Raw genomic sequence first — 44,269 nt, 5'->3', positions numbered from 1 at the left:
AATGAGTTTTTAAATGATATTACATACGGTTAGTCGTTCTCCTTTTAGTTCTTTTGCATTATCTGACTGTATTAAGCAGTTGGGGGATTCTGATATTGTGTTGTTACTGAACGATGCGGTGATTGCCAGTGCGGCAAACTCAGAGTTACATGATAAGTTATTGCAACTACATGAAAATAAACGCCTGTTTGTGTTAGCGGCTGATCTTGATGCGCGTGCCATTGATGCAAAATGTGGTGAGGTTATTGATTACAGTGAATTTGTTGCATTAACGGTACAGTGTAAAAGCCAATTAAACTGGGCTTAAACCTCTTTAAAACCTTATTTATCTTGTTGATTTATTAATGCTTTATTAGCCCGTCTTGAATGAGTTTTCTACTACCGACCTATTTTTTTATTGTGTGAGCAAAAACACAATTGCCTAATTATTGACTCGCCATTCTATTCAGCGTAAACTCTTGCGACCCTAATTTATAGGGTTTGATTTTTCACACACACTTAGGAGCTATTTAATAATGGCAACAATTTCACAACTGGTACGCAAACCGCGTAAGGACAAAGTTCAAAAAACTAACGTTCCTGCGCTAGAAGCGTGTCCACAAAAACGTGGTGTATGTACTCGTGTATATACTACTACACCAAAAAAACCTAACTCGGCAATGCGTAAAGTTGCTCGTGTACGTCTAACTAACGGTTTCGAAGTAACTTCGTACATCGGTGGTGAAGGCCATAACTTGCAAGAGCATAGTGTAATCTTGATCCGCGGCGGTCGTGTAAAAGATTTACCGGGTGTTCGTTACCACACAATCCGTGGTGCACTTGATACATCAGGTGTTGCAGCACGTCGTAACGGTCGTTCTAAATACGGTGCTAAAAAGCCTAAATCTTAATACTTTCCGTAAGTAAGGCCAAACAAACACTATTTAATTTTAATATGTTTTGGGTAAAATCCTGAAGCGCACGGAGATAATAAGATGCCAAGAAGACGCGTCGTAGCTACTCGTAAAGTACTACCAGATCCTAAGTTTGGATCAGAAATCCTAACAAAATTCGTTAACGTAGTAATGGTTGACGGAAAAAAATCTATTTCAGAAAAAATCGTTTACGGTGCATTGGAAACTGCAGCTGAAAAAAGCAGCAAAGATCCAATGGAACTTTTTGAAGTAGCTCTAGAAAACATCCGCCCAAGCGTAGAGGTTAAATCTCGTCGTGTTGGTGGTTCAACTTACCAAGTTCCTGTAGAAGTTCGTCCTTCTCGTCGTAATGCTCTTGCAATGCGTTGGTTAGTTGAAGCTTCTCGTAAGCGTGGTGAAAAATCAATGGCATTACGTCTAGCTGGTGAGCTAGTAGATGCAGCAGATAACAAAGGTTCTGCGGTTAAGAAACGTGAAGACGTTCACCGTATGGCTGATGCAAACAAAGCGTTTGCTCACTACCGTTGGTAGAAAGTATTTAGCACAGGCTTTAGCCTGTGCTTTTTCGTTTCTATTTGCACAAAGCTTTATTTAAAAAGGACATTGCATTGTCACGTACTACTCCAATTGAGCGTTACCGTAATATCGGTATTGTAGCTCATGTTGATGCAGGTAAAACTACTACTACAGAGCGTGTATTGTTCTACACTGGCGTATCTCACCGTATTGGTGAAGTTCACGACGGCGCAGCAACAATGGACTGGATGGAGCAAGAGCAGGAGCGTGGTATCACTATCACATCTGCTGCCACTACTACTTTTTGGCAGGGCATGCAAAACCAGTATGAACAGCACCGCATTAATATCATCGATACACCTGGGCATGTAGACTTCACTATTGAAGTTGAACGTTCTTTACGTGTGTTAGATGGCGCTGTAGTTGTATTCTGTGGCACATCAGGTGTAGAACCACAATCAGAGACTGTTTGGCGTCAAGCTAATAAATACCACGTTCCACGTGTTGTATTTGTTAACAAGATGGACAGAACAGGGGCTGACTTTGAGGCTGTGCTTGAGCAAATTCGTAATCGCCTTGGCGCTACTTGTGTACCTATTCATTTGAATATTGGTGCAGAAGAAGAGTTCGAAGGGGTTATTGACCTCATTAAAATGAAAGCAATTAATTGGAACGATGCAGATCAAGGGATGACATTTGAATATAATGATATCCCTGCTGATTTACTAGAGCACGCGCAAGCTTTGCACGAAGAGCTAGTAGATACAGCTGCAGAAGCAAATGATGAACTGATGGAAAAATACCTTGAAGAAGGTGAGCTTTCAGAAGAAGAAATCAAAGCAGGTTTACGTATTCGTACGTTAAATAACGAAATTGTATTAGCGACTTGTGGCAGCGCCTTTAAAAATAAAGGTGTTCAAGCAGTACTTGATGCGGTTGTTGATTATTTACCTTCTCCAGTGGAAGTTGATGCTATTAAAGCTATCAATGCCCACAATGATAAAGAGATTGAATGTCCTGCTTCTGATGATGCACCATTTGCCGCACTCGCATTTAAAATTGCAACAGACCCATTCGTGGGAACGTTAACGTTTATGCGTGTGTACTCAGGCGTAGTTAAGTCTGGTGACCAAGTTTATAATCCTATTAAAGGCAAGAAAGAGCGTTTAGGGCGTATCGTACAGATGCACGCTAACGAACGTAAGGAAGTCAAAGAGGTTCGCGCTGGTGATATCGCCGCTGCGGTTGGCCTTAAAGACGTCACTACGGGGGACACGCTTTGTGTTGCTGGACAGAATATTATACTTGAGCGTATGGATTTCCCTGAACCGGTTATTCAAATCGCGGTTGAGCCTAAAACTAAGGCTGACCAAGATAAATTAACGCTAGCACTAGATAAACTTTCTGCTGAGGATCCTTCATTCCGTGTTGAAACGAATGAAGAGTCTGGACAAATACTGATCTCTGGTATGGGTGAGCTTCACCTTGATATCATTGTTGACCGTATGCGTCGCGAGTTCTCCGTGAACTGTAACGTGGGTAACCCACAAGTAGCTTACCGTGAAACCATCCGTAAATCGGTTGAGATCGAAGGTAAATTTATTCGTCAAGGCGAAGGACCGAGCCACTATGGCCACGTCCAATTAAAATTAGAACCACTTGAAAATGGTGCTGGTTTTGAATTTGTGAACGAAATGGCTGACAATGTATTCCCTAAAGAATACATTCCAGCAGTAAGCAAAGGCTGTGAAGAACAAATGAATCAAGGTGTGCTTGCTGGCTTCCCAATGCTTGACGTTCGAGTAACTTTATTAAATGGTTCTTACCATGAGGTTGACTCTAGCGAAATGGCCTTTAAAATTGCTGCCATGATGGGTTTCAGAGATGGGGCATTAAAAGCTGATGCAACAATCCTTGAGCCTCTGATGAAAGTGGAAGTAACTACTCCAGAAGAATGGATGGGCACTGTAGTCGGGGATCTTAATAGTCGTCGAGGTATTATTGAAGGAATGGACGATGGCCCTGGTGGCGTTAAAATCGTTCATGCTAAAGTACCGCTGTCTGAAATGTTCGGTTATGCAACCGCAGTTCGCTCAGCAACGCAGGGTCGTGCATCATATTCGATGGAATTTTTAGAATATGCCGATGCGCCTAAAAAAATTGCTAACGCAATTATTGAAGCGAAATAAAAAATAAATTAAACTAACGCCTTTCCATGTGATGGCATGTGGAGAGGTATTTACTGATAAAGAAGGTACACACTGTGTCTAAAGAAAAATTTGAACGTAATAAACCACATGTAAACGTAGGTACAATCGGCCACGTTGACCATGGTAAAACTACTTTAACAGCTGCAATCTCTGCTGTATTAACTAAGAAATTTGGTGGCGACACTAAAGATTTCTCTTCTATCGATAATGCTCCAGAAGAGCGTGAACGTGGTATTACAATCAATACTTCTCACATCGAATACGATACAGAAACTCGTCACTACGCACACGTAGACTGTCCTGGACATGCCGATTATGTTAAAAACATGATCACTGGTGCTGCTCAAATGGATGGTGGTATCTTAGTTGTTGCTGCTACAGATGGTCCTATGCCACAAACTCGTGAGCACATCCTACTTTCTCGTCAAGTTGGTGTTCCACACTTAGTTGTTTTCTTAAACAAATGTGACATGGTTGATGATGAAGAGCTACTAGAATTAGTAGAAATGGAAGTTCGTGAACTTCTTTCTGAATACGACTTCCCAGGTGATGACCTACCAGTTATCCTTGGTTCTGCTCTTAAAGCACTTGAAGGTGAAGCTGAGTGGGAAGACAAGATCGTTGAACTTGCTGACGCACTAGATTCTTACATCCCTGAGCCAGAGCGTGACATCGATAAGCCATTCATCCTTCCTATTGAAGATGTATTCTCAATCGCTGGTCGTGGTACTGTTGTTACTGGTCGTGTTGAGCGCGGTATCATCAAAGTTGGTGAGTCTGTAGAAATCGTTGGTCTTAAAGAAACTGTTACTACTACATGTACTGGTGTTGAGATGTTCCGTAAACTTCTTGACGAAGGTCGTGCTGGTGAGAACGTTGGTGTTCTTCTACGTGGTACTAAGCGTGAAGACGTTGAACGTGGTCAAGTTCTAGCTAAGCCTGGTTCTATCAAGCCACACACTAAGTTCGAATCTGAAGTATACGTACTAAGCAAAGATGAAGGTGGTCGTCATACTCCATTCTTCAAAGGTTACCGTCCACAGTTCTACTTCCGTACAACTGACATCACTGGTGCTGTTGAGCTTCCAGAAGGTGTAGAAATGGTAATGCCTGGTGATAACCTTAAGTTCGTTGTTGAACTAATTGGTCCAATCGCTATGGATGAAGGTCTACGTTTCGCTATCCGTGAAGGTGGCCGTACTGTAGGTGCTGGTGTTGTTTCTACTATCATCGAGTAATAATTACTCTTTATAGTTTTTAAACTACATTCAAAAAAGAGAGCTTCGGCTCTCTTTTTTTATGGGTGAAGGAAAGTGTTATTTATTAAAATCTTTTACGTATCATGTTTCGCTATACGTGAAGGTGGTACTATACCTGTAAAAACGTAGGTGCTTGTTTTTACTATCATCGAGTACTACACCTCAAGTAAAGTTACTTCTTATAGTTTTTAAGCTACATTTAAAAAAGAGAGCATCGGCTCTCTTTTTTATGTGCGAAGGAAAATTTTCTACGATGCTAAAAGATAGAGAAAGCTACAGAATGTGTTTCGTACTTTATCGTTAGTAACGACACATTTTTTCATTTCATAATTATCGAAGCTCTATAAAAGTTGTGATACACCTTTTGGTGTTTTATCGATATTAATGAAAATTGTGATACATCTTTTAAGGGGCGCTGGCTTTAGCCTGCAGGGTTTTGTGTGTTGATTTTGGCTTTGAGAGATAAGATAATTAGACACCTAAGGATAAGAGTTAAGGCGTTCTGGTGTTATGCTTTGATTTACTGCTTTGCAAGAAAATAGATATAAAAACTTTAAAATTGACACAAAAAGATCTGCAGGCTAAAAAAAGGGTGCGCGGAGCTTACCCGCTCGTGAGACTAACCTGGCAGTTAATTCGCCCAGCGCCCCTAATATCAAGCTTTGCTTGATAGCTATCGCTACTTTTTGCGTTTGTTTGCAGGTATTACGAAGCATCACCTAGCTTTGTTATTTATATTATCAATGAAAGTTACGACACACCTTTTCATTTTATAACTATCGAAGCTCAATCAAAGTTGTGATACATCTTTTAAGGGGCGCTGGCTTTAGCCTGCAGGGTTTTGTGTGTTGACTTTGACTTCCTCGGACTGGACTAATTAGTCGGCTGAGGAGTAGAGCGAGTTAGACTGCTGAGTTGAAGAAATCAGATATTCTGTGATTATGTGTTGATTGGTTGTGTTGTAATAAAAAATTTAAATACTTTAAAATCTACACAAAAGATATGCAGGCTAAAAAAAGGGTGCGCGGAGCTTACCCGCTCATGAGACTAACCTGGCGGTTAATTCGCCCAGCGCCCCTAATATCAAGCTTTGCTTGATAGCTGTTGCGTTGTGTTATTTATTGGTTCGCTTTGATCATAGAAAGCTAATCGTAGTATGTGATGAATCCTATACTGGCAAGCTGAAGCAGTACCCCATATATTAGATTTCGTCTACTTACTGTTACTTTGTAATATTCGACGCTCGTTGAGCGCTTATTTAAAACTGATCGCTGCGTTGGGCGTTTTTGATTGCATATTCAGGCATTTTAGTTTCTAGTTTGGCTAGTTGTTGTTTGGCTTCTGCTTTGGTTCTTTTGCTTTCAAATACTGTGTTGTAAAGGGCGTGGTAGGCTTCTTCATAATCGTAAGGGCTGCCGTAACCTTGGTTTAGAAGTTTGATATAGCTTATCTTGGCTTTTAAGTGGCCTTGTAAGGCTGCTTCTCTGAAATATCGGATTGCTTTATCTTTATCTTGGATAACTAAGGTGCCGTTATTGTAGTAGCGACCTAATTGCTCTATTGCTGCTAATAATCCTTTGTTAGCCGCTTCGTGTATGTAGTACATGCCTAATGTTGCGTTACGGTCCACACATACGCCCCAGGCGAGCATATCGCCCCATAAGTATACAAATGATGGTTCTTGTATTTTTAAGGCGTGAGCTTCAATATCTTGCACTAATTGACAATCATCAGCTTTGACACGTTGTAGGTGTTTATTTTCTCTGACTAAGGCGTTCAGTTCATCCTGCGTGTAAACCTGGATTACCTCATAGTCTTCCGCTTGAGAAAGGCAACTAGTAAATAGGCTCACTATGAGTAACGACCTTGCGACTGCTTTTATCATAAATTTTTATACCAAGTGAATTATCAACGTGAATATTAACTTATCGGCAGGTTTCATTTTTTCTTAAGCATAAAAAAACCTCTAGCAAGGTAGAGGTTTTTTAGAGTCAAGATAGAAAGAGGGGAGTTAAATCCCACTACCTTGTTCTTCGATAGGATCTTCGTGCAATCCACATTCGCGTTTTAAACCAAAGAAGCGTGTTTCTTCTTCTGTCATACCTAGTTCTAATGGACGAGAGGTCTGTACATCACCTACTGATACATAACCTTGTTCCCATAACGGATGATAACTTAGGTTATTTTCTTGTAGGTAATAGTGAACTTCTTTATTTGCCCAATCGATAATAGGCAAAAACTTAAAGCAATTATTCTGAATGCTTAACACAGCTAAATCTTCACGGCTTGAAGATTGTGAGCGACGTAAACCAGAAAACCAAGTTTTAGCGTTTAGTTCTTTTAAAGCACGTTTCATTGGCTCTACTTTGTTGATCTGGTTGTATTTGGTTAACCCATCTACACCTTGCTCCCAAAGTTTTCCATGACGTGCTTCTTGCCATGCTGGACCATGCTCAGCTTTATAAATCTTTAAGTTTAGGCTTAACTGTTCTGTCAAATCATCAATAAATCGATAAGTTTCAGGAAATAAGTAACCTGTATCAGTCAAGATAATTGGTGTATCGGCTTTTATACTGGTGATCATGTGTAAACAGACGGCCGCTTGAATACCAAAGCTTGATGATAAAACAAATTCACTTTCTAAATTGTCGATCGCCCATTGAACACGCTGTTGAGCGGTCTGTTTTTCTAATAACTGATTAACTTCAGCCAGAGCAGCAGTCTGCTCGGCTTTAGATAATGTTAATAGATGGGCAAGATCTAACGTATTAGGCATGGAAATCCCTAGCTGAAATGACGACTTCAGCGACAATACCTGCGCGGATAACAAAATCACCGAAAGCTTCACCTTCGTTACGTTCTGCAGACCAACGAGCACTTAATGCGTCTATTTCAGCTAATATTGTTGCTTCATCAACATTTTCTTTATAGATTTTAGGCACTCGAGTACCAGCTAAATCTGCACCTAGATACATGTTATATTTACCTGGACCTTTACCGACTAAACCGATTTCAGCCAACATTGCACGACCACAACCGTTCGGACAACCCGTCACACGTAGGATGATGCTTTCGCCTGCTAAGTTGTTCTTTTCTAGAATCGCTTCAACATCATCAACAAGACCTGGTAAGTAACGCTCTGCTTCTGCCATTGCCAATGGGCAAGTAGGGAAAGCAACACAAGCCATTGAGCTCATACGTTGGTTCGATACTTTATCGCTGATTAAACCGTGTTCACGTGCGATTTTTTCGATTGTCGCTTTATTCTTAGGAGCAACGCCAGCAATAATTAAGTTTTGGTTTGCTGTTAAACGGAAATCACCTTGGTGAATTTTAGCGATTTCTCGCATACCTGTTTTTAACTGCTTACCTTCAAATTGATCTGTCGGGAAGTCAAGAATACGACCGTTTTCGATAAATAACGTTAAGTGTTCTTTACCATCAATTCCTTTTACCCAACCAAAGCTATCGCCACGGTGTGTAAATTTATAAGGACGAGAATCTTCAAATTTAATACCTGCACGCGCTTCAACTTCTTCGCGGAATGCATGTGCACCTACACGGTCTAATGTGTATTTCGTTTTAGCATTTTTACGGTTAACACGGTTACCCCAGTCTCGTTGCGTGGTTACAACAGCGGCTGCTATGTCTAATGCTTTCTCTTTAGGAATAAAACCAAAGTCATCAGCACAACGTGGATAAGTCGAATTGTCACCATGAGTCATGGCTAAACCACCACCTACAAGCACGTTAAAACCAATTAATTTACCGTCTTCACTAATTGCAACAAAGTTTAAATCATTGGCATGAAGATCGATGTCATTATTAGGTGGAATCACTACCGTTGTTTTAAATTTACGTGGTAAGTAGTTGCTACCTAAAATTGGTTCAATAACGTCATCTTCTGTTGTTTCAACGCGTTCTTCATCTAACCAAATTTCAGCGTAAGCACGAGTCTTTGGTAGTAAATGTTCACTTAACTTAGTCGCCCACTCGTAAGCTTCTTGATGTAGCTCTGACTCAACTGGGTTAGAAGTACAAAGTACGTTACGGTTAACATCGCCAGCCGTTGCAATTGAATCAAGACCTACACTATTAAGTGTTTGGTGCATTAATTTAATGTTTGGCTTTAGTACGCCGTGAAATTGAAACGTTTGACGCGTAGTTAAACGAATGCTGCCGTAAGATGTATGATCATCAGCAAATTTATCAATCGCTAACCATTGCTCAGTATTAATAATACCGCCAGGTAAACGTGCTCTAAGCATTACGTTGTGTAATGGCTCAAGTTTTTGTTTTTGACGTTCAGCACGAATATCGCGATCATCTTGTTGATACATACCGTGGGTACGTATCAATTGGAAATTATCTGGCGTAAAACCACCCGTCATGCGATCTTGAAGATCTTCTAAAATAGTACCGCGAAGAAAATCACTCTCAGCTTTTAAACGTTCATTGTCGGCATGTTTACCTTCAACAATCAGTACAGGGTTTTCAACTTTTGGTAAATCGTTGCTCATTAGTAGACATCCTTCTGGTAACGCTTGTTAGATCTAAGTGATTTTAAATAATCTTCTGCTTGTTCAGTGCTTAATTTGCCGTGCTCTGCAATGATGTCTAACAAGGTTTGGTGAACATCTTTTGCCATGCGGTTAGCATCGCCACATATATATAAGTGTGCGCCACGTTCTAACCATGCGAATACTTCGCTAGCGTTTTCTTTTAAACGGTCTTGTACGTAAATTTTTTCAGCTTGGTCGCGTGAGAAAGCAACGTCCATTTTCGTTAACAAACCCGATTTTAAGTAATTCTGCCATTCAACTTGGTATAAGAAGTCTTGTGTGAAGGTTTGGTCACCAAAGAACATCCAGTTATCACCTGTTGCATCACGTGCTTCACGCTCTTGCATGAATGCTCTAAATGGCGCAACACCTGTACCTGGGCCGATCATAATAACAGGAGTGTCATCTGATGCAGGTAGACGGAAGTTATCGTTATGCTCAACAAAAACGCGTACTTTTTGGCCTTCTTCTAAACGGTTCGATAAGAAACCAGAAGCGCCACCTGTACGTGTTTTATCGTTAGCGTCATAGCTCACTACACCTACAGTTAAGTGAACTTCTTCTTCTACTTCAGCTTGTGCCGAAGCGATAGAATATAGACGAGGTGTGATTTTACGTAAGGCGTCAACGAAAGTTTGTGCATCAACATCTGCTTTAGCTTGGTTAACAACATCGATAATTTGATGGTTACCTGAGAACTCACGCGCAGCATTTTTATCATTTGCGATAGCTTTTAGTTTATCGTCACCAGATTTCTCAGCCCAAAACTCAATAAATGAAGGTGCTGTTTGGGTAATTTCTAGTTGCGTTAATAGCGCTTCTTTTACGCTAAACTCTGTATCTTCACCAGAAATGCTTAAACTTACTTTGTCATCAGCGCTGTAACCTAATTCAGCGATTAGCTCATCAACCAATGCTTCATCGTTTTCAAACCAGACACCTAAAGCATCACCAGTTTGATAAGTTAAACCTGACTCACCTAAATCAATTTCTATGTGGCGAACGTCTTTCGCTGAATCACGACCAGTAATTTTTTGGCTTAATGCAAACTCAGCAGCATACGGGTTCTGTTTAGAGTACTGACTTGCTGTGCTTGGTGCTGCAATACCTGCAACTGGTACAGATGTTGTTACTTGTGCCATTTCACCTTTTAAGGTTGTTACGACACTTGAGATCCAAGCTTCGCTTTCAGTCTCATAATCAACATCACAGTCAACGCGAGGTGCTAATTGACTTGCGCCTAACGCTTTTAAGCGCTCATCAAAGTCTTTACCTGTTTGACAGAAAAATTCGTAACTGCTGTCACCTAATGCTAATACGCTGTATTTTAGTTCAGGTAATTTAGGTGCTTTTTTACCTAATAAGAATTCGTGGAACTCAATCGCATCATCTGGCGCTTCACCTTCACCATTAGTACTAGCAACAATTAATAAATGAGTTTCATTTTTTAATGCTTTTGCTTTGTAGTCAGCGGTGTTTTTAAGAACCACATTAAGACCTGCTGCTTTTGCGCTTTCAGCAAGTTGACTCGCTACACCTTTCGCATTACCCGTTTGTGACGCGTAAAGGATAGTTAACGTTTGACCTGCACTTTGTGTAGGAGCTGCAGCTGTTACTGGACCTTGGCTTACGCCTGCTAGGTAACCACTAACCCATGCAGTTTGTACTGCATCTAAGCCTGCTGTTGCTTGTTGCAACTGAGCCAATTGTGACTCAGATAAAGGCGATGTTAAAGCCGATAAATTGTTAAGTGCCATGAAGTAATTTCCACTATTACATTAAGATAAGCGGAGTTTACGCGAGGTTATGTAGACAACGAAAGAATAAAAGTTACTCTTTTATAACTAAATGGCATTTAAAGTGTAGGGTTAATAATCATTATCATTTAAAAGCTTTTTAAAGCCGAAATAATACAATTTAGAGAGTAAGTTGAGAAGAAGACTATATATATTGTTTGTGTAGAGGATTAAAAAAGCCACTAAGAGATAACTGTTAGTGGCTTTAACAAAACCTAAATAGGTTATTATAAATGAGTTATTAGAAGTGTACTTCTACACCCGCAAATAAACCTTTTACTTCTTGTACACTATTAGTGTGGTTAAGATCTAACTCTTGTAGTTTGTAACCAACACGAGCAGAAACGTTAATAAATGGTGAATCTGGGTTGAATGTATAAGCTAAGCCAATTTCAGTATCCAGGTAATCGTCGCTAGTGACTGACCCTGCAATCACTTCTGCAAAGGCATGCATGCTTACACCTGGTACGTGTAATTTAGCCGCACCGTACGCTTGTGCAATAGAAGCACTTTCATTAAATCCATCTGCATCTGTGTAAGCTACACCTAAATCAATTTCTACTAGGTCATTATCTAAAATTTCGTAGTATAAGATAGCGTTTCTCGCTTGACTATCATCAGTAGTAAAGTCATCGTTTTGTAGATCTGAAAACTTAATCTTACCGTTTGGAAGAAGTGGGATGAAATGCTCAAATGCAATGTAACCTGAGATGTTATTTGAACGATCTGACTGGCCTTGGTATGTTGTTTCGTTAGTATTGTAATCAATACCAGCATAAACACCTAAGAAATCAGCCATTGCTGGCATGCTCATTGTAGCTGCTACCGCAGCGGCTAAAATTTGTTTTTTCATAATAGGAAATTCCTTTGTGATCTCAATTATTATTGGTGCTTAGTATCTGCTGTTTTGTGAGACATTGTAATTTTTTGTATTGGCGCAGTGATGTCTATTGCATCTCCATTATCAAAATAGAGTGTAATATCAACACTGTCACCGGCAACCAAATCATTTTTTAAACCTAAAAACATGACGTGGTAACCACCAGGTTGTAACTGTACGCTATTATGCCCCTTTATGAGTATAGACTCAACTTGGCGCATTTTCATTAATCCTGCTTCACTAATGTGTGTATGAAGTTCTACACGATCTGCTATGTCACTGCTGACTGAGACTAGTTTAACACTCTCTTCACTCTGGTTTTCTATCGTTAGAAAAGCAGCACTGTTTTTAACATGTGGTGGGGTTGCTCTAACATATTGATCAGTTACAGTTAATTCTGCAGCTAAACTATTTAGCGAAAATAAGAGAGAGCAAATAACTAAACCTAAACGACTCATGATTTTTCCTTGTCATGTTTAAAGAAGTAATAATAAATAAGATAGCCGAGTAGTATCCAAACACCAAATTTAAATAAAAAAGAAAGTGCGCCAACTAAGATAAAACAGGCAATCATGATAACCGCAATAACCACTAAGCTTAGTACGGATATACCAAACATAAACAGCACAAATGCGGACATTAGTAGTGCAAAAAGTTCAAACATTTGAATCTCCTATAATAGCAAGTAGATGACTTCATATATTGCTGTTGATTGATATTAGATCGTCATATACAAAAAATGCAAAGCACAGTGACTGTACTTTGCATTAATTATACTGATATTAACTTAAATTACTCAGAGACTTTGTCTTTTAAGCTAATTAGCTAAGTTAAGCTCGTAATGACTTATCGCCACGAGCAATACCACACACACCAGAACGAACGACCTCTATAATCTCGCTACATTCATCCATAGTTGCTACAAAAGCATCTAGTTTTGAACCTGCGCCAGTTAACTGGATCGTGTATAAGTTTTGTGTAATATCAACGATTTGACCACGATAAATGTCGCTTGTACGCTTAACTTCTTCACGTGCTTCAGCGCTAACGGTACGCACTTTGACAAGTAATAATTCACGTTCAACATGCGGTGTTTGAGTTAGTTCAGAAACACGTAATACATCAACTAATTTATGTAATTGTTTCATCATTTGTTCAAGCGTTGCATTATCAACTACATCGGTAGTGATCGTCATACGTGACAAAGTGTTATCGTTGGTTGGCGATACTGTCAGTGATTCAATGTTATAAGCACGTTGTGCGAATAAACCTACAACACGTGCAAGTGAGCCTGATTCATTTTCGATTAATACAGAAATAATTCTACGCATCAGTTTGCTCCGTTTTGCTTAGGTACATGTCTTCCATACTGCCGAATTTAACTTGCATTGGATAAACGTGCTCTTCAGGGTCAATTGCAACATCTACAAACACTACACGTTCTTTTAATTCAAATGCACGTGTTAGTGCTGGCTCAAGCTCATCAATCGTATCTACTTTAATACCAATATGGTTATAAGCTTCTGATAACTTAACGAAATCAGGCACACTATCCATGTAAGAATGAGATTGACGACCACCGTAGAACATCTTTTGCCACTGTTTTACCATGCCTAATGAACGATTATTTAGTAGTAAGATAACAACAGGAATGTTGTATTGCATACACGTTGATAACTCTTGAATATTCATCTGAATAGAGCCGTCACCAGTAACACAAACAACAGGGCGGTCAGGGTGTGCAATTTTACAACCCATTGCCGCCGGTAAGCCAAAGCCCATTGTGCCGGCACCACCAGAGTTAATCCATTGGCGAGGTTCTTTAAATGGGTAATATTGTGCAGCAACCATTTGGTGCTGACCAACATCAGATGTCACGATCGCATCACCATTGGTTACCTTGTATAAGCATTCAATTACTTGTTGTGGTTTGATATGAGTATCACATGTTTTATAGGCTAGGCAGTCTTTCGCGCGCCATTCATTAATTTGCTCCCACCAAGCATTGATATCTTTACTGTCGTTAGTCGCTTTAGTTTCATCAATTAGATCTAACATCTGTTGTAATACCACTTCAACACTACCAACGATTGGTAAGTCTGCATGAATATTCTTTGAAATAGAGGTCGGGTCGATATCAATGTGCATAATTTTTGCGTCTGGACAGAATTTATCAACATTGTTAGTTACTCGGTCATCAAAACGAGCACCACATGCAAAGATTAAATCTGCATTATGCATTGAACGGTTTGCTTCATAAGTGCCGTGCATACCTAACATACCAATAAATTGCTCGTGCTCACCAGGGAATGCACCAAGACCCATTAAGGTATTTGTTACTGGTAAGTTTAATTTTTCAGCAAGTTCTATTACTTGTTTAGAAGCGTTGGCAATGATTGCGCCACCACCTACATATAAAACAGGTTTTTTAGCACTAACTAATGCCGCAACAGCACGTTTGATTTGACCTTTATGACCACTAAGTGTTGGATTGTATGAACGTAAGCTAACACTTTCAGGGTATTCATATGGGAATTTATTTAGTGGGTTTTGTACATCTTTTGGTAGGTCAATAACAACCGGGCCAGGTCGGCCTGTAGATGCAATATAAAACGCTTTTTTGATCGCCTTTGGAATATCTTCCGCAGTACGACAAGAGAAACTGTGTTTTACAACTGGGCGAGAAACACCAATCATATCAGTTTCTTGGAAGGCATCATCGCCAATCCAAAAAGTAGGTACTTGACCAGATAGAACAACTAATGGAATAGAATCCATGTAAGCTGTTGCAATACCGGTAATACAGTTTGTAGCGCCTGGGCCAGCTGTAACTAATACACAGCCAACTTTACCCGTTGAACGTGAATAAGCATCTGCCATGTGTACAGCAGCTTGTTCATGACGTACTAAAAAGTGTTCAATTTTATCTGATTGAAAGATTGCGTCGTATATATCTAATACTGAACCGCCAGGGTAGCCAAAGATATGTTCGATACCTTCGTCCTGTAAAGAGCGCACTACCATTTCTGCGCCTGAGAGCATTTCCATGAGTTGTATCCTTATACAATCGGTTAATTGCGTCGTTTTCTACCTGTATCGGGTAGAAGCGAACCTTGTGTAAATGAACCACTAACACTTAGTTAATGGAACACTAACTTTACGTTAATCAGATTAAAATGCATCTTATAATTGTTATTTATTGGTCTTTTTTATCGACTTATTTGCGCTTTAACCACTTTTTATAAGTCTACCTTAGATTTTTATATTTTCACCTTACTAGCCATTTTGGACGTTTCAGTGGTTTTTGTAATCCAATCCTGCATTCCCTGCGTATTACGATAACAGATTAGGGGGATATATAACTTTATTAGTATTTAATAAATATTGTTACACCGAACTCCTTACAAATTCTCATTGTTCTCTATTTATTTACGTAATAATTGGTTAAAATTCGGCTCTTTTTATTAATAAAACAAATAGTGAGTATTGATGTTTGAAGTAAACCCAATTCTTAATCAACTTAAAGACCTAACTGAGCGTGCTGAAATGCTTAGGGGGTACCTTTGACTACGACGCTAAATTAGAGCGTTTAGAAGAGGTAAGTCGCGAACTAGAATCATCTGATGTATGGAATGATCCTGACTATGCTCAAGCGTTAGGTAAAGAGCGTAGTAGTCTTGAATTAGTGGTAAAAACCATTGACGCTTTAACCGCCGGTACTGACGACATTGAAATGTTGGTGGAAATGGCTGTTGAGGAAAATGACCAAGATACTTTTGATGAAGCAATTAAAGAAGCAAATGACTTAGAAAAGCAATTAGAAGTGCTGGAATTTCGTCGTATGTTTTCTGGTAAGCAGGATGCGTGCTCTTGTTATCTTGATATTCAATCAGGCTCTGGCGGTACAGAAGCACAAGATTGGGCGAATATGCTGCTGCGTATGTATTTACGCTGGGGTGAAGCGAACGGCTATAAAACAGAATTAATGGAAGCAACGCCTGGTGATGTCGCTGGGATAAAAGGTGCGACTATTCGTTTTAGCGGAGAATATGCTTATGGTTGGTTACGTACAGAAACCGGAGTACATCGTTTAGTACGAAAATCACCTTTCGATTCATCTGGTAAACGTCATACATCATTTGCTTCTGCTTTTATTTATCCTGAGATTGATGACAATATTGATATTCAGATTAATCCAGCAGACTTACGTATTGACGTATATCGTGCCTCTGGTGCAGGTGGTCAGCATGTTAATACAACTGAATCTGCGGTACGTATTACTCATACGCCAACCAATATTGTTGTACAATGTCAAAATGATCGCTCACAGCATAAAAATAAAGACCAAGCGATGAAGCAGCTTCGCGCTAAACTCTATGAGCATGAGTTGCAGTTGCAGAATGCAGAGAAACAAATTAACGAAGACGGTAAATCAGATATTGGATGGGGTAGTCAGATACGCTCTTACGTATTAGACGATTCTCGCATTAAAGATTTACGTACTGGTGTTGAAAACCGTAATACGCAAGTGGTGTTAGACGGTGATTTAAATAAATTTATTGAAGCCAGCTTAAAATCAGGTTTGTGATTTAACGTTAGGCTTGAAATAACAATCATTTTAAAAATTGAAGTAAAAGATAGGAACTATCATGTCAGAGCAAAACAAAGCAGAAGCACCACAAGTCGAGTTAAGCGAAATTCTCGCGCAACGTTTAACTAAATTAGATGCAATGCGTGAAAAGGGGCAAGCTTTTCCAAATGATTTCCGTCGTGAAAATATCTCTGACGATCTACATAAGCTATACGATGCAAAAAGCAAAGAAGAGCTAGAAGAGCTTGCTATTGAAGTAAGTGTTGCTGGTCGTATGATGACACGTCGTATTATGGGTAAAGCAAGTTTTGCGACTATCCAAGATATGGGCGGCCAAGTACAGGTTTATGTTGCACGCGATAACTTAGCAGAAGGTTTTTACAACACTGAATTCAAAAAATGGGATTTGGGCGATATCGTAGGTGCAAAAGGTGTTTTATTCAAAACACAAACTGATGAACTAAGTATCAAAGTGTCAGAAATTCGTATCCTGACTAAAGCATTACGTCCATTACCGGACAAGTTCCACGGCTTATCAGATACGGAAGCGTGTTACCGCCAACGTTACCTTGATTTAATTGCTAATGAAGAGTCTCGTAAAACATTTATTTTACGTAACAAAATCGTTAACGCGATTCGTACTTACTTAAACGACCGTCAGTTTATGGAAGTAGAAACGCCTATGTTACAAGCGATTCCAGGTGGTGCGACAGCTCGTCCATTTGAAACATTCCATAATGCGTTAGACTTACCTATGTACTTACGTATTGCGCCTGAGTTAAATCTTAAGCGTTTAGTGGTTGGTGGTTTTGAGCGTGTATTCGAAATCAACCGTAGCTTCCGTAACGAAGGTGTTTCAACACGCCATAACCCAGAATTCACTATGATTGAGTTCTATCAAGCATATGCTGATTACATTGATTTAATGAACTTAACAGAAGATATGTTACGCACTATTACTGAAAATGTATTAGGTTCAAGCATCGTTAAATACGGCGAAGAAGAATTTGATTTTGGTAAGCCATTTGTACGTCTAACAATGAAAGAGTCAATCCTTGAGTACAATGAAGGTATTGAAGCTGCTGAGTTAGACAGTATGGAAGGCTTAAAAGCATTAGCTAAGCGTTTGGATATTCATCTGAAAGATAGCTGGGGCGAAGGTAAAGTGTTAACAGAGATTTTTGAAGAGACTGCTGAGCATAAGTTAATGCAGCCTACATTCATTACTGCTTACCCAGCAGAAGTTTCACCGTTAGCACGTCGTAACGATGATAACCCTGATGTAACAGATCGTTTTGAGTTCTTCGTAGGTGGCCGTGAATTAGCAAATGGTTTCTCTGAGCTGAATGATGCACAGGATCAAGCACAACGTTTCATGGATCAAGTTGCTCAAAAAGAATCTGGTGATGATGAAGCGATGTTCTACGATGCAGATTACATTACTGCTTTAGAGCACGGTTTACCACCAACGGCTGGTGAAGGTATTGGTATCGACCGTTTAGTGATGTTATTTACAGATAGTCATACTATTCGTGATGTACTGCTATTCCCGCATATGCGTCCACAAGCAAAATAATATAAACATTAATATAATAGTCGTTTATAAACTAAGCCTCGTTGATACGGGGCTTTTTTGTGCCTAGTCACAGCAAATTCCCGTAAACCGCATAAAACTTAAAAATAATTTCCATTTATTTTCATTAATATTTAAGTGTGACTTTGATCACTTTATTTAAACCGTGATGACCCAATTAATTTTTTGTAGTGATTATTTATTGAGCTTGATGCTTTTTATATGACGCTATTGTATTGATTTAAAATAGCCTTAAAAAATAATTGGAGTTATTTTTTAATATTGTTTATAAATCAATTACATTTATTTTTTATATGTGAAATATAAAGCATTTGATAACAACTTGATAAGTTTGCTTTTGTTATCATTTTTTATGAAATTTTTAAATGTAGGGGTAGGTCTTTTTGAGTGACAGTAACGCATACCAATTAAGGTGAAGCAGTTATTGTGAATGATTTTAAATTTAACTCTAAGGACAAAAAAATGAAAAAGATTTTAAAAAATAAACCTGCTGTTATCGCTGCGGGTATTGTTGGTGCTGTTTTATCTATTAACCCTGCAGTTGCCTCTTGTGGTGCTTCTTGCGATGCGTTTTGCTCGCCATGTAAGGCGAAGTCTACAAAAGTCGTTAACCCGTGTGCCGCTGTTAATCCATGCGCTATTAAAAACCCTTGTGCTGCAAAGAATCCATGCGCCGCTAAAAATCCTTGTGCTGCAAAGAACCCGTGTGCCGCTAACCCATGTGCTGCAAAATAGACGTTACACGTTGTAACAGCTAATAGGCTGTATGGATTAATGGTGTAAAAATTTTACACCATTGTATTTTTCGAATATTTATAGTTTAACTTATAAGGTGAAGCTTATATGACAACAACAGCCTGTTGGTCTGCCTACGAAGATGCCATCCCACTAGAGGCACCTTTACTAGTGCATATTGATAATTTAAACGAAATGCTGGTAGCAGCTGAGACAGTTAAAGAGTGCCAGCGTTTATTAAGCAAGGCTGGCATTAATATTGTTAGTGAATTACTAAAGGGGCAGGGGACTTTTTATCAGTTAAACCATTATCCTGAAGAAGATGTTTACGATGATGAGTCACACTGTCAGTATTATTACCATAATCACCGTGGTGTTGAAGGTGAGCATGGCCACTTTCATACGTTTATACGCTCTCCAGCTATTCCAGAATCTATTAAACCTATGCCTGGATTTATGCAATCTCAGCCTTGGCCATCAGGTGAAAATGCATTGGCACACTTCATCTGTATTTCTATGGATGATGAAGGTTTGCCCATTGGATTATTTGCTACTAATCGTTGGGTGTGTGCGCAAACTTGGTATTCAGCAGAAGATACGATCGCATTATTAGATCGGTTTTATATTGATCATGCTTACCCTAATCTTGTGGTCAACCAGTGGATCACTGCAATGTTTGTATTATTTAGGCCTTATATTGTGGCCTTATTAACCCATAGAGATAAAGTCGTTGCTTTGAAGCAATCAGAAAACCCTGAAGTAGATGTGTTAGAGGATCGTGAGTTAGATGTAACGGGGTCATTTACTATTACTGTTGATCAATGGATCAATCAATTAACTATTTTGGCCGAAAGTGAATAGTATAAATAAAGGTAAGTAATAAAAGTTGATTAATAAAAGGGGAGTTATGTTTTGTTAAATAAGAGCATAAGGTAAATACTTCATGCTCATTGCGAACAGTAACTTAAAAGATAAGTTTATCTTGCACTTGCTCTACAAAATGAATCAACCCTGCTTCATCAATTTCATTAAAGCGTTCCGTAATCGGGCTATCAATATCTAATACGGCAATTGTTTTCCCTTGGCTATTAATCGGCACTACAATTTCAGATTGACTCGCAGCATCACAAGCAATATGACCCGGAAATTCATGCACATCCGCTATGCGTTGTGTGGTGTTAGTGCTAAATGCTTTACCACAAACTCCTTTATCTAATTCAATACGGACACAAGCGACATTTCCTTGAAAAGGGCCCAGTACGAGTTGTTGTTCTTTGTAGAGATAAAACCCTACCCAGTTAATATTATCTAAGCTGCTATTCAGGAGGGCGCTTAAATTAGATAGGTTGGCAATCAGATCTTTTTCATCTTCAATGAGTGCAACGGCTTGTTTTGTTAATGAGTGGTAGTCAGCTAATGTTTTCATTTATACCTGCAATTACTGTTGAGATTATTAGCTTAGTATCAGGCTTTATCACCTCAAATAAAATAGCTAGTTAATAGAATTTACAGTTTTTTCAAATTATTTATTATTTTGCACAGTATTTGCACATTCTGTTGTTATTCTCCTTTCGAAATTTAAACCTTATAGGATTTTTTGAAATGAAAAATAGTTCAAACATATTATTTGCTTTAGTGCTGTCTGTGGGTGTTATGGGTCAAAGCTATGCTGCTGGTTCTGATCAAGGTGGCCCTCAAGGCGGTCCTCCTCAATTCTCTTCTGTTGACACTAATGGTGATGGCGAACTTACTTTTGATGAGTTTTCTAATCAAGAAATTCCACACGGAGATCACCAAGCAGTATTTGATGACATGGATTCAGATGGTAATGGCGTAGTGAGTGAAAATGAGTTTTCTAATTTTAAACCACCTCGTTAATAAGTTTAAAATTAATGATATAGCGAGCATTCTTTTTATGACGCTAGTGCATGTTGACTCGTTATATCAGCAACAGTTTTTCTAAACATAGATTTCTCTAAGCTTAGAAATAAAGGTACTTTCCACTTCGACCTTAACGGAAAGAAATAATAATAATAACCCAACTATATGGCTAAAGGACGTAAGATTCTCGTCATATAAAAGCAAAGTAGTTGTTAATATTTATATTGACGCTAATTTGTACAAGTGGGATTCAAAGTGGGGCAATTGATTTTTACTATTTTGATACAGGTAGTATAAATCATTAAATAAATCCGTTAGCGTATCACTTATGCTAACGGATTTAATTTTTACTCTATCTATACTTAGATATATGTATCTATTCACACATTTCTCTTCTTCTGTTTTATTATTCGATACATTATTAAAATTCAACTCTATTTGTCGTTTATGTAACTCATATAAGAGGTACAATATCTGTCATATGAGCATGAGATATCTGCATGAAAATACATAATAAATTATTCCTCGTTTTTTTTGGCTTTAGCCTAGTGCTAGTGACTGCGTTAGTTTTATTAATACAATGGAGTATTAGTAAAGGTATTGTTGAATATGTGAATAGTAAAGAGGTTGAAGCATTAAAGCCCTTAGTAACAGTGCTTGAAGATGAATATAAGGAAAATAGTAGTTGGGACAACATACAAGATAGAAATAGGCATTTTGGGCATCTGTTATTTCTCTATTCACAAGATTTAGAACCGCAATATCAAACTTCTCATTATGAGCAACAACCAAGTACTAAGTTACCAAGTACTCGATTACCAAGAGAAGATAAGTTTATCCCCCCTAGAGAAAGAAGACGTCGTCCTCCTGTTGATTTCAATGAAGGTTTTGCTATTTTTGATACTAACAATACTATTGTCGTTGGTCATCATATTGAAGGCATTGATTATAATCGAATTGCGATCATGGTTGATAAAGAAAATGTCGGCTGGTTAATGGTGCCTAAGCATAAAAAAATAACTGATGGTTTTGAGTTGGATTTTTTAGAGCAACAACAAAGTTATTTATGGCTAATCGCTTTAATTACTATGGTATTAGTTATTTTGATTACCCTACCATTGGCAAGGCATTTAGCAGAACCTATCAAAAAAATTATTTTAGGTATGCACAAACTTACTCAAGGTAACTATCAACAGCATATCGATGTAAAAAGAAAAGATGAGCTAGGTGAATTAAGTCGAGACTTTAACGAATTAGCACTCACTCTTTATGAAAATGAAAGTGCCCGTAAACGTTGGTTAGCTAATATTTCCCATGAATTACGTACACCTGTTGCTATTTTAAGAGGCGAGTTAGAGGCCATCTTAGATGGCGTGAGAGCATTAGCAAAAGAAAATATAGAGTCAGCCAATGATGAGGTAAAGCATTTACAGAATTTGATTGATGATTTACATCTACTAACTAGTGCTGATATTGGCGGCATGCATTACCGCAAACAAAGTCTTGATGTTGGCCTTTGGTTAGAATCTGAAGTGCCTAAATATACAAGTTACCTTGCCGCTACTAATATTAAATTGGAGCTTGATAAAAAACAGGACCAATATTTAGCGTTTGTTGATCCAACGCGTCTATGTCAATTATTTGAAAATATCATGAATAATTGCATTAAATATTCGACGGCTAACTTAGTTAAGTTATCTTGGGAAACAATTTTTATTGAGCAGCAAAAATATATACGCATTACGGTTGCAGATAATGGAGTAGGCGTTGCAGAGCATCATTTACCACACTTATTTGAGTCTTTGTATCGTGTTGAAAACTCTAGAAACCGTCAAACAGGTGGATCTGGGTTAGGGTTGTCTATCTGTTCACATATTGTTACTGCGCATCAAGGTAATATTAAAGCAGCTAAGGCTGAGCTAGGTGGGCTAGCCGTAATTATTGAATTACCTTTAGACTAGTATAAACGCAACTATACCAATCACACTAATTAACTGATCTATTTTACTTGTTAAAATAACTTGTTTCTTCGTTGTAACTTTCGTAAATAGAACAACTATTAAAGAATTAACATCTTTTGATTAATTCTCCGATAGACTATTAACGAAGTTAATCGTCGAAAGGCTTAAGTTACGCCTTAAACTAAGTCATTTTTCCTGCGCAAAATTTAGATCACTTATTTAATGCAATTGGTATTACTTGTTCATTTCGAAGGTTAATATAATATTATCTGATACTTATTTCTGTTTAATTTACCCTGATTTTACTTAGCTAAAGTTAGGGTGATCCCATTCTGAGGTTATTTATAGGAGTTACCCGTGGCCAATTCAATTTTAATTGTCGAAGATGAAATAAAGTTAGCTAACTTATTAGCTGATTATTTCAAACTGACTGATTATATACCGCACCTCATTCACGATGGTAATCAAGTAATTGAATGGGTAAAAACACATCAACCTAGTGTCATTTTATTAGATCTTATGTTGCCCGGCACCGATGGGATCACATTATGTAAAACTATTAGAACTTTCTCTGATGTGCCAATTTTGATGGTAACGGCTAAAGTGGATGAGCTAGATCGATTACTTGGCTTAGAACTAGGTGCAGATGATTATATCTGTAAGCCTTTCAGCCCTAGAGAAGTCGTTGCTAGAGTTAAAACCGTTATGAGAAGAGTACAGAGTAATATTGCTATTGATTCCTCTGGTTTTTCTCTTGACGAAAGTCGCCTTGTCGCCGTATTTGACGGAACTGAGTCATCATTAACTTCTGTTGAGTTTCAGCTGCTTAAACGTTTAGCGAATAATCCAAGCCGTATTTTTACTCGTGAGCAATTAATGCAAAACATGTACTCAGATGATCGCATTGTCAATAACCGTACTATCGACAGTCATATTAAGAAATTAAGAAAGAAGCTAATCGATATTAGTGGTGGAGAAGATTTGATTCAATCGGTTTATGGGGCTGGGTACCGATTAGTCTTGCCTGAATAACCATTAACCATTAACCAGTAATTCAGTCGATAAAAAAATACCCGCTCGAAGGCGGGTATTTTTATAACATCAAAGTGTTTTACTGATTACTCAGCTTCAACAACTTCAAGGTTGATAACTGCAGTTACGTCAGAGTGTACTGAAACAGTAATCTCGTAAGAACCAGTTAAACGTAAAGCGCCTTCAGGAAGACGAACTTCACTTTTAGCAACTTCTACACCAGCAGCAGTGATTGCATCAGCAATATCACGTGTACCGATTGAACCGAATAGTTTACCAGCATCACCAGCTTTAGAAGTGATAACAACCGCTTCTAATGCAGTAAGAGCTTCACCACGAGCTTGAGCAGCAGCTAGGTTAGCAGCTTGCTTAGCTTCTAGATCAGCACGACGTGCTTCAAAAGCTTCTAAGTTAGCTTTGTTTGCTGGTACAGCTTTTTGCTGTGGGAAAAGGAAGTTACGTGCGTAACCTGCTTTAACATTTACTTTATCGCCAAGTTTACCAAGGTTAGCAACTGTATCTTGTAGGATAATTTCCATAATCTATAGCTCCTATTTACTTGTGTAAATCTGTGTATGGTAAAAGTGACAAGTAACGTGCACGTTTGATTGCGCGCGCTAATTGGCGTTGGTATTTTGCACTTGTGCCAGTAATACGGCTAGGTACGATTTTACCACTTTCAGTGATGTAGTTTTTTAATGTAACAACGTCTTTGTAATCAATTTCGCTAACACCTTCAGCAGTGAAGCGACAGAATTTACGACGGCGGAAGTAACGAGCCATGGTAGTTCCTTAAATTTGTTCTATGTACTGAGCATGTAACACCAATTTACCAAGATTACTCTTGCTTTGGTGGTAAGTGATAAAACCACTTACTTTAATTTTCATGCCTTTCGATAATTTATTTTTCAACTGACTTGCTAATGGTCCACTTGTGGCAATTGGCATATAGCACATTGCATTCCGTGGTAATCCAGCTTCTTCTTGCACTGAGCGATGTTCTATCGTCAGGTTACAGTGTTCAATGCCACTTGGGCTTGATTTATGTATCGGACTTTCGGTCACAATACCTGTAAGTTGCAAAAAGTTATCAGTCACTCAGTTTCTTATGCTTCAGCTTCTGCTGGTGCAGCTTCTGCTTCTGGGCGCGGAACACGAGGAGCACGTTCAACACGTTCTTCTTTTGCTTTTGCTACTACAGATGCTTCAGTTACAGCAGTTTTAGTACGCATGATCATGTTGCGGATCACAGCATCGTTGAAACGGAAAGCAGTTTCCAGATCGTCGATTACTTTTTGCTCAGCTTCAATGTTCATAAGAACGTAGTGTGCTTTGTGTAGTTTGTTGATTGGGTAAGCCAGTTGACGACGGCCCCAGTCTTCTAGACGATGAACAGTACCTGCTGCTTCAGTGATAGCAGTAGTGTAACGCTCAATCATACCATTAACTTGTTCACTCTGATCAGGGTGAACCATAAATACGATTTCATAATGACGCATATAAAAATCGCTCCTTACGGGTTAGTAGCTTCTTAAGTTGGCTCAGCCGTACCAAATAGAAGCAAGGAACAAAAAGGGTGGCTGATTTAAGGCGGCAAATTGTACAGTCTGTAGGCAAACTGCGCAAGCAATAAAGCGAATATATTTTAATCTTTATCATGGAACTTTTCGTATTAGTTTGTATCTATAGCTAAGCAAGCTAAAATACTTATTCCCTTTTTATTAAAGAGTCGATTTATTTGAATTCTGTCCCTATTTATATATTGATAGCTAGCTTAGTGGCTGTAAGCGCTAATGCCTGGTTTTCATTAGATTCAGAACAAGTTGAAGATGCTGAAGCCAATGCCGAAGAGGCAACTGAAAACCAGCCAGATTCTGCTGCTCCTGAGGTCGTTGTACTGCAACAAACGCCAATCCCCCAAGAACAACCAGAATCATTGTTATTGACCGCAGCTAAAACACAAGCGAATAAGCAGATCGATGCACTAAAAGCTCAGTTACAAGCAGAGAAATTAAAAAATCAGGAAATCTTAGCGGCTCAACAGCGCCAACAAGATAAATTAAGTTATCTAGAGTCTGAAAATGAGCGACTTTTCGATCAAGTATCTACTTTAGACAATCAAGTTAATATTCAAGAGTCATATCTCGCTGAAAGCTTAAAGCGAGAACAACGCTTAAACGATGCCTTACAAAAAGAGTTGTTACAGAAAGCCAGCATTACTAGTTCTCCTATTGATAATATTAAAACATCAATTGATCAACAGCCAGATTTACTAAAATCTAAACCAACGGTTAATGGCGATGGCGCGATATCTGATGCTGAATACATCGATGTAGCGGTTCAAACGAATCAAATTAAAACTGATGTTGTAGATGGTAATGAGCCAACCATTGAAAAAGAGAAGCGCTTTAGTGGTGCAGTGGAGTTTGGTTTTAACTATGAACAAGAAAATGAGCTAACCAAGAGTGCAGAAGGTCGCCTAATTTTAGATTATAACGTGGTTGATAACTACAATATTAATAACGATATAAAATTTGAATTTGAAGATGAAGAGGATGAAGATACTGAAAATGATTGGCGCTGGCAGCTACAGGGGAATTATAACTTAGATCCCGTTAATTCAATTTTTTTGCGAAGTGACATTCAACGTAGCCAGTCAGCTTCTTATGAAAAAGAAGATACCTTTACCACTGGTTTGGGGCATATTTTCTTTAATGAAAATAATCATAAATTTAATACTGAATTTGGCCCTGGTTATAAACAGGCTGAACCGAACGATGGGGAAGACGAGGTTTCATATAACGAATTTATTGTGCGTACCAAACTAAATTACGAAAGAATTGTTTCAGAAAACTTACAAGTTACGTTAGGAACCACTTTTGAATTAGGCCATAAAAACAGTGTTTATGAAACAGAATTCAAAGCTCAAAATAGAATATACCAAGAGTTATATTTAATTTTTGATATTAACTATAAGTATAATCAAAACGTACCTGAGGGTACTGAGAATGACGAATTATCCACTGGCTTTAACTTACAATATGCGTTTTAAATATTTGAACGCTAATAAAAAAGGCCTAGTAATAAACTAATTATTACTAGGCCTTTTTAGTCTATTAATGCGGACAGTTAACGGCGTTGACGTACCACTTCAAATAAACAGATACCTGTTGCGACTGAAACATTTAAACTCGAAACCGCACCGGCCATTGGTAATTTAATTAATTCATCACAATGCTCACGAGTTAAACGGCGCAACCCTTTACCTTCAGCGCCCATTGCCAAAGCCATGCCACTTTCTAATTTACAGTCGTAAAGGCTTTGCTCTGCTTCACCTGCTGTTCCATAGATCCAAATACCTTTATCTTGCAGGTTACGCATAGCACGAGCTAGGTTGGTTACATGAATCAATGGAATTGACTCTGCAGCACCACAAGCAACTTTACGCACAACAGGTGTTAAGCTTGCTGAATTATCTTTAGGAATAATTACAGCATGTACGCCCGCTGCCTCTGCACTTCGTAAACAAGCACCCAAGTTATGAGGGTCAGTTACCCCATCTAAAATCAATAAGAATGGCGGTACGTCTAAATTTTCTAGAATAGGCTCTAAATCGTTATCAGTTAAAACTTTCATTGCTTTTACTCTAGCCATAATACCTTGATGCTGTTCACCATCTGACTTTTCATCTAAGGCTTTACGTTGCATGAATTGAACAGATACACCCCATTCTTTGGCTTTATTAAGTACATCATTTAAACGCTCATCATCACGTCCTTTTAATGCATAAATCTCAATAACACGCTCAGGCTGTTTTTCTAATAGGGCATCAACGGCATGCATACCGTAAATAATTTCACTTTTACTCATTTGCTTTCTCTAATATTTAATATGTTTGATCACGAATCAGACTTTATAAAAATTTAATCCGATTTTTTAGCTTTATTACGTGCACGTTCTGCGCGACCTGGTCGACTTTTTTTAGTACTTGTTGTTTTTTTCTTCTTCGAGGAAGGTGTATTTTTTACACCTTGCTTTACTGGGCGTTTCTTTTTCGGCGTTGCTTTTTTAGCTGCCGGATTCTTAGTTTCTATGGTGCCTTCTTGCAGCTTTTCACGTTCGGACTTGGGTGCTGCTTTTTCGCCAGTTGAACGAGTCGCTTTGCTGCGAGCTCTTTTATCCATAGGGCGATCAGATGATTTTCTTGGCGATGGTTTACGCCCACGTGTACGTTGACCAGCTAAGGCTTCATCAGCGAGTTCAAAATCAATCTTTTTATCATCAAGGTTAACTGACAAAACTTTAACTTCTAATACATCACCGATACGATAAACACGACCAGTACGTTCTCCAGTCAAGGTTTGTTTACCTGCATCAAACTGGTAGTAATCAGAAATTAACCCTGTGACATGTACTAATCCGTCAATATGAATGTCATTCAAACGCACAAAGAAACCAAAGTTTGTTACAGCTGCAATGGTACCAACCATTGTGTCACCAATATGATCCTGCATGTATTCACACTTTAAGGCATCTGCTACATCACGTGTTGCATCGTCAGCACGACGCTCAGTCATGGAGCAGTGTTCACCGAGTTGACTAACTTCATCATATTGATAGTTGTAACCACCGGTTTCGGTCCATTTCGCTTTTAACTGGTTATTTTCTTGGTGTGCAACTAGGTATTTAATCGCACGGTGTAAGATAAGGTCAGGGTAACGACGAATAGGCGAAGTGAAATGTGCATACTCTTCTAACGCTAAGCCAAAGTGTCCCAGGTTATCACCTTGGTAAACGGCTTGCTTCATTGAGCGTAATAGCATGGTTTGCAGTAATTCTTTATCATCACGTTCAGCAAAACTTTCAGCTAAGTCAGCGTAATCACGTGGCGCAGGTTTTTCTCCACCGTTTAAGGTTAAGCCTAATTCACCTAAGAATGAACGGAAGTTCGCTAGCTTTTCTTCACTTGGCGTTTCATGAACACGGAATAAGGCAGCGGCATCGGCAGAACCAATAAAACGAGCAGAAGCAACATTCGCTTGGATCATACATTCTTCGATGATTTTATGAGCATCATTACGTACTAACGGTACAATAGAATCAATTTTACGTGCTTGGTTGAATAAGAAGCGAACTTCTAATGTTTCAAATTCCATCCCACCACGAATATGGCGTGCTTTTTTAAAGGCTTTATATAAATTCTCAAGCTCTTCTAAATGCGGTACTAGCGGATTGTATTGTTCTCGTAAATCTTGGTCGCCTGCTAAAATAGAAGCCACTTTAGTATAGGTAAAGCGAGCATGTGAATTCATCACCGCTTCATAGAATTTATAATCCGTTAAATGGCCATCTTTAGAGATAACCATTTCACTGACCATACATAAGCGATCTACTTTAGGGTTTAATGAACATAACCCGTTAGACAGTACTTCCGGTAACATTGGAATTACTTGGTCTGGGAAGTAAACAGAGTTACCACGATTAACTGCTTCTTTATCTAATATAGTGCCTTTACGAACGTAATAACTTACATCGGCAATGGCAACCCATAAACGCCAGCCGCCATTCGGCTCTTTTTGACAAAATACAGCATCATCGAAATCACGCGCATCTTCACCATCAATAGTGACTAATGGCAGGTCTCGTAAATCAACACGTCCTTTTTTAGCTTCTTCAGGAACAAACTCTCCATAGTGCTCAATTTCTTTATCTAGCCCTGCTGGCCATTCATGTGGAATGTCGTGAGTACGTAAAGCAATTTCCACTTCCATACCTGGTTCCATATCTTGACCCAGTACTTCAGTTATTTTTCCCGTTGCTAAAAAACGCGCTTTAGGACGTTGTACTATTTCAACAACGACTATTTGCCCATGTCTGGCTCCGCCATTGTTTTCTTTGCTGATTAGGATCTCTTGGTTAATACGAGAATCGTCAGGTACCACTGATCCCATACCATCTTCTACAAAATAACGACCAACAATCGTTTCTTTGCGAGCTTCTAATAAACGCACAAAACGCGCTTCAGTGCGTCCGCGAGAATCTACTTTAACTGGCTGCGCTAATATAGTGTCACCGTGGAATAAAAAACGCATTTGGTGATTAGGTAAAAATAGGTCTTTGCCATCATCTGCGGTTTTTAGAAAACCAAAACCATCTTTATGGCCAATAACAACACCTGTTGATAGGTCTAACTTGTCCGGTAACCCATAGGTCGCATTTCGGCACCAAACTAACTGGCCATCTCGTTCCATTGCTTTTAAGCGGCGACGTAATCCTTCCGCTTCTTCATCACTTGATAATGAGAATGCTTTGAATAAAGCATCACGTGTGATTGGTTTTCCATGTTTTTCGATAAATTGTAAAATGAATTCACGGCTTGGTACGGGATGTTCGTAAGTTTGTGATTCGCGATCTAAATTTGGGTCTAATGTCATATATGAAACTCTTTGTAAGGCAATTAGTGAAAGTATATCTGAAAATAGATAAAAGCTTTGGATTAATGCAGAAAAGGCTGATTTTTTTGTTTTTTAAGCGAATTGTACATCTATTAAGCAAGTAAACCTATTTTATTAAAAAAACTATAAAAAAGACTAGACAGCTTTTACAGGGTTCAGTATTATCCGCGCCACGCTAAAGACGTGAGCATCCGTAGCTCAGCTGGATAGAGCGTTGCCCTCCGGAGGCAAAGGCCACAGGTTCGACTCCTGTCGGGTGCGCCATTACTTCGAGAGCAATTGTTTTAAACGAAAAGCTCGGAAGTAGATTAAGTCTTTAGATTGTTAGTGGCGGATGTAGCTCAGTTGGTAGAGCCCCGGATTGTGATTCCGGTTGTCGCGGGTTCAAACCCCGTCATTCGCCCCATCTTTTCTCGATGTAAAATAGATATTTCGGTGATTAGCGCAGCTTGGTAGCGCATCTGGTTTGGGACCAGAGGGTCAGAGGTTCGAATCCTCTATCACCGACCACCTTTAAAAAACCGCTTAATTCTATGAATCAAGCGGTTTTTTTCGTTTATAGATACAAATAAAAAATTGTTCCTGCATTGGTTTGATCTTAAAGGACTGCTCATACACCAAGCTGTCGCCGAAAAGATTGCTCAGACACAAAGCTTTGCTTTTTCGCTGCTCCATCTATCACCGACCACATTAGAAAAGCCTGTAATACTTTATTGTATTACAGGCTTTTTGCATTTCAGGAGATATAAGGCTTCTATTAATGGTTTGACCTTAAAGGTTTGCTGAGACATCAAGTTGTCGCCGAAAAGATTGTTCAGACACAAAGCTTTGCTTTTTCGCTGCTCCATCTATTACCGACCACATTAGAAAAGACTGTTACTTAACTTGAGCTCAGATCATATAGCGGAAACCATGCTCTATGGCTTCACCATACAACGACATACTCTTTGTTCGACAATATTCGCTTAGTTAACTAGCTGTCAATTTGTCGATACGTTTAAAACCTCTCATTGTAAACAAAATTAAAGCTCACAAATCAACAGGCTTTAAAGTCTAAACAAGCCAATTTTAAGTCATCTAACTTATCTTTTATTTCACCACGAAGGTTTTAACGCTTATTTTCAATGAACTATTTTGATTTGAAAGCATCTATTTAAATCTGATAGATGTTACTGAAGGAAACGCTCAATCAGCATTTATCGATCTATTGAGATATTACTTTTAAAAATAATTGGTCAAAATAAGAAATATTTAAGGCAAAAAAATGAGTAAAACAACTAAAACGTTCGTCGGTTCCCTGTTAATTGCAACTTTATTTAACCCGGCACTAGCAGCCCCTGGAAGTATCAAAGCTGGTGTCGCTTTTGATCAAGGTTTTGGTGTGACGGCGCAATTTAATAACACTATTAATGCATTCATAGGTAATGATGGTCTGTCTGCAGATTATCTCTTGAAGCAAGGGGCGTTTAACTCTGATGTTCCTGTTAATTGGTATGTTGGTGTCGGTGCTGCCATTAACTGGGATGAACATCATCATGATGATGACAATTCTTATGCTGTTCGAGTTCCGCTAGGTTTATCGATACCTTTTGCAAAAAATTGGGATGTTTACGGTCAAGCTGCACCTGACCTCGCTTTTCAAAATAAACATAATGATGACGATTTTGAATTCGGCGTGGATGTTGCTCTGGGTGTACGTTACGGTTTTTAATATTTGCTAAACATTTATTATGTATATTTGGGATTAGATAGTAGATATTTCTTTTCCCTGTAACCCTCCCTTACGTAGCTTCGCTTTATAGTTCTATTTTCATCTTTTAAAAAAGTGCCTAGCTTTATTGCTCAAAAAATAAAATAGGGGTGGCTTATTAGAAGCCGAATTTAGCATTAATAGTGAGTCTTTTTCATTTACATAGAAGTTATCTAGCAAACTGTCAATTTTCATTTCATCCCGTATTAAAAGTCTAAATTGCATTTTTCTTTAAAGCTTCTAGCAAGTCGGGTCGGCATTTTAGTTTTAAATTCGTATATAGGGTTTATTCATGTAGCATTTGTTGAGGTATTTGGCCCGTAATGCTTGAAAGTTAGGCTTCGTGGTGTGATAGCAGTATAGATTCAGGAGAAGAGCTTGATTAATTTGATAGATTAATTACCTCAAAAATATCTAATTTCTTATTCGCTGTGGTTATTAGTCATACTAAAAAAGTTCAATATTTATTCTTTTTTAATGATGAAAAAAAGAAAAATGAAGGATTTAACACTTAATAAGCGTTTTAGTTTCATTTTAAAGTGAGATGTTGATCACATTAACTCTCTTTATTGCTAAATAATTTGTGACGCCTCGTCATATAAGTGTGTTTTCTATTTCAGCCTTGAGAATTGTGTGGTAATTTTATTTTGCGCTTAAAGAGCTGTAATACGTTGTTAACGTTACACGACTTAAGTATTCAAAGGACTCAATTAAATTAATAGCCACAAGGTGATGGAAAATGAAAAAAACAATCTTAGCAACAATGCTGACTTCTCTATTCGCAGCTACAGCAGCACACAGTGCTACAGTTTATGAAGCTGACGGCGTAACTTTAGATCTTTTTGGTGATGTTGAAATTCAAGCTAACAAAGGTACTGAAGACGACGCACCAAAAATGATTCATCTTGATGATGCAGACTTCGGCGTTCAAGCTGGTTATGTACTTAGCGATAGTTTATCTGCGATTGCTAAAATTTCTGTAACTGGTGAAGATGAAACAGGATCTACAAACAACATCGATCTTGATGAAGCGTTTGTTGGTTTAAGCTTTACACAATTTGGTACAGTAACTATCGGTCAACAATACACTATCGCTGATGATATCGGTATTGCTAACGATTATGCATTTGGTATTAACAGCGGTTATTCTGGTGTTGCAACAGATGGTAAGCAAGTAGTTAAATATGTAGTTGATAACGGTAACTACTACTTTGGTGTTTCTTACTTATTAAATGAAAATGCAGCTTCTGATGATGTAGAGTCTATTGATGCTCGTTTAGGTGTACGTATTGATGCATTAGATTTAACTGCTTACTTAGGTAAAGCTGATGATGCTGATGCGAGCGCTACTTCTGTTCTTTTAGAAGCTCGTTACTCTATGGACAATTTAGACCTAGCTGCATCTGTAAGTAGCCTTGACGGTTATACTTCTGCTGAAGATAGCACTGCATTTGGTTTAGCTGCTGCATACACTGTTGATAAAGTAACTTACTCTGGTGGTTACTCTCTTCTAGATGTTGATGGTGATGACGATAAACTTAATACATATTTTGTTAATGCAGCATACGCATTCAACAGCAATGTAACTGTTTACGCTGAACTTGGTGGTGATGACGCTGATGATTCTGAATTAGGTTACGGTGCTGGTATGGCTGTAACATTCTAATTTAGCTTTATTAAATACAGTTATCTTTTTGTTATAAACAAAATTAATACTGGTATTTTAATAAACAATAAAACTGCTTATTTGTGAAAACAGGTAAGCAGTTTTTTTATCCGTGATGATTATATGAATAGTACCGTTTTATCAATAGATACAGGTTTTAAAGTAATACCAATCTCTTTTTTCTAAACGAATAAACCTTAGCTAATGTTTGTTGAAAGTATTCCACGTCAATCAAAGCCCATTTTAAATTGCTATTATTCCCTTTATTTCAATAACTTTATTTTTATTGTTATTCCTGCTTCTTTAGTTTTTTATATGGACCCGTCACTTTTAAAATTTAACTCTATACTCAATTAGATATACTTTTAAGTTCGTGGTATAAATAGGTTCATGAAAAAATGATGATTTGATTCTTATTTTATAAAATTCAATTTCTCATTATAAATCAGTCGATTAATCGGATGATCCCTTGCTGGGGTTCGATCATGTTAGTAATGGAGTATTTTATGAGTTTCGTAGAAAAGGTAGTGATGGCACCGGAAGGACCTTCTTTTTCTAAGTTAATACAAGGGTATTGGCGTTTAGACAGTTGGGGAATGTCAAAACAAGCTCGTTTAACGTTTATGAAGCAACATGTTGAGCTTGGCATTACTACAATAGATACGGCAGCTATATATAGAAATAGTGAAAGCTTACTTGGTGAGGCTCTTAAGTTAGATCCAGGAATACGAGATAAAATTCAGATAATTTCTAAATTTGGCATCAATAGTATTCCTGACTCTGCATCTGAAAAGCGTGTTTCACATTATGACTCTAGTAAATCTGCAATACTGACTTCTGTTGATAATTCTTTACGTCAATTAGGTGTGGAGCAATTAGATGCCTTGTTAATACATAGGCCTGATTATTTAATGGTGGCTGATAAAGTGCAAAAAGCATTTACTGAGCTTGAACGCTCTGGGAAAGTTGCACATTTTGGAGTATCAAATTTTACGCCTATGCAATTTGATTTATTGCAGTCTCGTCTCACTCGACCGCTAATTACAAATCAAGTTGAAATGAACCCACTTAACCTCGATAACATTGAAAACGGTGTACTAGAGCAGTTACAAAAGGACAGAGTTAGGCCGATGGCTTGGTCGTGTTTGGGCGGCGGTGCAGTATTTAATAAAACTAATGTGCGCATTGCCCGATTACGCACGACTTTAGAAGAAGTTGCGAAGGAGATTGGTGCAACTTCTATTACTCAGGTTATTTTTGCTTGGATTTTAATGCATCCTTCTAGGCCTGTTGCTTTAATTGGTTCTGGTAAAATGAAGCGTGTACAAGACCCTGTTGCCGCATTGCGTTTAACCATGAACACTGAACAATGGTATCGTATTTTAGTGGCTTCTAAAGGCGAGCCTGTGCCTTAATACCATATTAATAACATACGGATGAAAAATACTGTCATCCGTATGTAATAGTGAGTATCGCCTTTATTAAGATGGCTTAATTGTCTTTTAGCGTTGCACTTTATTAGAGCAAGATTAAAGTAAGCTCAGGAATAATTTAGCTGCAAAGGCTAATAGTATTGCCCCCATTACTCTTTCAAACCAATAGCCCTGCTTAACAAAGCGTTGACGTATACCTTCTTTAGAAAATAAAAAAGAAACAAGGCTAAACCAAGCGGCTGTTGTTACTACAATCCACACCCCATAAATTGATTGGATCGCCAGCGGTGTATTGGGATTAATAATAGTGCTGAAAATAGCTAGAAAAAATAATGTTGCTTTTGGGTTGAACACATTGGTCATGAAACCAATCATGAATGCTTTCTTTTGGTCTTCTTTATTGTTATCTGTTTTGATTGAGCTAGGTTGATCCTTTGATGCCTTACTGCGAAGCAAGTTAATACCTAGATAAGTTAGATAAGTTGCGCCTAATACTTTCGCCGATAACATTAAATAGGCGGATTGTGATATTAATAATCCAATGCCCAATAAAGTATAAATAACATGAACAGCAATACCTGCTCCTATTCCTAAACTAGTAATAATAGCGGTTTTTCTACCAAAGCTAATACTTTGCCTAAGGACAATCGCGAAGTCTGGGCCTGGGCTGATTACAGCGAGAAAATGAATTAACGTTAACATTAAAAATTCATGTAAGTAGTTCATAGCTTCCTTTCTTATTGGGCGGATAAAGATAATAAAGTGAGAGGGTTAAAACACACTTACGGCTAATTAGGTTTAGACGTAAGTAGTTAAACTCATTAGATTAAATAAGCATGATTGTTATGTTAATTCATTTAATGCTAATGACAAGAGTGTCTGTTGGTTCTTTTCGGGAAGCGGTTGACGGTTTTTTCCTAATAAATAGTTTTCTTTAAATGCATTAAATAATAGGTGCATTATTTTAGCATTATTTGTTTCACCTAAACGCTCTAATACCAAACCTGCCACTTCAGCAGTCGCTAATTGATTATCTTTAGTTGCTTTACGCACTAAATATTCAGATAGCTTTTCAGGTGTAAAAGATAATATTGGAAAGTTATTCAAGTAAGGACTTTTACGGAACATTTTCTTTGCCTGTGCCCAAGTACCGTCTAGCAAAATAAATAAGGGGCGTTTTCCTTTTATCTGGCTTGGTAATGCATGCTGTTTTATTACTTCTCTATTTATGTCTGCATATTCAGATGGGAATACAACAATTGGAAACCATTTAGGATCTTGTAAGAGGGCTAACATCGATGTATTGGGCTCAGTACGAGACCAAATATAGGCATGTGTATCAATAATGAGATCGGCAATTAATCGTCCTGTGTTACTAGGCTTTAATATTTCATCATCGTACATTAATAATAAAAATCCACTGTCACTTACTACAGACTGTTTAATGCCACACAGACATAGATAAGGTAATAACATGCAATGTTTACAGCGATTAATATTTCCGCCTCTTGCAAGAAAAGGGCGTGTACTTTGGCTTAATCTAAAGTCGTATAGTTTGTGAATAGCATGGATACGCATAATTGGCTCTTTAATGATTGAACTATGATTATACGTAAATAAACTTAATATTGAGTAAGAAAATCGACTCACACCGCTATTTATAGGGATTTCTTCGTTAAATTATTTAACTATCTGATTATATAATGTTCCGCTTTTATTAACCTGAACTGAGGTTAACTAAGTGAAACGGTAGAATGAATAAAGGTAATGAGCTTTAGGTTTGAGTGAAGTGATAAAGTGATAAAGTGATAAGGAGGAAATCCCCCTTACCACTTTATATTATAATTAGTCGATTATTGTTGATGTGATGGTAAATCATTATTTTCAAATGAATCGGCAAACTCATGGTTACGATCGCGATGCTTTGCTTCATCTTCACGAATACATAGCACTACGTCACGTAATAATGCATCTTCTGGTAAGTTATAATAATCTTTAGCGATGCGTGGCGCTGGTACATTTTCAACAACACCTTCGTCTATTTTGTCTAAAAACTCTGTATAGCTTTTACATGCTTCTTCTTCAAAATAGCCTACGACTCTATGGGCTGTTTTAGAAGATAAAAGGTATAAGAAGGTGTATACAAATAAGAAAGCGCCTTGCCCTAATAATACTAATGTTCTTTCAATCCAAGTAGGTTTGGCAATATCTAAAAAAATCATTAAATGCATACGTTCATTTTCAGCTTCGTCTAACAACTCTCGGACCCAGCCTTGATCATCTCGCATACGACGAAGTGCTTTTAAATGATTAAACATGCCCGCAACCATACCTGGCACTGCGGCAATTGTTTCTAATATAACGGCTCTTTTTGCGTACTTAGTACCGTAAAAAAGATTAAGTGTGAATTTCAATATCTGAGTAATTTTGTAAGCGATAGATTCAGACAATTTATTTGGCTTTTGGTGTAGCAATTCAAAGTTTGACATAGTATCTCTCTCAGTAGGTTAAAAGTAATTCTACAAACAAATTAATACGAAATGTGATCTTGGTCAATGCTTCAAACTGCTTGAAAATGTTGAATTTTTATCATGTAAATAAGTGTTAACAAGCTTGGAAATATCCCATTAACAATTGTGAATAATTTTTACTTCGAACTCATTGAAAATCGCCTTATTGATCACTTTTTGTTAGTTTTTTGTGACTCAATACTTTTTAAAAACCTTAATAGATTTGACTAAACTTTGACCTGTTATTTCTTTTTCTCATAACAAATCGCCCTAAAATTGTTTAGCTGAATGCTCAATACATTTTAATATTAATTAGAATCGCCAATTAGTTGCATTATTTTTAGTTGAATTCATTACAAAGCCTGGGGTGTTCGACAAAATATGTGTATCTTGTAGCGCTTGAGTGAGATCACTTCTTTTTATTTTTGTTATGCCTATATTTATTTGTTTTGTTGAGCTTATAAGTAAATATCCGTTTTTCTATAATGAGATTAAAAGTAAATGAAGTACCACTCAGGAGTAAATTCATCCTCTGTATTAATTGTTAGCAGCTGCTATGGGATGGTTATTTTTTATGAAACAAAAACGAGAAGTTAATGGCTGAGAAAAAACGTATTTATATTGCTTATACTGGTGGCACTATCGGAATGAAACCATCAAAAAATGGTTATATTCCAGTGGCAGGTTATTTATCGGAAACGATTAAAAATATGCCTGAATTTTTTCATGAGGATATGCCTGATTTTGAAATTCACGAATACGAGCCATTAATTGATTCTGCCGATATATCGCCGCAAGCATGGCAAATACTGGCAAATGATATCCAGCAGAAATACCATGATTTTGACGGTTTTATTATCTTACATGGTACAGATACTATGTCGTATACGGCGTCTGCGTTATCGTTTATTTTTGAAAGCTTAAGTAAACCAGTGATCATTACTGGTTCGCAGATTCCCTTATCTCAGTTACGTTCAGATGCTCGCGCTAATTTACTTAACTCATTATATATTGCAGCCCATCACCCAATTAATGAAGTGTGTTTATTTTTTAATAATCAATTGTTTCGAGGTAATAGGACCACTAAACAGCACGCTGATGGTTTTAGTGCGTTTGTCTCGCCAAATTACCCTGTGCTATTGGAAGCGGGTATTGATATCAAGAATATTGCAGGTAAAAAACAGCGCACGGTTAATACTCGCTTAACGATTGGTCAAATTGAGAAACAATCGATTGCTATCTTGCATCTATTTCCTGGTTTAGATTGGCAAGTATTAGATAATTTATTAAAAAGCCCATTACAAGCATTAGTGCTATTAACTTATGGTGTTGGTAATGCTCAGCAAGATCCTGAGTTGTTGAAAACATTAAAAGAAGCAAGTGAGCGCGGAATTTTGATTGTTAACTGTAGCCAATGTTTAAAAGGGAGTGTGAATATGGACGGTTATGCGACAGGTCATGCGTTGAGTGAAGCTGGCGTGATTGGTGGTATTGATATGACCACTGAAGCGGTTATCGCTAAATTGCATTATTTATTAAGCCAAGACCTCAGCCATAAAGTGGTAAAAGAGTTATTAACGACTGATTTACGTGGTGAATTGAGTAGTTCTTTTTAAAATAGAACAACTATTAAATAATTAGCTTCGTTAATTTCCCGACAGGCGGTTAATGAAGTTAATCGTCGAAAGGCTTAAAATCCATCTTGGATTCAGTCATTTCCCCTGCGCAAAGTCTAGGTGACTTATTTAATGTAATTGGTATTAAAAATGCCTCGCTATTTATCTATCAACAAGGCATTTAAGCTGACTTTAGTCAGTCGTTAAAATTAATGCCGGTTCATTTACAAGACTACTGGCTACCGTTGAGCGCTCTGTTAATGTCTGATATTGATCCGAGAGAATTGTGTCGACATAGTGCCATTGACTTTCAACTTTATCTTGAGTGAAGGTGAGTGTTAAAAAACCTCTATCTTTAGCATTTGAATACTTAAGACCTTCAATTAAAGAAACAAAGCCATTCTCTGTGCTTTCAATAACGTCATCACTAATACCTAAATAATACTCAAGACCTGGAGATGAAATTGAGGAAACAGCGAACTCTACGCCTACGATTGAGCCATCTGCATTAGATAACTCATTCGCCCAAGCATTGTGTGTATCACCAGCAATGACGACTAGATTTTTTTCGTTAAAGATCGCTAATACTTTATCTCGCTCTGTTGCATACCCATCCCATGCGTCTAGGTTATAGGGTAACTCAGGAAAAGATAATAAGCTAAGTGCATCAGCAGTTAGCTTGTCAGAATTCTCTGCATAATAATCTTGCTCTGCTGCTGTTAAGGTAGGATCGCTAGCTTCGATGCGAGCTGCAAGCAGTGCTAATCCACCTAGCTCTTCATAGTCACTGCTACTCATTGCATTTAATGCGATTGCACCAGGTAGTTTCATTTCACCCATTAACACCTGTTGCCCTAAGAGCTGCCAACGTCCAGCATTCACAGACACGCTGTCTTCCAGCCATTGCAACTGTTCTGTTCCTAGCATGTTGCGTTCTGTTTCATATAAATCTTGATTAAAGGTTTGTTCATCAAAGAGAGTACTACCATCAAAATAGTCAGCATAACTTAGTTGTTGATCACGAGCTAATACACGGGTATCTAACATATAAAGATCAACTAGATCACCAAAAGCAAAGTGGCGATAAATCTCTTCATTATTACCTTCGCTCCATGGACGAATTGGAAGCCATTCAAAATACGCTTGTAAAGCTGCTAATTTTCGTTCTTCAAAGCTGCCTTCTCCGTCATTGTGGTTTCCTGCTCCATCTCGCCAAGTATCATCTGCAATTTCATGATCATCCCAAACGGTAATGAAGGGTACTTTGCTGTGTAATAACTGCAAATCGGGGTCACTGTGGTACTGAGCGTATCGGGTGCGGTAGTCACTTAAGCTAAATAATTCAGTAGCCGGCAATACTTCTCTAGCAAGTGCTTCTGCATTTTCACTTGCATACTCACCTCGTGCGTATTCGTAAATATAATCGCCTAGGTGTAATACAGCATCTAACTCTTCTTGTTGGGCTGCTAAGTTATATACATTAAAATATCCTGCAGGGTAGTTTGCACAAGACATAACCGCGAGTTTTACTGAATCAGGTGAACCATTGCTAATGGTTTTAGTGGTGCCGATTCCCGAAGTGACACCATGGCTAATAAAGCGATAATAATAGCTAGTATCAGCTTCTAAACCGATTACATCTACTTTTATTGTGTAATCTTTTGAGGCGTTGGTGGTGCTGTTACCTGTACTGATTAACTCTGTAAAGGTTTGGTCTTTTGCTACTTCCCATGACACCGTCAGCTCTGCCTCGGTATCTGGTGTAATACGTGTCCATAAAATAATTGAATTTGCTAAAGGGTCACCACTGGCAATACCATGATTAAAGCTCACGTTGTTAACTACTTGATCATCATTCTCATCTGTTGCACAACCCATTAAACCGTATGAAACTATTGCTGCACCTGCGCCTCTGGCTGTTAATATTAGAAAATCACGGCGCGAAATAGAACCTTTCATTAAACTATCCTTATTTTAAAATTAATAGTGTACGGAGTTTATGTGACAACTTAGTTGTCAAATGATTGGTTTTTATTTGATTAATAATTTAAATGTTTTATAAAAGTAGATTTTAATGGTGGTGTTTTAGCTTTCTGGATTTTTTAAAATGCTTTTTTGTAACCAACTTTGTTCTATGGATTAGACGTTAGGGTAGTCAGATACTATTTCTATAAAGCTAGCTATAAAGGGAGACTCGTTTTACAGCTAACTTTATTTTAATTTTACAGTGACAAAAGCAATTAATGGCTTAGTTCGATGCTTTCTGCTTTATGAAATGCACTATGAGTAGCAAGCTGTTTCGCATAGGTTTCAAGATGTGGGAAGTTAGCTAGTTGGCCACTATTAGCGACTAACTCAACAATAAAGGACATCATGATATCCGCGCCTGTTAATTTATCTGCCACTAAATAACGTTTACCTGCCAGTGAGTCATTAAAGTAACTGATTACTTTGAAAGTTTCTGCGTCAGCATAGTCGCCTAAGAAGTTTGTTTCACAACCATCTTTATTAACAAACATTTTTAATAATAGCGGCAAGATCGCTGAGCTCTCTGCAAAATGTATCCACTGGCTGTATTCGATTTCATCTTTTGTGCCTTTTTCAGGGGCTAAAGCGCCATCAGCATATTTATTAATGAGATACTCGGTAATTGCTCCTGATTCAGCAATGACTAAATCATTATCTTCAATCACCGGAGATTTTCCCAATGGATGGATTGCTTTTAATTCTGGTGGTGCAAGGAAGGTTTGACTATCTCTTTGATAAGCAATGATGCTGTAATCAACGCCCAACTCTTCAAGTAGCCAAATAATGCGTTTAGAGCGAGATTTATTCAGGTGGTGAAGTTTAATCATCTTTTTATTCCTTGTTGTTATCATGCTTAGAGTTGTTATTTATCTTGTAAGTTGTCACACATTTTGTCGCAGCTTTCTTTTAATGTTAACAACTCTTCAACGGGTAATTTTGATTTACATAACATTTGATTAGGGATCGTTTCGGCTAAATTTTTTAACAGCATTCCCTGTTCTGTTAAAAAAATCTCTCGCACTCGCTCATCTTCAGAGCCACGTTGTCGAGTTAATAACTCCTTGCTTTCAAGGCGTTTTAATAATGGCGTTAAAGTACCTGAATCTAAATGCAGTTGATGACCTAATGCCTTAACGTTAATACCGTTATTATTCCAAAGTACAATCATGACTAAGTATTGAGGATAAGTCAGATCTAGCGCTTTAAGCATAGGTCGATAGGCTCGAACAATAGCGTTAGCTGCACTGTATAGGGAGAAGCACACTTGTTTTTCTATTACTAAGTCCGAATCTTGGCTTTCTGCTTCCTCAGTTTGGCCAATTTTATTATTAGACATATTCAATCCTTTAAATAATTAGATTGTGCACAATATACTTGCGTTAATGTTTTATTGCGAGATATAATTGCAGGCAATTAAGTTGTGCGCAATTTATTTTTTGATGAAGGTGATCGTGACTAGCATATTAGTCGTATTGCTTACCTTCTTAATTGTTATGGTTAATATGTTCAGCATAAGAGTGTTCGATTAAACCAAAACAAATGTAATTAAAATAACTTTATTTTAGGTTGTTAAATAGGAGTGATAGATGAATAATTTCAGTTACCAAAACACCACAGAGATTCATTTTGGCCAAGGTCAAATCGCAGCAATTACTAATAGTATTCCTAAAGGTAAAAAAATATTAGTAACTTATGGTGGTGGTTCTATCAAAACTAATGGTGTTTATGATCAAGTGGTTGCTGCACTTGCTGAACATAATTGGGACGAGTTTTCTGGTATTGAGCCAAATCCACAGTACGACACCCTAATGAAAGCTGTTGAGCGTATTCGTTCAGAAGGCTTCGATTATTTATTAGCAGTAGGCGGTGGTTCTGTTGTTGATGGAACTAAATTTATTGCTGCAGCTGTTGATTTCAAAGGTGAAGAAGCTTGGGATATTCTTGCAAAGCAAGGCAAAATAGAAAGTGCATTACCATTGGGTTGTATTTTGACGCTACCTGCGACTGGATCTGAGACCAATGTGGGTGCTGTAGTAACTCGCGGTAAAAACAAGTTAGCATTCCAAAACCCACTTGTACGTCCACAATTTGCAATTCTTGATCCTCAAACTACGTTAAGTCTTTCTGAGCGCCAAACATCGAATGGTGTAGTAGATGCATTTGTACATGTGATGGAACAATACCTAACGTATCCAGTTAATGCCAAAATTCAAGATCGCTTTGCAGAAGGTATTCTATTAACGCTAGTTGAGGAAGGGCCAAAACTAATTGACGATTTACAAGATATGGAAGCGCGCACTAATGTCATGTGGGCTGCTACTCAAGCATTAAGCGGTTTAATCGGAGTAGGCGTTCCTCAAGATTGGGCTACACATATGATAGGTCATGAGTTAACCGGTAATTTTGGTGTTGACCATGGGCGTAGTTTAACGATCGTGCTACCTGCAATTATGCAAGTTTGCCGTGAAGAGAAAAAAGCAAAATTGCTACAATATGCAGAACGAATTTGGGATATCACAGAAGGTAGCGATGATGCACGTATCGATGCTGCTATTGAAAAAACCAAAGCATTCTTTTCTGCAATGAATACACCTGTTTATTTAAGTGAAATCGATCTAACAGCAGCTGATGTTGATACTGCGATGGAAAGTTTAGAAGCTCACGGTATGACTAAACTAGGTGAAAACGGCACAATCGACTTAGCGCGTTCTCGTCAAATTTTAGAAACCGCTTTGTAAGCGTTTCTGTTTGAAAGTTAAAGTAATAAGGGACTGCTCAGCAGTCCCTTTTTTTATGTATTCTTTGACCCGTCCTAAATAAGGTTGACACTTTTCTACCAATTAATCGGAGAGTGTTATGAAATCAACAACTAGACGTACT

Annotated in this window: 40 protein-coding genes and 3 tRNA genes; 21 read left to right on the top strand and 22 right to left on the bottom strand. The window is 38.0% G+C overall.

Features of this window, described 5'->3' with window-relative positions:
• Positions 1 to 13: 13 nt before the first annotated feature.
• The 5 genes from tusB (at position 14) to tuf (ending at position 4,878) form a co-directional block, all read left to right on the top strand.
• Positions 14 to 307, top strand: a complete 294-nt coding sequence (tusB, locus tag V5290_RS16090; protein ID WP_333388112.1) for a sulfurtransferase complex subunit TusB — start codon at positions 14 to 16, stop codon at positions 305 to 307.
• A 208-nt stretch (positions 308 to 515) separates the two neighbouring features.
• Entirely contained in the window at positions 516 to 890 is a 375-nt protein-coding gene (gene rpsL, locus V5290_RS16085; protein WP_025565709.1) for a 30S ribosomal protein S12, read from the top strand.
• A gap of 84 nt (positions 891 to 974) precedes the next feature.
• Positions 975 to 1,445 carry a 30S ribosomal protein S7 gene (rpsG, locus tag V5290_RS16080; RefSeq protein ID WP_113820545.1) on the top strand — a complete coding sequence of 157 codons (471 nt, stop codon included), beginning with the start codon at positions 975 to 977 and terminating at the stop codon, positions 1,443 to 1,445.
• 77 nt (positions 1,446 to 1,522) lie between these two features.
• Entirely contained in the window at positions 1,523 to 3,619 is a 2,097-nt protein-coding gene (gene fusA / locus V5290_RS16075; RefSeq protein ID WP_333388106.1) for an elongation factor G, read from the top strand.
• A 74-nt stretch (positions 3,620 to 3,693) separates the two neighbouring features.
• Positions 3,694 to 4,878, top strand: coding sequence for an elongation factor Tu (gene tuf, locus V5290_RS16070; RefSeq protein WP_333388103.1), 1,185 nt, complete (start codon positions 3,694 to 3,696; stop codon positions 4,876 to 4,878).
• Between the two features lie 1,279 nt (positions 4,879 to 6,157).
• Here the strand turns inward: tuf and V5290_RS16065 are convergent.
• The 9 genes from V5290_RS16065 to V5290_RS16025 all read right to left on the bottom strand — a co-directional run bounded on the left by V5290_RS16065 (position 6,158) and on the right by V5290_RS16025 (position 15,185).
• A complete protein-coding gene (locus tag V5290_RS16065; protein ID WP_333388100.1) occupies positions 6,158 to 6,784 on the bottom strand; it encodes a flagellar protein MotX in 627 nt (208 codons plus the stop codon).
• Between the two features lie 126 nt (positions 6,785 to 6,910).
• Positions 6,911 to 7,675: a phosphoadenylyl-sulfate reductase gene (locus tag V5290_RS16060; RefSeq protein ID WP_333388097.1), complete on the bottom strand. Its 765-nt coding sequence runs from the start codon at positions 7,673 to 7,675 to the stop codon at positions 6,911 to 6,913.
• Positions 7,668 to 9,419: an assimilatory sulfite reductase (NADPH) hemoprotein subunit gene (gene cysI / locus V5290_RS16055; protein ID WP_333388094.1), complete on the bottom strand. Its 1,752-nt coding sequence runs from the start codon at positions 9,417 to 9,419 to the stop codon at positions 7,668 to 7,670. The genes V5290_RS16060 and cysI overlap by 8 nt, the downstream gene beginning before the upstream one ends.
• A complete protein-coding gene (locus V5290_RS16050; protein WP_333388091.1) occupies positions 9,419 to 11,218 on the bottom strand; it encodes an assimilatory sulfite reductase (NADPH) flavoprotein subunit in 1,800 nt (599 codons plus the stop codon). The genes cysI and V5290_RS16050 overlap by 1 nt, the downstream gene beginning before the upstream one ends.
• 280 nt (positions 11,219 to 11,498) lie before the next feature.
• The gene (locus tag V5290_RS16045) at positions 11,499 to 12,110 is read right to left on the bottom strand and encodes a TIGR04219 family outer membrane beta-barrel protein (RefSeq protein WP_333388088.1); all 612 of its coding nucleotides are present in this window, start codon (positions 12,108 to 12,110) and stop codon (positions 11,499 to 11,501) included.
• A 29-nt stretch (positions 12,111 to 12,139) separates the two neighbouring features.
• Positions 12,140 to 12,595, bottom strand: a complete 456-nt coding sequence (locus tag V5290_RS16040) for a copper chaperone PCu(A)C (RefSeq protein WP_333388085.1) — start codon at positions 12,593 to 12,595, stop codon at positions 12,140 to 12,142.
• Entirely contained in the window at positions 12,592 to 12,801 is a 210-nt protein-coding gene (locus tag V5290_RS16035; RefSeq protein WP_333388082.1) for a hypothetical protein, read from the bottom strand. Before V5290_RS16035 ends, V5290_RS16040 begins: the two co-directional genes overlap by 4 nt.
• A 166-nt stretch (positions 12,802 to 12,967) precedes the next feature.
• Complete coding sequence (gene ilvN, locus V5290_RS16030) at positions 12,968 to 13,468, bottom strand: acetolactate synthase small subunit (RefSeq protein ID WP_333388078.1); 501 nt, start codon at positions 13,466 to 13,468, stop codon at positions 12,968 to 12,970.
• Positions 13,461 to 15,185, bottom strand: coding sequence for an acetolactate synthase 3 large subunit (locus V5290_RS16025; RefSeq protein ID WP_333388075.1), 1,725 nt, complete (start codon positions 15,183 to 15,185; stop codon positions 13,461 to 13,463). The genes ilvN and V5290_RS16025 overlap by 8 nt, the downstream gene beginning before the upstream one ends.
• Positions 15,186 to 15,626: 441 nt before the next feature.
• Between V5290_RS16025 and prfB the strand changes: the two genes are divergently transcribed.
• From prfB to V5290_RS16005, 4 genes are all read left to right on the top strand, one after another.
• Positions 15,627 to 16,725 (top strand): peptide chain release factor 2 gene (gene prfB / locus V5290_RS16020; RefSeq protein ID WP_333388072.1). Its coding sequence is split into 2 segments (ribosomal slippage): positions 15,627 to 15,701 and positions 15,703 to 16,725, totalling 1,098 coding nucleotides; the frame shifts between segments, so codons are not numbered across the junction.
• Positions 16,726 to 16,786: 61 nt separating this feature from the next.
• The gene (gene lysS, locus V5290_RS16015) at positions 16,787 to 18,304 is read left to right on the top strand and encodes a lysine--tRNA ligase (RefSeq protein WP_333388069.1); all 1,518 of its coding nucleotides are present in this window, start codon (positions 16,787 to 16,789) and stop codon (positions 18,302 to 18,304) included.
• Positions 18,305 to 18,784: 480 nt separating this feature from the next.
• Complete coding sequence (locus V5290_RS16010; RefSeq protein WP_333388066.1) at positions 18,785 to 19,057, top strand: hypothetical protein; 273 nt, start codon at positions 18,785 to 18,787, stop codon at positions 19,055 to 19,057.
• A 108-nt stretch (positions 19,058 to 19,165) separates the two neighbouring features.
• Entirely contained in the window at positions 19,166 to 19,918 is a 753-nt protein-coding gene (locus tag V5290_RS16005; RefSeq protein WP_333388063.1) for a DUF6969 family protein, read from the top strand.
• Positions 19,919 to 20,021: 103 nt separating this feature from the next.
• Here V5290_RS16005 and V5290_RS16000 read toward each other — a convergent pair whose 3' ends face one another.
• The gene (locus V5290_RS16000; RefSeq protein WP_333388060.1) at positions 20,022 to 20,483 is read right to left on the bottom strand and encodes a GAF domain-containing protein; all 462 of its coding nucleotides are present in this window, start codon (positions 20,481 to 20,483) and stop codon (positions 20,022 to 20,024) included.
• 176 nt (positions 20,484 to 20,659) lie between these two features.
• Here V5290_RS16000 and V5290_RS15995 point away from each other — a divergent pair, with 176 nt between their 5' ends.
• From V5290_RS15995 to V5290_RS15985, 3 genes are all read left to right on the top strand, one after another.
• Positions 20,660 to 20,935: an EF-hand domain-containing protein gene (locus V5290_RS15995; RefSeq protein ID WP_333388057.1), complete on the top strand. Its 276-nt coding sequence runs from the start codon at positions 20,660 to 20,662 to the stop codon at positions 20,933 to 20,935.
• 503 nt (positions 20,936 to 21,438) lie between these two features.
• Entirely contained in the window at positions 21,439 to 22,899 is a 1,461-nt protein-coding gene (locus V5290_RS15990) for an ATP-binding protein (protein ID WP_333388054.1), read from the top strand.
• Between the two features lie 357 nt (positions 22,900 to 23,256).
• Positions 23,257 to 23,931 (top strand): response regulator, encoded by a 675-nt coding sequence (locus tag V5290_RS15985; RefSeq protein WP_333388052.1) that lies wholly within the window; start codon positions 23,257 to 23,259, stop codon positions 23,929 to 23,931.
• 86 nt (positions 23,932 to 24,017) lie between these two features.
• On the opposite strand, the gene rplI is transcribed toward V5290_RS15985, so the two are convergent.
• The 4 genes from rplI to rpsF are packed head-to-tail and all read right to left on the bottom strand — an operon-like array spanning position 24,018 to position 25,430.
• On the bottom strand, positions 24,018 to 24,470 hold the full coding sequence (gene rplI, locus V5290_RS15980) for a 50S ribosomal protein L9 (RefSeq protein ID WP_333388049.1): 453 nt from the start codon (positions 24,468 to 24,470) through the stop codon (positions 24,018 to 24,020).
• A 16-nt stretch (positions 24,471 to 24,486) separates the two neighbouring features.
• Entirely contained in the window at positions 24,487 to 24,714 is a 228-nt protein-coding gene (rpsR, locus tag V5290_RS15975) for a 30S ribosomal protein S18 (protein WP_019613652.1), read from the bottom strand.
• A 9-nt stretch (positions 24,715 to 24,723) separates the two neighbouring features.
• Positions 24,724 to 25,029, bottom strand: a complete 306-nt coding sequence (gene priB, locus V5290_RS15970) for a primosomal replication protein N (RefSeq protein WP_333388042.1) — start codon at positions 25,027 to 25,029, stop codon at positions 24,724 to 24,726.
• 8 nt (positions 25,030 to 25,037) lie between these two features.
• Entirely contained in the window at positions 25,038 to 25,430 is a 393-nt protein-coding gene (gene rpsF, locus V5290_RS15965) for a 30S ribosomal protein S6 (protein WP_333388039.1), read from the bottom strand.
• 239 nt (positions 25,431 to 25,669) lie between these two features.
• Here rpsF and V5290_RS15960 point away from each other — a divergent pair, with 239 nt between their 5' ends.
• Entirely contained in the window at positions 25,670 to 26,983 is a 1,314-nt protein-coding gene (locus V5290_RS15960; protein WP_333388036.1) for a DUF481 domain-containing protein, read from the top strand.
• 77 nt (positions 26,984 to 27,060) lie between these two features.
• Here V5290_RS15960 and rlmB read toward each other — a convergent pair whose 3' ends face one another.
• Positions 27,061 to 27,801, bottom strand: coding sequence for a 23S rRNA (guanosine(2251)-2'-O)-methyltransferase RlmB (rlmB, locus tag V5290_RS15955; protein ID WP_333388034.1), 741 nt, complete (start codon positions 27,799 to 27,801; stop codon positions 27,061 to 27,063).
• 53 nt (positions 27,802 to 27,854) lie between these two features.
• A complete protein-coding gene (gene rnr, locus V5290_RS15950) occupies positions 27,855 to 30,365 on the bottom strand; it encodes a ribonuclease R (RefSeq protein ID WP_333388030.1) in 2,511 nt (836 codons plus the stop codon).
• A gap of 208 nt (positions 30,366 to 30,573) precedes the next feature.
• Here rnr and V5290_RS15945 point away from each other — a divergent pair.
• The 6 genes from V5290_RS15945 (at position 30,574) to V5290_RS15920 (ending at position 35,217) form a co-directional block, all read left to right on the top strand.
• Positions 30,574 to 30,650, top strand: a tRNA-Arg gene (locus tag V5290_RS15945).
• Between the two features lie 66 nt (positions 30,651 to 30,716).
• A tRNA-His gene (locus tag V5290_RS15940) sits at positions 30,717 to 30,792 on the top strand.
• A gap of 27 nt (positions 30,793 to 30,819) precedes the next feature.
• Positions 30,820 to 30,896 (top strand) — tRNA-Pro (locus V5290_RS15935).
• A 754-nt stretch (positions 30,897 to 31,650) separates the two neighbouring features.
• Entirely contained in the window at positions 31,651 to 32,097 is a 447-nt protein-coding gene (locus tag V5290_RS15930) for a hypothetical protein (RefSeq protein ID WP_333388029.1), read from the top strand.
• Positions 32,098 to 32,875: 778 nt separating this feature from the next.
• Positions 32,876 to 33,802: a porin gene (locus tag V5290_RS15925; protein ID WP_333388027.1), complete on the top strand. Its 927-nt coding sequence runs from the start codon at positions 32,876 to 32,878 to the stop codon at positions 33,800 to 33,802.
• A gap of 506 nt (positions 33,803 to 34,308) precedes the next feature.
• Positions 34,309 to 35,217 (top strand): aldo/keto reductase, encoded by a 909-nt coding sequence (locus V5290_RS15920; RefSeq protein WP_333388025.1) that lies wholly within the window; start codon positions 34,309 to 34,311, stop codon positions 35,215 to 35,217.
• A 114-nt stretch (positions 35,218 to 35,331) separates the two neighbouring features.
• Here the strand turns inward: V5290_RS15920 and V5290_RS15915 are convergent, their stop codons facing one another.
• From V5290_RS15915 to V5290_RS15905, 3 genes are all read right to left on the bottom strand, one after another.
• Positions 35,332 to 35,961 carry a LysE family translocator gene (locus V5290_RS15915; protein WP_333388021.1) on the bottom strand — a complete coding sequence of 210 codons (630 nt, stop codon included), beginning with the start codon at positions 35,959 to 35,961 and terminating at the stop codon, positions 35,332 to 35,334.
• Positions 35,962 to 36,078: 117 nt separating this feature from the next.
• Positions 36,079 to 36,813 (bottom strand): tRNA-uridine aminocarboxypropyltransferase, encoded by a 735-nt coding sequence (locus tag V5290_RS15910; RefSeq protein WP_333388019.1) that lies wholly within the window; start codon positions 36,811 to 36,813, stop codon positions 36,079 to 36,081.
• Between the two features lie 275 nt (positions 36,814 to 37,088).
• Positions 37,089 to 37,724 (bottom strand): alternative oxidase, encoded by a 636-nt coding sequence (locus tag V5290_RS15905; protein ID WP_333388017.1) that lies wholly within the window; start codon positions 37,722 to 37,724, stop codon positions 37,089 to 37,091.
• 617 nt (positions 37,725 to 38,341) lie between these two features.
• Here V5290_RS15905 and ansA point away from each other — a divergent pair.
• Positions 38,342 to 39,361: an asparaginase gene (ansA, locus tag V5290_RS15900; protein WP_333388016.1), complete on the top strand. Its 1,020-nt coding sequence runs from the start codon at positions 38,342 to 38,344 to the stop codon at positions 39,359 to 39,361.
• Positions 39,362 to 39,553: 192 nt separating this feature from the next.
• Here ansA and V5290_RS15895 read toward each other — a convergent pair whose 3' ends face one another.
• From V5290_RS15895 to V5290_RS15885, 3 genes are all read right to left on the bottom strand, one after another.
• On the bottom strand, positions 39,554 to 41,320 hold the full coding sequence (locus V5290_RS15895) for an alkaline phosphatase D family protein (RefSeq protein ID WP_333388014.1): 1,767 nt from the start codon (positions 41,318 to 41,320) through the stop codon (positions 39,554 to 39,556).
• Positions 41,321 to 41,601: 281 nt separating this feature from the next.
• Positions 41,602 to 42,216: a glutathione S-transferase gene (locus V5290_RS15890; RefSeq protein ID WP_333388011.1), complete on the bottom strand. Its 615-nt coding sequence runs from the start codon at positions 42,214 to 42,216 to the stop codon at positions 41,602 to 41,604.
• A 35-nt stretch (positions 42,217 to 42,251) separates the two neighbouring features.
• Positions 42,252 to 42,725, bottom strand: coding sequence for a MarR family transcriptional regulator (locus V5290_RS15885; RefSeq protein WP_333388008.1), 474 nt, complete (start codon positions 42,723 to 42,725; stop codon positions 42,252 to 42,254).
• A gap of 250 nt (positions 42,726 to 42,975) precedes the next feature.
• Between V5290_RS15885 and V5290_RS15880 the strand changes: the two genes are divergently transcribed.
• Positions 42,976 to 44,127: an iron-containing alcohol dehydrogenase gene (locus V5290_RS15880; RefSeq protein ID WP_333388005.1), complete on the top strand. Its 1,152-nt coding sequence runs from the start codon at positions 42,976 to 42,978 to the stop codon at positions 44,125 to 44,127.
• Positions 44,128 to 44,269 lie beyond the last annotated feature (142 nt).

The organism is Psychromonas arctica (genome assembly GCF_036697365.1).
GTDB classification, from domain to species: domain Bacteria; phylum Pseudomonadota; class Gammaproteobacteria; order Enterobacterales; family Psychromonadaceae; genus Psychromonas; species Psychromonas arctica_A.
The sequence above is the reverse complement of the archived record's forward strand: the minus strand, read 5'-3'. Positions and strand labels throughout refer to the sequence as shown.

Bases quoted from the DNA above. Each gene is read 5' to 3' on its own strand.
- V5290_RS15905 (WP_333388017.1), bottom strand. From the start codon at position 37,724: ATGTCAAACTTTGAATTGCTACACCAAAAGCCAAATAAATTGTCTGAA.
- tusB (WP_333388112.1), top strand. From the start codon at position 14: ATGATATTACATACGGTTAGTCGTTCTCCTTTTAGTTCTTTTGCATTA.
- rnr (WP_333388030.1), bottom strand. From the start codon at position 30,365: ATGACATTAGACCCAAATTTAGATCGCGAATCACAAACTTACGAACAT.
- V5290_RS15910 (WP_333388019.1), bottom strand. From the start codon at position 36,813: ATGCGTATCCATGCTATTCACAAACTATACGACTTTAGATTAAGCCAA.
- V5290_RS16000 (WP_333388060.1), bottom strand. From the start codon at position 20,483: ATGAAAACATTAGCTGACTACCACTCATTAACAAAACAAGCCGTTGCA.
- V5290_RS16040 (WP_333388085.1), bottom strand. From the start codon at position 12,595: ATGAGTCGTTTAGGTTTAGTTATTTGCTCTCTCTTATTTTCGCTAAAT.
- rpsR (WP_019613652.1), bottom strand. From the start codon at position 24,714: ATGGCTCGTTACTTCCGCCGTCGTAAATTCTGTCGCTTCACTGCTGAA.
- rpsF (WP_333388039.1), bottom strand. From the start codon at position 25,430: ATGCGTCATTATGAAATCGTATTTATGGTTCACCCTGATCAGAGTGAA.
- V5290_RS16010 (WP_333388066.1), top strand. From the start codon at position 18,785: ATGAAAAAGATTTTAAAAAATAAACCTGCTGTTATCGCTGCGGGTATT.
- V5290_RS15895 (WP_333388014.1), bottom strand. From the start codon at position 41,320: ATGAAAGGTTCTATTTCGCGCCGTGATTTTCTAATATTAACAGCCAGA.
- cysI (WP_333388094.1), bottom strand. From the start codon at position 9,419: ATGAGCAACGATTTACCAAAAGTTGAAAACCCTGTACTGATTGTTGAA.
- rplI (WP_333388049.1), bottom strand. From the start codon at position 24,470: ATGGAAATTATCCTACAAGATACAGTTGCTAACCTTGGTAAACTTGGC.
- V5290_RS16050 (WP_333388091.1), bottom strand. From the start codon at position 11,218: ATGGCACTTAACAATTTATCGGCTTTAACATCGCCTTTATCTGAGTCA.
- rlmB (WP_333388034.1), bottom strand. From the start codon at position 27,801: ATGAGTAAAAGTGAAATTATTTACGGTATGCATGCCGTTGATGCCCTA.
- V5290_RS15995 (WP_333388057.1), top strand. From the start codon at position 20,660: ATGAAAAATAGTTCAAACATATTATTTGCTTTAGTGCTGTCTGTGGGT.
- V5290_RS16065 (WP_333388100.1), bottom strand. From the start codon at position 6,784: ATGATAAAAGCAGTCGCAAGGTCGTTACTCATAGTGAGCCTATTTACT.
- rpsG (WP_113820545.1), top strand. From the start codon at position 975: ATGCCAAGAAGACGCGTCGTAGCTACTCGTAAAGTACTACCAGATCCT.
- V5290_RS15925 (WP_333388027.1), top strand. From the start codon at position 32,876: ATGAAAAAAACAATCTTAGCAACAATGCTGACTTCTCTATTCGCAGCT.
- V5290_RS16060 (WP_333388097.1), bottom strand. From the start codon at position 7,675: ATGCCTAATACGTTAGATCTTGCCCATCTATTAACATTATCTAAAGCC.
- V5290_RS16005 (WP_333388063.1), top strand. From the start codon at position 19,166: ATGACAACAACAGCCTGTTGGTCTGCCTACGAAGATGCCATCCCACTA.
- V5290_RS15920 (WP_333388025.1), top strand. From the start codon at position 34,309: ATGAGTTTCGTAGAAAAGGTAGTGATGGCACCGGAAGGACCTTCTTTT.
- V5290_RS15885 (WP_333388008.1), bottom strand. From the start codon at position 42,725: ATGTCTAATAATAAAATTGGCCAAACTGAGGAAGCAGAAAGCCAAGAT.
- V5290_RS15915 (WP_333388021.1), bottom strand. From the start codon at position 35,961: ATGAACTACTTACATGAATTTTTAATGTTAACGTTAATTCATTTTCTC.
- V5290_RS16035 (WP_333388082.1), bottom strand. From the start codon at position 12,801: ATGTTTGAACTTTTTGCACTACTAATGTCCGCATTTGTGCTGTTTATG.
- ansA (WP_333388016.1), top strand. From the start codon at position 38,342: ATGGCTGAGAAAAAACGTATTTATATTGCTTATACTGGTGGCACTATC.
- V5290_RS15880 (WP_333388005.1), top strand. From the start codon at position 42,976: ATGAATAATTTCAGTTACCAAAACACCACAGAGATTCATTTTGGCCAA.
- V5290_RS15990 (WP_333388054.1), top strand. From the start codon at position 21,439: ATGAAAATACATAATAAATTATTCCTCGTTTTTTTTGGCTTTAGCCTA.
- ilvN (WP_333388078.1), bottom strand. From the start codon at position 13,468: ATGCGTAGAATTATTTCTGTATTAATCGAAAATGAATCAGGCTCACTT.
- V5290_RS15930 (WP_333388029.1), top strand. From the start codon at position 31,651: ATGAGTAAAACAACTAAAACGTTCGTCGGTTCCCTGTTAATTGCAACT.
- rpsL (WP_025565709.1), top strand. From the start codon at position 516: ATGGCAACAATTTCACAACTGGTACGCAAACCGCGTAAGGACAAAGTT.
- V5290_RS16025 (WP_333388075.1), bottom strand. From the start codon at position 15,185: ATGGAAATGCTCTCAGGCGCAGAAATGGTAGTGCGCTCTTTACAGGAC.
- V5290_RS15890 (WP_333388011.1), bottom strand. From the start codon at position 42,216: ATGATTAAACTTCACCACCTGAATAAATCTCGCTCTAAACGCATTATT.
- lysS (WP_333388069.1), top strand. From the start codon at position 16,787: ATGTCAGAGCAAAACAAAGCAGAAGCACCACAAGTCGAGTTAAGCGAA.
- V5290_RS16045 (WP_333388088.1), bottom strand. From the start codon at position 12,110: ATGAAAAAACAAATTTTAGCCGCTGCGGTAGCAGCTACAATGAGCATG.